Here is a 45,812-nt window from a genome sequence, read left to right as displayed (position 1 = left end):
TCAATAACTCCATGTAGATCACTCCGCTGTCCCCCGCGATGCCGCGTGAGACGTGGTGAAAACATGGGTCAGTTCTCGATGGAAAAATCCGCTCCTGCCGGGTCAGATCTCAGTGGAAATCAACACCCAGTGTTGCCTACGATAGCTAAAGGCCGCGAAAACAGGTCATTGTAGGAAGCGCGCACGACGTTGCGGGCCTGACCAGTCGGAAAGCCTATTCTCAGGTCACAGTCGAAGTCCTTATCGTCGTAGCCTTCCGGCTTATTGCGGCGGGGAGGAATCTCGAAGACCGCCCGTAATATGTCGGGCGATCCGATCTCGGCCGGCGTATCGAGCGTCGGCAGAACGGAAATGCCTGGGCTGAAGGAGGGTTCATCGTCCGCATGCTCGATGGTGCCCAGCAATTGTACGCTGGCGACGCGGCGCGGCTTCATCAGTTCGAGACTGAGATCATCGCCGCTGTTCGGATCGAAGGTCTCGCGGGCCTCCAGATCGGTGATGATGCCGATGACGGTCTCCCCCGCTCCGAGCGAGAAGGTCAGGTAAGCATTGATCGCGATCGCGACCTGAACGCCATCCAGAGTGGCACGTAACGCCGAACGGGTTTCGGGGAGCAACTCCACCTTGACCCGAAAACCTTGGACCGAGACGATATGGCCGACAAGCCGGGGATTATCCATCTAAGCCCCCACGCCGGCGTTTGGATCGGTTGGCGTTTCAGAGGAGGCAATCTGTTTCTCGAAACGCCGTAGCCGCAGGAAGTCGTCGAGCCATTGCACGTCGGGCATCACCGAGGTCGCAAAGTCGTCGAACGTCGCAAGTGTGAAAGGCGCGGCAGCGAAAGCATCTGTCGTGGGGCAGAGAACGAAGGCGCGTTTGCCGAGATCCTTGTAGCGTCGGATGCGTTCAATGACCGGACTTTCTGGATTGGGTTCGATTACCAGCATCACCAGCGAAGGGTTCATCAAGGCATTCTCGATGATCCGGCTGACATGCTCATCCCCGAACCCATAACCGAGGACGAGCAAGAAGGTTTGGGGAATGCCGAGTCGGACCTGGAACGACCGGAACAGATGCGCGTAGGGCATGGTCAGCGTCTGCGCGAACTTGTTGGCGGTGGGCAGGATGCCTACCGAGGGCGTCTTGTCAGCCAGTGGCACGAGTGCCGCCGCCTTGTCCGCCGGACTCTTCGCTGCATAGGACTGGAAACGTGTCAGGTCGGGATGACGGGCGCGCATTTCATCGCCGTGCTCGAACCAGTGGATCGAGCCATGCAACTTGTAGAAATGCAGGAACTTGTCGAATCGGCGGACACGACCTTCAGCGACCTCGCCCGGATAATAGATGTCGAGCCCATAGACGGACGGATCGAAGCGCGCAGCCGCGCGACCCGTGAATCCATCGAAATATTGTACTCCAAGCAATTCCAGCGCCTGCTCGAAGAGCGTGTCGTAATTCAGGGTGAAGAGATGAGTTCGCCCGAGATTGCTGTCGCGCGCGACCAACTTTGAAAGGAAAGCCAACTGAGGGGCGACCGCGGTCGCCGATGTCGCAAGCCCGGTGTCCGGCAAGGACAACGCGCATTCAGCGAAGATCGCCATGCGCAACCGATCGACGAACCATTGAAGGTCTTTGAGGCTTGGTGCTGACATACCCGGCCAGATGACACCGGAAAACGGAGCGTCCTTGGATTGCCCTACGACGAGGGCATTGGCGATAAACGAAAGCCACCCCTCGAAGCCCAGAGGCTCCGTCTTGTCGGTCTTCGCCTGTACAACTGCTTTCTGTCGCGCCTTGATAATAGGGGTAATCGACGCGGGCAGATCAGCAAAGGCCTCGATGGTATCAAATACAGCGACCTCAAGGTTCGCCATGGTCTTCCCGCCGGCGGAGACTGAGGTTCCCGCCCCGGTTATCACCACGACGTTTTCCATACGCAGCCATTCCGAGATCAGGGCCTGAAGCCGAATTCGTCCCTGCTTTTTGTCGAGACCAGCCAGCAGATCACCAACGCCGCCGCCCTCTGTAAGACCAATAAGCTGATATTCTGTTGGCAAAAACGTTCCTGCTGTCATCGATCTCCCCCCTCTGCTTCGCGACGCAAGGGGTTGACGATTTGAAGCCCCCTGAAATCCTTTTCGTTATCTGTGACGACTACGCAGTCGTGTGCTCCCGCGATCGCGGCGATAATCATATCGAGTCCGCTTCGTGGACGACCTGCCGCCTTCCCTTCCGCCATCAATCGCGCCCAGATGAGGGCAGCTTTTTCATCGAACGAGAGAATGCGACCGGCAAACAGCTCCTGTGGCCCCTCCGGTCCCGAAAACCAGGCATCGAGCGCATCGCGCTTTTTCCCACGCGGCTTTTCCAGAATGCCACGTCGGATCTCAGCGATGGTCAACGTAGTGACGAAAAGATCCTCGTCCTGCTGCGCGGTCATCCAATCCAGAAGGGTTTTGGATGGCTGCGGTTTGACAATGTTGCTAATGATGTTGGTGTCGAGAAGATAACGCGTCACAGATCGACCCGGCGCCCTTCTTCGCGTGGACGCGACAGATCGAGATCCGCGCCGACAAGGGGGGAACGGCGAAGGGCAGACAGGATGCCACCGGATTTTGGCGGCTCACCTGCAACAAGGGCCGCCTTGACCGCAGCCCGCGCCTTTTCCGCTTCCGGCCCCTCCTCCGCCAGTTGGCGAGCAAGCGACCGGATTAGCTCGCGGTCGGATTCCAGTGCTAAGACCTCGAAGCGCTTGAAGCCACGCTGCGTCAAGCGTGCCCGGTAATTTTCGATCGCTCTCTTCTGTGCCGCATTGCTCATGACGGGCCTCCGTGCTATATCCTGATATATAGCCGATATTGGCCTTGCAAACAAGGGATGTCAGCGATGCCTTGGGCCGCCCCCCGCAGTGAGGTAATGCAGAAGAATATTGCGCATTTGCGCCAGTATTTTCCATATGCTGCGGCACGAGGGAATACGCCAGACTTCACCGAAGCCGCCGAGAACAGGCTTTCTGCCGCCCAATATACGCGTGTTATATCAATTGCTTACACTGGTATTTGGGTGAATGCTTGGATGTATGACATCACGATCAATCCAAGCGTCGGCGAAGATGACAAGGGACGAGCGCGAAGCGCTGCTCGAATCCCTGCTCATCGACGAGCCGGAACTGACCTTTACTCCAAGGGGCGATCCCGACCCGCGGCTTTTGCGTCTGGTCGACTTTCTGGCGCGGCAGGCGGCACGGGAATGTTACGCGGAAGAAGTCAAGATGACGAGGCGACGGGGGAAGCGCACCTCCTGATGCCGAAAGGAGAGGTGCATTGAAGGTCGCGATCTACGCCCGCTACTCGTCCGATAATCAACGCGACGCCTCGATTGCCGACCAGTTCCGCATGTGCCGCCTTCATGCGGAGAAGCAGGGCTGGCAGATCGTCGAGGAGTATTCCGATCACGCAATCTCTGGTTCGTCTCTGCTGCGCCCCGGCATCCAGGCCCTGATTTCCGACGCCACGCGCGGTCGTTTCGACCTGATCCTTGCGGAAGCCATGGATCGGCTTTCGCGCGATCAGGAGGACATAGCGGGCCTCTTCAAGCGCATGTCCTATTCGGACGTGAAGATGTTCACCCTCTCCGAGGGTGAAGTCTCGCACCTCCATGTCGGGCTCAAGGGCACGATGAACGCGCTGTTTCTGAAGGATCTGGCCGACAAGACCCGTCGCGGACAACGCGGCCGGGTCGAGGCGGGCAAGTCGGGCGGCGGCAATTCCTACGGCTATGACGTGGTCAAGAAGCTGGACGCTAACGGCGAACCGATCCGCGGCGACCGCAGGATCAACGAGGCGCAGGCCGAGGTCGTACGCCGCATCTTCCGCGACTATGCGGCCGGCAAGTCGGCTAAGACCATCGCCTTCGCTCTGAACCGGGACGGCATCCCCGCCCCGTCCGGTGGTGACTGGGGTTTCAGCACGATCAACGGCAACCCGAAGCGTGGGAACGGCATCCTCAACAACGAGATGTATGTCGGCAAGATCGTCTGGAACCGTCAGCGCTTCGTCAAAGATCCGGATACCGGCAAGCGGCAAGCCCGGCCCAACCCGGAAACGGAATGGGTCATTCAGGACGCACCCGAGTTGCGCATCCTCGACGACGACCTCTGGAACGCCGTGAAGACGCGGCAGGGCGAGATGCGGACCGAGCGGGACGAGAGCGGCATCGCCGACGTCCGCAAGATGAACCACCGCCGCCGCCCGAAGTACCTGTTCTCCGGGCTGACCAAATGCGCCTGCTGCGGCGGCGGCTATTCGGCGATCTCGGCGGCCCTGATCGGCTGCTCGACGGCACGGAACAAAGGCACCTGCGATAACCGGACCAATATCCGTCGCGAGGAACTGGAATCGCGTGTGCTGAACGCCTTGCGCACCAGGCTCGTCGATCCGGAGATGTTCGCCCGCTTCTGCGAGGTGTTCACGCAGGAGATGAACCTGCTGCGCATGGAAGGCCGCGCGGGCATCGCTTCGGCCGAGGCCGAGATTGCGAAGATCGACCGCGAACTCGACACGCTGCTCAACCTGATCCTCAAGGGTGGCGCGGCCGACGCGATCAACGCCAAGATGGTCCTTCTGGAACAGCGCAAGAAGGAACTGGCCTTGTTCCTGGCCGAAGCTGAGGAACCGCCTCCCCTTCTGCACCCCTCAATGGCGTTGCAATACCGCAAGCGGGTCCAGCAGCTCTACGAAGCCTTGCAGGACGAAGAGGAAGAGAAGCGGATCGAGGCGGCCGACATTCTGCGCTCGCTGGTGGACCAGATCGTTCTGACGCCGGTGGACGGCAAGATGGAGATCGATGTCCAGGGCGATCTCGCCGGCATCCTGACGATTGCCACACAAACGCAAAACCCCGCAGCGGGTAAGGCTGCGGGGTCGCAATTAAAGATGGTTGCGGGGGCAGGATTTGAACCTGCGGCCTTCAGGTTATGAGCCTGACGAGCTACCGGGCTGCTCCACCCCGCGTCAGAGGTCGGCTCGGAGGCGCTAGCGTCCGGCGACGGCGGGTATCTAGCAATCCTCATGGCCAAATGAAAGGGCTTGGCGCTATTTTTTGTCACCGGATCGTCGCGCGCCTGCGGCACATGGCAGTCAACTCACCGCTGGAAAAGGGAAATTGCCGTGTCGGAGAGAAAGGAAACTTTTCCGGGAAAGCCTGTGCACAGCGCCGGCGGCACAGCCGGCCATCGCCCTCCCGCGCTCGGCGGCGTCCTGCTGCTGGCGGCGGAGGAGGCCGGCGCAGCGCTTGAAACCGGGAAGGGCGACGGCGCGGTGCACGGCCTGCGCAAGGCGTTCAAGCGCATGCGGGCGCTGCTGCGGCTGGTGCGCGGTGCGCGGGCCGGGGAGGCGGGCCGGCTCCGCGACGCGCTGGCCGAGGGCGCGCGCGCGCTTTCCGCCTCGCGCGATCAGGCAGCGCAGCGCGAGGCGCTGGACGAACTGGTGACCAAGGCCGGGCTGGCGCCGGAATGGCGCGACGCGGCGCTCGCCGCGCTGGCGGAGCCGGACGATGAAAGCGCGGCGGCGCCCGGTCTCGATGCGCAGCGCGCGCCGCTCGATGCGCTGGTCGAGGCGTGCCGCGCGGCGGGGGAACTGCTCGGCGGGGTCGTGCTCGACAAGGCGCTGCTGGCGGCGATCATCGCCGATTACGCCAGGGCGCGGCGGCGCGGCCGCGACATCGATGCCGGCGATGCCGAGGAACTGCACGAATTGCGCAAGGCGGTGATCGCCCATCGCTTCCACATGGAGCTGCTCACCCCGCTCTGGCCGGTGATGGGCCGCGCGCGGGAAGGCGAGCTGCATCGGCTGCGCGAGAAGCTGGGCAAGCATCACGACCTCGCCGTGCTGCTGGTGCGCCTCGCCGAGCTGCCGCGCGCGGTCGCCGACAGCGACTGGCACGCCCCGGTGGCGGCGGCGGCGCGGGCGCGGCAGGAGCGGCTCGCCCGTTCCGCGCTGCGGCTGCATGCCCGGCTGTTCGCCGAAAAGCCGGAGGAGTTCCGCCGGCGCTACGCCGCCTATATGAAAGCTATGTCAGATGGGGAATAACTAGCCCGCTCGACGCGGGAAACGGGATTGGCCGATGTTCGTCCGGCAGATGCATTATCTGGTCGCTCTGGCGCGCGAGAAGCATTTCGGGCGCGCGGCCGAGGCCTGCCATGTCTCGCAGCCGACGCTGTCGGCCGGCATCCGCAAACTGGAGCAGGAGCTCGGCCTGCCGATTGTGGTGCGCGGCCATCGCTTCCTCGGTTTCACGGCGGAGGGCGAGCGCGTGCTCGGCTGGGCGCGGCAGATCGCGGCGGATTACGACAGCCTGCGGCAGGAGCGGGCCGATACCGGCGGCGCACTCTCCGGCACGCTGCGCGTCGGGGCGATCCCGGCCGCGACGGCGGCGGCGCCGACCCTGCTCGCCCCGTTCATCGCCCGCCATCCGCAGGTGAAGGTGCAGATGCTGACGCTCAGCTCGGCGGCGATCCAGCGTGGGCTCGACGAGCTCGATCTCGATGCCGGCATCACCTATCTGGAGAACGAGCCGCTGAACCGGGTGCGCCGGCTCGATCTCTATCTGGAGCGCTATGTCTTCGTCACGCGGGCGGACGAGAAGCTGGCGCGCCGGCGCAGCATCAGCTGGGTGGAGGCCGCGACCGCGCCGCTGTGCCTGCTCACCCCCGACATGCAGAACCGGCGCATCATCGATCAGGCGATGCGCGCGGCCGGCGCCAGCGCGCAGCCGGCGATCGAGACCAATTCCTTCATGGGCATCTGGGCCTTCGTGCGGCGCGGACCTTGGACCAGCATCGTGCCGGAGGCGAGCTTCCGGGGGCTGGGGCCGGGCAGTGACCTTGCCGGCATTCCGCTGGTCGAGCCGGTCGAAGTGCAGCCGATCGGCCTTGTTCTGTCGGAGAGGGACCCGCTGCCGCCAGTCGCCGGCGCGCTGCTGAAGCTCGCGCGGGCAAAGGGCGCAACCCTGTTCGGCTGAACGCGAATTTGATCAAGAATATTTCTTAATTGAGAACTTTTGATTTCTTTTGTCTATCAATTGTTCACCCCTTTCAATTTGAGCCCGCTGCCCGTGCCGGTCACAGTGTGACGGTCGGCGGCGACGCGGGGCGGTGAACGCGCCTCAGGCCAGCCGGCACGGAGGACGTTCCGAACGCCCGGCCCGCATCCCGAGGGCGGGGCCGGACATGGCGAGCGACGACATCGACGCCCGTATGAGCCAGCCGCGCAGCCCGCGGCGGGAGCGTCCCCGCTCAACCTGAAACGAGGAGATGCCGCGATGGCCAAGGTTCTGTGCGTGCTTTATGACGATCCGGTCGACGGTTACCCCAAGACCTATGCCCGCGACGACCTGCCGAGGATCGACCATTATCCCGGCGGCCAGACCCTGCCGACCCCGAAGGCGATCGACTTCACGCCCGGCACCATGCTGGGCAGCGTGTCCGGCGAACTCGGCCTGCGCAAATATCTGGAGTCGAACGGCCACACGCTGGTGGTCACCTCCGACAAGGACGGCCCGGATTCGGTGTTCGAGAAGGAGCTGGTGGATGCGGACATCGTGATCTCCCAGCCGTTCTGGCCGGCCTATCTCACGCCCGAGCGCTTCGCAAAGGCGAGGAACCTGAAGCTCGCGCTCACCGCCGGCATCGGCTCCGACCATGTCGACCTGCAATCGGCGATCGATCGCGGCGTCACCGTGGCGGAAGTCACTTATTGCAACTCGATCAGCGTCGCCGAGCATGTGGTGATGATGATCCTCGGCCTGGTGCGCAATTATCTCCCCGCGCATGACTGGGCGCGCAAGGGCGGCTGGAACATCGCCGATTGCGTGAAGCACTCCTACGATCTGGAGGCCATGAGCGTCGGCACCGTCGCCGCCGGCCGCATCGGCCTCGCCGTGCTGCGCCGCCTCGCGCCGTTCGACGTGAAGCTGCACTACACCGACCGCCACCGGCTGCCGGAGGCGGTCGAGCGGGAGCTGAACCTCACCTGGCACGACACGCCCACCGACATGTACCCGCATTGCGACGTGGTGACGCTGAATTGCCCGCTGCATCCCGAGACCGAGCACATGGTCAATGACGAGACGCTGAAGCTGTTCAAGCGCGGCGCCTATATCGTCAACACCGCGCGCGGCAAGCTGTGCGACCGCGATGCCGTCGCGGCGGCGCTGGAGAGCGGCAAACTCGCCGGTTATGCTGGCGACGTCTGGTTCCCGCAGCCCGCGCCGGCCGATCACCCCTGGCGCACCATGGCGTGGAACGGCATGACCCCGCACATGTCCGGCACCTCGCTCACCGCCCAGACCCGCTATGCGGCGGGCACCCGCGAAATCCTCGAATGCTTCTTCGAGGGCCGCGCGATCCGCGACGAGTACCTGATCGTGCAGGGCGGCAACCTCGCCGGCGTCGGCGCGCATTCCTACTCCAAGGGCAACGCCACCGGCGGCTCGGAAGAGGCGGCGAAGTTCAAGAAGGCGAGCTGACCGTCCGACGGGAGCGCCGTCCGCGCGGCGCTCCTTGCCTCGAACCAGCGGGCCGCGCCACCTCTCCCGGCGCGTCCCGGTCCGGCGAACTTGGGACGCTCCCATTTGGGAGCGTTTTTTTATTGGGCCGCGACCCCTCGTCGCGATTGTCCGGTTCGCGGCGCCCGATGGCGTGCGTGATGCTTTCGGAGCGGGTAGGGCGATGCTACCCAAGGGGTGCTACCGAAGGAGACGGGCCCGCCGGAGAGCGGGCCGCGTCAGGCAGAAAGAGTACGCGGCATGAGCAATCTGGCCTATTACATCGTCGCCATCCTGGTCGGATCGGTTGTCGGCGTGGTCGGCACGGGGTTCCATCTCGGCGTCGAGGCGGCGCTGGACTGGCCGGCCGTGCTGCGGGAGCGCAGCGGCCTGGAAGGGTATTATCTGCTGGCCGCCGGGGCGGGGATCGCGGCGCTGTGCACCGTGACGGCGGTGTGGCTGGTGCGGCGCTTTGCGCCGGAAGCCGCCGGCTCGGGCGTTCAGGAAATCGAGGGCGCGATGGCCGGCATGCGCGTGGTGCGCTGGCATCGCGTGCTGCCGGTGAAGTTCGTCGGCGGCCTGCTCGCGCTCGGCTCGGGGCTGGTGGCGGGACGCGAAGGTCCGACCATCCATATGGGCGCCTCGATCGCCAAGGCGGCGGCGGACTGGCAGCGGCTCTCCGGCGCCGACATGCACGGTCTGCTGGCGGCCGGCGGCGCGGCGGGCCTTGCGGCGGCCTTCAACGCGCCGCTGGCGGCGATCCTGTTCGTGATCGAGGAGACCCGGCGGCAGTTTCCCTATAGCGGGCGCACCTATGCGGCGGTCGGCCTCGCCTGCGTGATGAGCGGCATCGTCACCACCGCGCTCTCGGGCGCCGAGCCCTATATGCTGATGCCGGTGGCGGAAGTGGCGCTGGTGCAGCTTCCGGTATTCGCGGTGATGGGGCTGATCCTCGGCGTCGCCGGCGTGGTGTTCAACACGGTGCTGATCTGGTCGCTGGACCATGCGCGCCGCTTCGGCCTGCGCACCTCGTTCTATCTGCTGCCGGCGCTGGTCGGCCTCGCCATCGGCGCCCTGATGTTCCTGCGCCCGGAGGCGACGCAGGGCGGCGAGTTGCTGGCGGTGCAGCTTACCAAGGAGAACCTGCCGCTCGCGGTGCTGGCCTTCATCGTGATGATCCGTTTCGTGATGACCATGGCGAGCTACAGCGCCGGTGCGCCGGGCGGCATCTTCGCGCCGATCCTCGCGCTCGCCACCACCATTGGCCTCGTCTATGGCTCAGCGCTCGACATGGTGATGCCGCTGCCGGACGGCATGGCCGCCGCGCTGGCGGTGGCGGCGATGGGCGGGCTGTTCGCCTCCACCATCGGTGCGCCGCTGGTCGGCATGGTGCTGGTGGCGGAACTGACCGGGGCCTACACCGTGCTGCTGCCGGTGATCGTCACCACGCTGGTCGCGAACATCGTGGCACAGGCGCTTGGCGGGCGGCCGATTTACGAGGTGCTGCTGGAGCGCACCCTGGCGCTGGAGGCGCAATCCCAGGGCATGGCCGAAGCCGCCTCGGGAGTCCCTCCCACGCAGAGCTGAGCCCCGACTGTCTGACACAGAGATTTTAAATACGCATATTCCATGTGCAATTCGATCAAAAAACATGATCGGTTGAGTATGTGGCATTTCCCTGTTGCGATACGTATATTGCGGCCGGACGGCTTCGCCTGTATGAGCGACGCCTTTAGCGGCGCGACAGGGACGGCGCAGGCAAGATGACGACGGACGTGGCCGACGGGCAGGACCTCCTGCCGCTCGTGGAACTGGCTCTCAAGGCCGGCGAGGTGATCCTCGACGTCTACGCCACCGATTTCGTCGCCCGCACCAAGGAAGATGCCTCGCCGGTGACGCAGGCCGATATCGGCGCCGAGGCGGTGATCCTCGAAGGTCTGCGCCGCCTTGCCCCCGGCATCCCGGTGGTCGCCGAGGAAGAGGCCGCCGCCGGCCGGCTGCCCGAGATCGGCGACGTGTTCTTTCTGGTCGATCCGCTGGACGGCACCCGCGAATTCCTCGCCCGCAATGGCGAGTTCACCGTGAACATCGCGCTGGTGCGCGCCGGCGTGCCGGTTCTCGGCGTGGTCTATGCTCCCGCGATCGGCGTGCTCTATGGCGGGGCGGATGGCCGCGCTTTCAAGGCGAGCGTCAGCGGCACCTCGCTCGGCGCCATCGTGCCGATTTCGGTGCGCCCGGCCGCGGAGCCGGTCGCGGCGATCGGCAGCCGCTCGCACGGCGCTCTGGCCGCCTCCGAATGGCTCGCGCGCTTTCCGTCCTGCTCCTTTCTCAGCGCCGGTTCCTCGCTGAAGTTCTGCCTGGTCGCCGAGGGCGCCGCCGATCTCTATCCGCGCCTCGGTCGCACCATGGAATGGGACACGGCGGCCGGCGACGCGGTGCTGCGCGCGGCCGGCGGCGTGGTGGCCACGCTGGACGGCGCCCCGCTGACCTATGGCAAGCGCGGGCAGGCCCATGACGTTGATTTCGCCAACCCCCATTTCGTCGCCTATGGCGACAGGCGCCTCATTGCGGGCGCGGCGGTTGTCGACGGGAAGAGGTGAGTAGCGTGTCGGCTGATCGTATGACCCATCTGCGCCGCCTTGAGGCGGAATCGATCTTCATCATCCGGGAGGTCGCGGCCGAGTTCAAAAACCCGGTCATGCTCTATTCCATCGGCAAGGATTCCGCCGTGATGCTGCATCTGGCGGCCAAGGCGTTCTATCCGTCCAAGCCGCCCTTCCCGCTGATGCACATCGACACGACGTGGAAGTTTCGCGAGATGATCGCGTTCCGCGACCGCATGGCGCGCGAGCTCGGCTTCGATCTGATCGTCCACACCAATCAGGCGGGGCTCGCGCAGGGCATCAACCCGTTCGACCACGGCTCCTCGCTCTACACCAATGTGATGAAGACCGAGGCGCTCAAGGAGGCGCTGACGCTGCACGGCTTCGACGCCGCCTTCGGCGGGGCGCGCCGCGACGAGGAGAAGAGCCGCGCCAAGGAGCGCGTGTTCTCCTTCCGCACCCAGAGCCATGCCTGGGACCCCAAGAGCCAGCGCCCGGAGCTGTGGAACCTCTACAACACGCGGGTGAAGTCGGGCGAATCCATCCGCGTCTTCCCGCTCTCCAACTGGACCGAGCTCGACATCTGGCAGTACATCCTCGCCGAGCGCATCCCGATCGTGCCGCTGTATTTCGCGGCCGAGCGCCCGGTGGTGTGGCGCGGCGGACAGATGATCATGGTGGACGACGACCGCATGCCGCTGCATCCGGGCGAGACGCCGGAGATGCGCCAGGTCCGCTTCCGCACGCTCGGCTGCTACCCGCTGACCGCCGCGATCGACAGCGACGCCACCACGCTGGAGGCCATCGTGCGCGAGATGCTGATCGCCCGCACTTCCGAGCGCGCCGGCCGGCTGATCGACCATGACGAAGCCGCTTCCATGGAAATGAAGAAGCGCGAGGGATATTTCTGATGAGCGCGCTCGCGGAAGCCGACAACGTCGCCGACTATCTGACCCAGCAGGAGCACAAGAGCCTGCTGCGCTTCCTGACCTGCGGCAGCGTGGACGACGGCAAGTCCACCCTGATCGGGCGGCTGCTCTACGACACCAAGCTGCTGTTCGAGGACCAGCTCGCCACGCTCTCCAGCGATTCCCGCAAATACGGCACGGCGGGCGAGGATCTCGATTTCGCGCTGCTGGTCGACGGACTCGCCGCCGAGCGCGAGCAGGGCATCACCATCGACGTCGCGTACCGTTTCTTCGCCACCGACAGGCGCAAATTCATCGTTGCCGATACGCCCGGCCACGAGCAGTACACGCGCAACATGGCGACGGGCGCCTCGAATTCCGACCTCGCCGTCATTCTGGTGGACGCCCGGCAGGGCATCCTCACCCAGACCCGGCGCCATTCCTTCATCGCCTCGCTGCTCGGCATCCGCCATGTCGTGCTGGCGGTGAACAAGATCGATCTGGTCGGCTATTCGCAGGAGGCGTTCGACAAGATCGTCGCGGAATATCTGGCCTTCGCCCGCGACCTGAAGTTCGAGACCTTCCTCGCCGTGCCGCTCTCGGCGCGCTTCGGCGACAACATGCTCAAGCGTTCCGAGAACACCCCCTGGTACACCGGGCCGACGCTGGTCGAGCATCTGGAGACCGTGGCGGTGGAGGACGATGCGCTGGCGCGCCCGTTCCGCCTGCCGGTGCAGTGGGTCAACCGGCCCAATCTCGATTTCCGCGGCTTTTCCGGCACGGTGGCCAGCGGCACGGTGCGGCCGGGCGATGCCGTCGCGGTCGCCGCGTCCGGGCGCACCAGCCGCGTGCGCTCCATCGTCACCAAGGACGGCACTCTGCGGCAGGCGCAGGCCGGCGAGGCGGTCACGCTGGTGCTGGAGGACGAGGTCGACATCTCGCGCGGCGACATCCTCGCCGCCGCCGACGAGCGGCCGGAAGTCTCCGACCAGTTCTCGGCCCATGTGATCTGGATGCAGGACGAGCCGCTGGTGCCCGGCCGGCCCTATCTCATCAAGATCGGCACCCGCACGGTGAGCGCCAGCATCACCACGATCCTGCACAAGGTGGACGTCAACAGCTTCGAACAGCTGCCGGCCGACCGGCTCGCGCTCAACGAGGTCGGCGTGGTGCATCTGTCCACCCAGCACGCCATCGCCTTCGATCCGTTCGACCGCAACCCGCAGACCGGCGCGTTCATCATCATCGACCGGATGAGCAACCTCACCGTCGGCGCCGGCATGATCGACGCCGGCCTGCGCCGCGCGACCAATGTCCACTGGCAGGCGCTGGAGGTCTCCAAGGCGTCCCGCGCCGATCTCAAGCAGCAGAAGCCGGTGGTGCTGTGGTTCACCGGCCTGTCGGGCTCCGGCAAGTCGACCGTCGCCAATCTGGTCGAGAAGAAGCTGCAATCGCTGGCGCGCCACACCTATCTGCTCGACGGCGACAACATCCGTCACGGGCTGAGCCGGGACCTCGGCTTCTCCGAGGCCGACCGGGTGGAGAACATCCGCCGGGTGGGACAGGTGGCGAAGCTGTTCGTCGATGCCGGCGTGATCGTCATCGCCTCGCTGATCTCCCCGTTCCGCGCCGACCGGCAGCTCGCGCGCGAGATGGTGGAGGAGGGCGAGTTCATCGAGATCTTCATGGACACGCCGCTCGCCATTGCCGAGGCGCGCGATCCCAAGGGGCTGTACAAGCGCGCCCGCGAGGGCGCGATCGTCAACTTCACCGGGATCGACAGCCCCTATGAGCCGCCGGAAGCCCCGGAAATCCACCTGCACGGCGCCGAGCGCACGGCGGAGGACATGGCGGAGGACATCGTCGCCTATCTCGCCGGTCACGGCTATCTGGAAGCCCGGCACACCGATGTCTGGAGCGAGGGCATCGGCATCTGAGACGTGCTCTCAGGCCGCGCGCGGCTCGACCTCGACCGTGACATGGGAGAGGTCGCCAATATGGGCGAGCTTTGCCCGGTAATGCGCCGGCGGGCGCGGGGTGGCGCTGCGCAGCGCGACGATGGCGCCGTGGTGCCCCGGCCCGAGCTGCCAGACATGCAGGTCGGTGATCTCGTCGCCGTCCACCTCGACCGCCGCGCGGATTTCGTCGGGCAGGTCCTCGCCCGGCGGCAGGTAGTCGATCAGCACCCCGCCGGCCTCGCGGATCAGGCTCCACGACCAGCGCGCGATGATGAGCGCGCCGAGCAGCCCGATGGCGGGATCGAGCCACAGCCAGCCATAGAGGCTGCCCAGCGCCAGCGCGGCGATGGCGAGCACTGAGGTCAGCGCGTCCGCCAGCACATGAAGATAGGCCGCGCGCAGGTTCAGGTCGCGCCCGGCCTCGTGATCATGGTCGTGGTCGTGTGCATGATCGTGTGCATGTCCGTGCCCGTGCCCATGATGACCATGGTCGTCGCGCAGCAGCCACGCGCAGGCGAGGTTGACGGCAAGGCCCAGCACCGCCACCGCGATGGCCTGCGGGAAATCGATCGACACCGGGTTGGCGAAGCGCTGCAGGCTCTCCCAGCCGATCAGCAGTGCGACCAGCGCCAGCACGACAGCGCTGGCGAAGCCCGCGAGGTCGCCGAGCTTGCCGGTGCCGAAGGTGAAGCGCGGATCCCCCGCATGCCGGCGGGCATAGAGATAGGCCAGCGCCGCGATCAGCAGCGCGCCGGCATGGGTCGCCATGTGCCAGCCATCGGCCACCAGCGCCATCGAGCCGTAGAGCGTCCCCGCCGCGATCTCGCCGACCATCATCGCGGCGGTCAGTGCGATCACCAGCCAGGTGCGGCGCTCGTTGCGCGCATGGTCGGCGCCGAGGAAGACATGGGCGTGCGGGCTCGACAGGCGCGGCTTCTCGCTCATTTCAGGTAGGTCCTGATCACCTCGACGAGCTGCGCCGCGCCTTCCTCGCGCGCCGCCCCGTCGGCATGCACCACATGCTCGTGGATATGGTCCTCGATCAGTTCGGCGGTCAGCCCGTTCACGGCGCCGCGCACCGAGGCGACCTGGTTGAGGATCTGCGCGCAGGGCGCCTCATTCTCCAGCGCGCGCTCGATCGCCTCCATCTGGCCCTTGAGCCGGCGGACGCGGGCGAGCAGCTTCGCCTTCTGGCGGATGGTGTGGCTCATAGGATAGGGGTGTACCCTATATTGGTCACGCGCTCAACGCCCCGAAACCGCCCCCGCGAGGGCGGCGGGGCGTGGAGGCGTCACATGCCCATCCGCGCGCGGCGGGCGCCGACCCAGCGGCCGATCATGCGGTCGGCGAAGATGCCGAGAAAGGCGATGGCCAGCCCGGCCGAGAGGCCCTTGCCGGGATCGGCTTGGCTGATCGCGACCTGGATCTGCTTGCCCAGATCATTGGTGCCGACGAAGGACGACACCACCAGCATGGACAGCGCCATCATGATCACCTGGTTCACCCCCAGCATGATTTCCGGCAGCGCATAGGGCAGCTGCACCTTGGCCAGACGCTGCGCCCCGGTGCAGCCGGCCATGGTGCCGGCCTCGTTCAGGTTCGCCGGCACGCCGCGCAGGCCGTGATCGGTGAAGCGGATCGCCGGGACCATGGCGTAGAGCACGATGGCGACCAGTGCCGAGACGTCGCCGATGCGGAACAGCATCACCACCGGCAGCAGATAGACGAAGGAGGGCAGGGTCTGCAGCGTGTCGCACATCGCGCCGAGGAAATTGTGCATGCGCTCCGAGCGGCTGCCGAGGAAACCGAGCGGCAGGCCGATGGCGACGGCGATCACCACCGAGATCGAGCACAGATAGATCGTGGTCATGCCGCGTTCCCACAGCCCCGCCATCGGGATGAAGGCGATCAGCGCCGCCATGCCGATCGCGAAGCGCCAGCCGCCCAGCGCCCAGGCCCCACCCGCGACCAGCGCCAGCAGGCCGAGCCAGGGAAAGCCGATCATGAAGGTCTTCACCGGCACCAGCAGATAGATCAGCAGGAAGGTGCGGATGGCGTCGGCGGTGGAGAACAGGTTGAGGTTCACCCAGGACACCACGTCCGACCACATATTGCCGGTGGAGACGCGCCATTCATTGGGCAGGCGCTCCAGCTCGGGCACCGCGAGCGACAGCGCGGTGAAGCCGATGAGCGCGGCCATGCCGACCCAGAACAGCCGGCGCCGCCGCGCCGCCGCCTCGCCATGAACCGGGCGCAGCTCCACCATGGCGCGGCTCATGCGGTCGAGCACGATGGCGAGCGCCACCACGGCGAGCCCGGCCTCCAGCCCCTTGCCGAGCCCGTTGGCCTGCCGCAGCGCGTTGAGCACGTCGAAGCCGAGGCCGCCGGCCCCGATCATCGCGGCGATGATGATCATGTTGAGCGTGAGCATGATCACCTGGTTGACGCCCACCAGCAGCCCGTCGCGGGCGGAGGGCACCAGCACCTTCCACAGCGACTGGCGCGGCTCGCAGCCGGTCATGCGCGCGAGTTCCTCCAGCTCCGGCGGCACGCGCTTCAAGGCCATCATGGTGACGCGCACCATGGGCGGCATGGCATAGAGAATGGTGGCCAGCATGCCCGAGACCGGGCCGACGCCCACCAGAAACACCAGCGGCACCAGATAGGCGAAGGTCGGCACGGTCTGCATGAAATCCAGCATCGCCACCACCGCGCCCTCGATGCGCGGCACGCGATAGGCGAGGATGCCCAGCCCGATGCCGCCGGCGACGCCCACCGCCACGGCGAGGATGACCTGGGAGAGCGTGACCATCGCGCTGTCCCACTGGCCGAACACCAGTATGTAGCCAAAGCCGATGAAGCCGAGCATGGCCAGCCGCCGGCCGCCCAGCAGATAGCTCCAGATCGTCACCGCCGCGATGATGCCGGCCCAGGACAGCCGCGGAATATGCCCCGCGGCGCCGTCCTCGCCGAGATTGATGCCGGTGGAGAGCAGCGCCTTCGGCACGTCCAGCGCATAGCCGAACAGGCCGGAGATGAAGCGCGTCATCTCCTTGAAGGTGAACAGTCCGAAGGTCGCGTCGCGCGCCAGCCAGTAGAGCAGCGCCTTCAGCCAGTCGCTGACCGGCACGATCCAGGCGGACGGGTAGCTCTTGGCCCAGCCGAACAGGCCCGGCGCCACATAGGGCAGCAGCACGGCGAGCGCGACGCCAAGCGCCACCAGCCAGCCGGTGGAAGGGCGCGTGCGGGGCTCGGCGTCGTCGAGCGCGATGTCGCTCATCGGGCGCCTCCGACCAGAATGTCGATGACCGCCGCTTTCTCCAGCTTGCCGAGCACGGCGCCGTCGGCGTCGACCACGGCGGCGGGCGCGTCGGCGGCCATGACGATCTGCGCGACATCGGCGACGCGGCTGCGCGCGGCAACGGCCGGGCCGAGCGCCTCGCCGGACGTGACCGGCACGCAGACGCCGCCGGCGGTCAGCACCTTGGCGCGCGCGACATGGCGGGTGAATTCCGAGACGTATTCCGAGGCCGGGTTGAGCATCAGCTCCTCGGCGGTGCCGACCTGGATGATCACGCCGTCCTTCATGATCGCGATGCGGTCGCCGAGGCGGATCGCCTCGTCGAAATCATGGGTGATGAACACGATGGTCTTGGACAGCATGCGCTGGAGCCGCAGGAACTCGTTCTGCATCTCGTGGCGGATCAGCGGGTCGAGCGCGGAGAACGGTTCGTCGAGGAACCACAGCGCCGGCTCGGCGGCGAGCGAGCGGGCGATGCCGACGCGCTGCTGCTGGCCGCCGGACAATTCGCGCGGGTAGTGCCCGGCGCGCTCGGCGAGGCCGACCAGCTCGATCACCTCCAGCGCGCGCTCCTCGCGCTCCGCCTTGCCGATGCCCTGCACCTCCAGCGGGAAGGCGACATTGCCGAGCACGGTGCGGTGCGGCAGCAGGGCGAAGTTCTGGAACACCATGCCCATCTTGTGCCGGCGCAGCTCGATCAGCTCGGCGGGCGTCATGCGCAAAAGGTTCTGGTGCTCGTAGAACACCGCGCCGGCGGTGGGCTCGACGAGGCGCGACAGGCAGCGCACCAGCGTGGATTTGCCCGAGCCCGACAGGCCCATGATGATGAAGATCTCGCCCTGGCGGATTTCCAGCGTGGCGTCGCGCACGGCGGCGAACAGCCCGGCCGCGCGGATCTCGGCGGTGCTCGCCTCGGGATGTTCGCGCAGGAACGCCTCGGCATTGGCGCCGTAGACCTTCCAGAGATTGCGGCAGATCAGGGCGGCCGGCGCGTCGGCTGCGGGGGCCGCCTTGGACGGCGGGGCGGCCTCGACGGGCGCAAGCGAAACCATGGTCATCGATCCTCACGCTGGGAATCGTCGGGAAAGGCGGGTGCGCCGCCACGGGGATGGCGGCGGGGGCCGGCGACGGGCGCCGGGGAGGGCGGGGCAACGGGAGGCCGACGGATGCGGCCTCCCTCTTCGCCCGGCCTCAGTACTCGCCGGGTCTCAGTATTCGCCGGGTCTCAGTACTCGCCCTTGTGCTTGGTCACATAGGCGGCGACCACCTCGTCGAGCGGCTTGCCATCGACGTCGACTTCCTTGACCATGAGGTTCAGCTCCTTGCCGTCGACATTGAGCTTCTTCAGAACCTCATAGGCGCCGGGCCACTTCTTCTTGGTGTCGGCCGAGGTGTATTTGAAGATTTCGCCGAATGGCTTGCCGCAATCATAGGCCTTGTCGGGGTTGGTGCCCCATTTCGGGTCGGTGTAGCAGGCCGGCTCATAGGCCGGGAACTCGACCCATTCGCCCTCGAACACCGAGGGCACCCAGTGCGGCGAGTACACCCACAGAATGATCGGCGCCTTGCGCTCGTAAGCCGACTTCAGCTCGGCGAACATGGCGGCCTCGGTGCCGGCATCGACCGCGACGAAGGGCAGGCCGAGGGCCTCGATGCGCTCGGGATCATGCCCGCCCCAGGTGGCTTCCATGCCGAGATAGCGGCCCTTGGGCGCGGTCTCGGGGGCGGAGAACGCCTCGCCGCATTTGAGCAGCGCCTTCCAGTCCGGCAGGCCGGGGCACTTCTCCTTCATATAGGCCGGATACCACCACTCTTCCTTGGCCTTGGGGCCGAGCGGGCCGAGGCGTTCGGTCTTGCCGGTCTTGTCGGAAGCGTCCATGGCGTCCTGCGCCGTGGTCTGCCACAGCTCCGACATGAAGGTGACGTCGCCATTCTCCATGGCGGTGAGGCCGGTGAGGTAGTCGATGGTGACGTAGTCGACCTTGTAGCCCTTGGCCTTCAGCAGTTCGCCGGCGATGTGCGAGGTGAGGTGCTGCCCGGTCCAGTCGTGCAGGGCGATGATGATCGGATCCTTGGATTCCTGAGCCTGCACGGCGGCGGGCATGCCGCCGAGCAGGCCGCACACGGCGAGTGACTTGATGAGACCTTGAACGCGCATCGGCTTTTCCCCTGGGTGGTTGGCGTGAGGCGGCACGTCGAGTGAAAATGTCCTTTTCAGGAACATCTGTTTCTTCACAGGCAATAAACAGGCCAGCAATAAGGTATTATGGTAGCTTAATCCGAAGTGTGGAGCCGGCGGAGACGGTCACGCCTTCGGGTAGACGATGAAGGACAGGTAGGTGGTCGGCACCGCGATCAGCTCTTCCGGTCCATGCTCGGAGGAGGCGTCGAAGAACAGCGTGTCGCCGGGCTCCAGGTCGTACACCTTGTCGGCGTGGCGGTAGCCCACGCGCCCGGTCAGCATGTAGATCAGCTCCACCCCAGCGTGGCGGAAGCCGGAATAGGGCGCCGCCTTCTCGGTGAGGGTGATCAGGAATGGCTCGATGGTGCGGTCCGCGCCGGGCGACTGGCCGAGCAGCTCATAGATGTGGCCGGACCGCGTGCCGCGCCGCTCGATGATCGCGCCCTGTCCGGCCTTCACCAGCGAGCATTCGCTCTGGTCGTCATAGCCGGCGAACAGCGAGGCGATCGGCACGTTCAGCGCGCCGGCAATGGCGGTGAGCGTGGCGAGCGAGGAGGAAATCTGCCCGTTCTCGATCTTGGAGATCATGCCGGGCGAAATCCGTGCGGTGGCGGCCAGCTCGGCGCTGGTGATGTCGAGCCGCTTGCGGTGCTGGCGGATCTGGGTGCCGATCACCTGCTCGATCGACAGGTTCGCCGCGCGCGGCGCGCTGGAGCCGGTGGCGAGGCTCTCCTGTGCGAAGGCCGTCACGGGTATCGATGCCGGCTTCGGCTCGTCCGCCACCGCCTCGGCGAGGCCGCGGATCGACGATTGGGAGAGCCCTCTCAGGGGCAGGCGCATGCTGGCCTCACCGCTTCGGCGGCAACGAGGTCTGGCGCGGGGCGGTGCCCGCGGGCAGCTCGGCGCCGTCGTCGAATTGCGAGAGCCAGGCCACCGCCATGTCGCGATAGCGCGTCGTGCCCTTGTAGTCGGCGATCTCGGGATGCAGGTCGCGCAGCACCCGGTGCAGGCGCTTGCCCCAGATCTCGACGCGGGCAAGGTCCTCGATGCTGCACAGATAGCAGCGTATGCCGAACAGGATGGCGTTGGAGCGCGGCAGGCGGAACAGCGACTGCAGCTCCACGCGCAGATGCAGCTTGGAGGCGACGTTCTCCGGCGTCAGCGTCGTGCGGTCCGGCCCCCATTGCGGGTAGTTCTCCGGCGAGGTGTCGAGCCGGGGATTGACCGTCATCGTCCAGTTGAGCCGGCGCACCGGCGCGCCATATTGCAGGCGCAGCAGGAATTTCAGCGCGCGGTCGAACACGCCCTTCTGGTGGGCCAGCGGCACCGGGCCGTGCCACTGGTGGAAGCTCATGCCGACATCGAAGTCGAGCGACCAGTCCGCCTGCGTCGTCACCATGCCGCCGTCGATGAACAGATTGTCGTCGCGCTGGTCCTGCAGCGTGAAGTCGCCCTGCGCCTGCCGGGTGATGTACTCGAAGGGCGGCAGCGGCAGGGTCGAGGCGTCGCCGAAGATGAAGCTGTCGCGGATGCCGAGCGGGCGGTTTTCCCAGTTCCAGTTCGTGCCTTCGCGGGTCAGGGTGAAATGCTCGGGATAGGAGGCCGCGAAGCTCTCCATGATGAGCTCCAGCGTGTCCCACTGCGCCGCCATCATGTGCGGGAGCACCTTGCAGCGGCTGGGGTCCTGCTCCAGCACCTTTGCCCGCTCGCGGCACTCGGCGACATAGTGCTCGTCGACATCGAACGGGTTGTCGAAGGCCGGCGTCGGGCCGCCCGGCACATGCGGCTCGATGTTCACCGAGTACATGTAGGCGTCTTCCGGGAACGGGAACGGGAAGCGCAGCACCGCCGCGTCCGAGTTCGCGTAGCGGAAATCGTCGCGGAAGGTCTCGTCCGGCTTGAACTGGATGGTCACGGCGCTCTCCGGTCCGGCTGTCATGTCAATGTGTCGGCGCATGTTCGGGTCGCGAGGGCCGGTCGGCCTCGCCCGGACACGCTCCTAGAGTTCCAGCACGAGGCGCGCGGTCCTGGCGCGCGACACGCAGGTCATGATCACGCGGCCCGAAGCACGCTCCTCGGTGTCGAGGAAATGGTCGCGATGCTCGGGCTCGCCCTCCGCCACTTCGGTGAGGCACTGGCCGCAGGCGCCGCCCCGGCACAGGCAGGGCGCGTCCACGCCCGCCGCCTCAAGGGCGTCGAGCAGGGTGGTGTCGGGCCCGACCGCGATTTCGCGGTTGGAGCGGCGCAGCACCGCGATGAACGGCCTGCCGCCTTCGCCCGCGCCGCCGAAGGATTCCGAATGCAGCCGCGCCTTGGGCCAGCCGAGCGCGCGGGCGAGATCCAGCGCCGCCTCCATCATCACCGCCGGGCCGCAGGTGTAGAAATGCGTGCCGAGCGGCTGGCGCGCCAGCACCTCGTCGAGCCCGCCGAACACCGGGCCGGCATGGATGTGGATGCGCGAGGCCGGATAGGGCGCCAGCAGCGCCTCGAATACGCCGGCTTCGTCGGCGCGGCAGAAATGATGCAGCTCCCACGGCGTGCCGGCGGCCTCGAAGGCGGCGATATAGGCGAGGAACGGCGTGACGCCGATGCCGCCCGAGACCATGAGGTGCCGGCGCGCGGTGCGCACCACCGGGAACAGGTTGGCCGGCAGCCCGGCTTCGATCACGTCGCCCTCGCGCACGCCTTCATGCAGGAACGCCGAGCCGCCCTTGGAGTCGGCGGTGCGGCGCACGATGATCGAGGCGTGGCTGCGGTCTTCCGGGTTGGAGATCAGCGAATAGGCGTTCTTGTGCACCCGGTCGCCGGGCTTGAGGAACAGGCGCAGATGCGCGCCGGGGCCGGAGGGGGCGACGCGCCCGCCATCGGCCGGTTCGAAAGTAAAGCCCTTGAGCAGCGGGGACAGCGGCACCGCCGCCGTGACCCGCAGCGCGACGGTCGGCTGGCTCATGGGAACATCTCCTCGACCGGGGGCAGTTCGCCCGGCGCCTCGGCATCGGCCTGCACGCCCATGAAGGCGGACAGCCCGCGCGAGAAATGATCGCGCACCACCAGATTGGCGCCGCAGCCCTCGCAGACCACGAGGCTGGTGGTGACATGGGGGGTGACGGTCTTGCAGTGAACGCAGAACACCTTGCGGCGCAGGGAGCCGGCATGGGCGGTGCGGCACTCGCTCTCTTCCAGCCCGGCCTCGCGGGCGAGGCGCACCACGTCCCAGACGAAGCCTTCCTCGCCGATGACATAGAGCCGGAACCCGACGCTTTCCTGCCCGAGGCGGTGGGAGAGCCGGTCCAGCACATGGGGAATCGCGCGGAAGGCGCGGGTCTCGGTCGGGCCGTGGTTGCTGGCGGTGTCCGCCGCTCCCGCCGCGGGGTTCGGCTTGCCGTCGACCGCGCTGGTGGAGGCGACGTACCAATAGGCGAGCGGGGCCTGCGCGGCTTCGGTGCCATCGATCACCTCCGCCAGCGGGCGGGGCGTGTCGCTCAGCACGAGATGGCGCCGGCCGCTGGCATCGACGCTCAGCCGCTCATAGACGGGCCGACTCTTGATGTCCGAAATGAGCATGGTGCCGGTCTCGACAGGTCAGTCCGGCGCGAACCGGACGGCGATAAGCTGGAACATGCGGCGATCCCCGGAGACCCGCCGCAGCACGCGTCGAATGTTTCTCCGTGATAAAATTGAGTGTCCAGCAGGAAACTTTTGCCGTCAAGAAGCCGGGTTGCGGAATTTTTAGGCAGGATGCCTGCGGCGGCAAAATCGGCCACGAATTCTTTGCAGGAAACTATCTTGACAAGCAGGAAATTAGTGACAGGCTTCGCTCAAAGGCCGGTCGATCAAGCTTTCCGTCCCGAGAAAGCGGCGCGCTGGCCTGCCTTTCCAAGGACCACGGGAACAACGCAAATGAGCATCCGCGTCGCCATTATCGGTGCCGGCCCCTCGGGCATGGCCATGCTTCGTGCCTTCCAGTCCGCGCAGAAAGCCGGCGCCGAAGTTCCGGAATTCGTCTGCTTCGAGAAGCAGTCCGACTGGGGCGGTGTCTGGAACTATACATGGCGCACCGGCCTCGACCAGTATGGCGAGCCGGTCCATGGCTCCATGTATCGCTATCTTTGGTCGAACGGGCCGAAGGAGTGCCTGGAATTCGCCGACTACACTTTCGAGGAGCATTTCGGCCGGCCGATCCCGTCCTATCCCCCGCGGGCCGTGCTGCACGACTACATCATGGGCCGGGTGGAGAAGGCCGGGCTCCGGGCGTCGGTGCGCTTCAATACGCCGGTGAAATGGGTCGAATATTCCGATGCCACGGGCAAATTCACTCTCACCGCCAAGGACCTGGTCAAGGACGAGCTTTACGACGAGGAGTTCGATTACGTCGTGGTGGCCTCGGCCATTTCTCCACGCCCAACGTGCCCTATTTCCCCGGCATCGAGATGTTTCCGGGCCGCGTGATGCACGCCCATGATTTCCGCGCCGCCGACGAATTCGTCGGCAAGGACCTGCTGATCGTCGGTTCGTCCTATTCGGCGGAAGACATCGCCAGCCAGTGCTACAAATATGGCGCCAAGTCGATCACCTTCAGCTACCGCACCCGCCGCTCCAACTTCAAATGGCCGAGCTGCTTCACCGAGAAGCCGCTGATGGAGAAGCTGGAAGGCCGCTCCGCCCATTTCATCGACGGCACGGTGTCGGAAGTCGACGCGGTGATCCTGTGCACCGGCTATCTCCACCACTACCCGTTCCTGGCCGACGAGCTGCGCCTCAAGAGCGCCAACCGCATGAACCCGCCGGACCTGTGGAAGGGCGTGATGTGGGAGGGCAATCCCAAGCTGTTCTATGTCGGCCCGCAGGACCAGTACTACACCTTCAACATGTTCGACGCGCAGGCCTGGTACGTGCGGGACATCATCCTCGGGCGCATCGTGCCGCCGTCGAGCGAGGAGATCGCCGCCGACATCGCCAAGTGGCTGGAGAAGGAAGGCGCCATCGAGACCGCCTTCGATGCGATCGACTTCCAGACCGACTACATGAAGGACATCATCCCGGCCACCGACTATCCGATGTTCGACCTCGACGCCGTGGCCGACCTGTTCAAGGTGTGGGAACATGACAAGGATCGCGACATCATGGGCTATCGCGACAATTCCTATGCCTCGATCATGACCGGCAACATGGCGCCGAAGCATCACACCAAGTGGCTGGAGGCACTGGACGATTCGTTCGAGGCCTTCATCAACCAGCCGGCGGCGGCGGCCGAATAGTCCGCGCGCCGCGCGAGGGGAGGACGGCATGAACATCCAGCTCGGCAGTCCCGGCGCCAAGGCCGGCGCGGTGCGGCTCACCCCCGCGCGCGTGCGCCATGTCGCGCCCGGCGGCGGCTTCGTCGGATTCGAACTGAAGCCGGGCGACCGCGTCCATGTCGTCGATCCCGAAGGACGCCAGCCCGGCGCGCTCTATGTCGCGGGGCTCACGACGCCGCTCAGTGAACTCGTGCTCGGCGGCCCGCTCCCCGCCGCCGACCTGCCCGAGGCCGCGCGCGCGCTTCTCGGCGAGGGCGTGATCGCGGGCGTCCAGCTGTTCGGTGCCGAGGGCGCGCCCGGCGCCACCGCGCGCTTCACCGCGCCGGCGCTTCTGCGCTGCGTGCTGGTGGCGCCCGGCGGACCGATGGACCCGGCCGGGCAGGACGCGCCGACCGACCTCGTCGTCGAGATCGAGCCGGCGGCGCCGAGCGCGGGCACGGTGCCGCCCCCGCTCGCCGAACCCAAGCTCGATCTGCGCATCCGCGCCGCCTCGGCCAGCGCCTATGAGGTGAAGGCCGGCGACTATATCCAGATCATCGACGTCGACGGCCAGCAGTGCTCGGACTTCCTCGCCTTCGACGCCGCCAAGCTGCGCGGTGGGCGCGAATGCGGGCTCGACCCGACCACGACGCGCACGCTGATGGGCTCGGCCAGTCCCGGCCCCGGCCTGCACTCGAAATATTTCGACGAGGACCAGACCGCGCTGGTCGAGGTGATCCGCGACACGGTGGGCAGGCACGACACCTTCATGCTGGCCTGCAACGCCAAATATTACGACGACATGGGCTATCCCGGCCACGACAACTGCACGGACAATTTCAACCGTGCGCTGGCGCCCTACGACATCCGCCCGCGCATGGGCTGGCCGGCGATCAATTTCTTCTACAACACCTTCGTCTCGCCGGGCGACCGCATCGGCATGGACGAGCCGTGGTCGCGGCCCGGCGACTATGTGCTGCTGCGCGCGCTCACCGACCTCGTCTGCGCCTCCTCCTCCTGCGCCGACGACATCGACGCTTCCAATGCCTGGCACCCGACCGATATCCATGTCCGGGTCTATGACGGCTCCAACAGTTTCTCGAAGGGGATCGCCCACCGCATGACGCCCGAATCCGCCCCGCGGCTGACGCGCGAAACCGGCTTCCACCCGCGCACCTCCGCGCTCACCCGCAAATTCGTCGAGTATCGCGGCTTCTGGCTGCCCGACTGCTTCTCGGCCGCCGGGCCGATCGAGGAATACTGGGCCTGCCGCGAGCGGGCGGTGATCATGGACCTGTCGGCGCTGCGCAAGTTCGAGGTGCTCGGCCCCGATGCCGAGGCGCTGGTGCAACTCGCCGTGACGCGCGACATCCGCAAGCTCGCCGTCGGGCAGGTGGTCTACACCGCGCTGACCTATGACCATGGCGGCATGCTGGACGACGGCACCGTGTTCCGCCTCGCCGAGAACAATTTCCGCCTGGTGTGCGGCGACGATTATTGCGGCGTCTGGCTGCGCGATCTGGCGGCCAAGCACGGGCTGAACGCCTTCGTGAAATCCTCCACCGACCAGCTCCACAATGTCGCGCTGCAGGGGCCGAAGTCGCGGGAGATCCTGCGCGCCATCCTTGAAACGCCGGCGCATCAGGCCAGCGCTGACGAGCTGAAATGGTTCCGCTTCACCATCGGCAAGATCGCCGGCGTGCCGGTCATGGTCTCGCGCACCGGCTATACCGGCGAACTCGGCTTCGAGATCTGGTGCCACCCGTCCCGCGCGCCGGAGGTGTGGGATGCGGTGATGGCGGCGGGCGCGCCCTTCGGCCTGCAGCCGCTCGGCCTGCTCGCGCTGGACATGGTGCGCATCGAGGCAGGGCTTGCCTTTGCGGGCTATGAATTCTGCGACCAGACCGATCCCTTCGAGGCCGGTATCGGCTTCACCGTCCCGGAATCGAAGACTGACGACTTCGTCGGCAAGGAAGCGCTGGCCCGCCGGCGTGCCCATCCGGGCAAGAAGCTGGTCGGCCTCGCCTTCGAGGCCAACGAGCCGGTGCACCATGGCGACCCGGTGTTCAACGGCCGCGCGCAGATCGGTGTCGTCACCAGCGCCACCCGCTCGCCGACGCTTGGCCACATCATCGCGCTGGCGCGGCTCGATATCAGCGCGGCGGAGATCGGCGGCGAGGTCGAGGTCGGCAAGCTCGACGGCCACCAGAAGCGGCTGACGGCCACCATTGTCGGCTTCCCGCATTACGACCCGACCAAGAGCCGCGTGCGGGCGTAAGGCTCCTTCGCCGGAATCGAAAAGGGCCGGAGCCATGGCGCTCCGGCCCTTTTTCATATCTGCGTTGCACCGCTCGGAGGGCGCTGTAACAGCACATGCCCTCCACTTAAGGGCGCAGGGCCGCCCGTCATCCATCCCGCGTGAAACGACAATGCCCGGGACGCGCCCGGGCATGACGGTGATCACAGACGATATCGCCAAAGCTTTCGCCCGATCTTTCCGGGCCAGCCCTCAGCGTTCGTCGAGCGGGTGGGTGCGCAGGCGCAGCGGATCGTAGAACGGGGTTTTTACGAGACGACCGGTGAAGCTGCCCTGCGGGCCAACCACCTCGAACTCGGTGCCGAAGGCGCCGAGTTCCGGCAGCACATGCACCAGCGCGATCGAGCGCATCAGATGCCGGCTATAGATCGAGGAGTTGAGCGAGCCGACTTCCTTGCCGTCCTTGAACAGCTTGGCACCGGGCTCAATCTGCTCGTGATGGTCGATCTCCATGCCGCGCTGGACCACGCGCTGCTCGCCCTTGCGGCGCACCAGCGCCTCCTTGCCGCGGAAGGACGGCTTGTCGAGGTCCACCGTCCAGTCGGCGCCGACTTCCCATGGCGTCTCGTCGCCCTTGGGCATGTCATAGGGGAAGAACAGCAGCGCGCCTTCGACCCGCACGATATCGAGGCTCTGCCACGACACCGGCATGGCGCCGAACGGCTTGCCGGCTTCCAGGATCGCGTCCCACAGGAATACGGTGTCGGCCGCGCTGGCGAACACCTCATAGCCGCGCTCGGCGGAATAGCCGCCGCGCGCCAGCGTCACCGGCTTGCCGAACAGGGTGGCCGGCGCGTGCTGGAAATAGGCGAGCGTGGCGAGGTCGATCGAGGCGTGCGGCTTGAGGATGTCGAGCGCGAGCGGCCCCTGAAGCGAAAGGATATGGGTGTCGCCGTCGCTGGCTACCGTGACGTCGCGTCCGGGGCTGAACTCGGCGAGCACCTCTTCCAGCTTGCCGGAGCCGTGCGACAGCCGGAAATCCTCCGGCCCGTTGCGATAGACCAGCACGTCGTCGATCAGCGAGCCGTTCTCATCGACGATATTGCTGATGGCGGACTGGCCCGGCTTCAGCTTGTCGACGTCGGAGGTCAGGATCTCATTCAGCAGCGTCACGGCCTCCGGGCCGGTGACGTTGACCAGCTGCAGCGAGGACACGTCGATCAGCCCGGCACGCGAGCGGACCGCGGTCACTTCGTCATAGGGATCGGTGGCGTAGAACTGCGGCAGGGGCATGCCGTTCCACGAGGACTCGAACTTGGTGCCGAGCGCGATGTGCCGCTCGTTGAGGATGGAGTTGCGGGGGAACACGGCGTTCATGAGTGGCGGAAACCCTGGTTCTGCGAAAGCCTGAGGCGAAACGGTAGCGAACGCGGAGGCAAGAAGCGCTGAAGCACCTGAGGCGCTGAAGGATCCGGAGCGCGGAAGGTTCGCACCCTGCGGCCCCGTCGCGGAAGCCGGCGACAGGCCGCGGCGCTCTCAAGGAGAAAGGCTCGCATCGCCGGTTTTTCCTGTCAATAAAATTTCTTCATAGGAAACGCGTTTTCTCGCCCATGAAGGCGCGCGGCGCCGGCTCCCGCCGCCGGTCCCGGCCATCGGCGGCGCCGATCTGGCCGACGAGTGGTCGCGTCCTCCCCTCGCAAACCGCGATAAATCTGCTAAAAATTGTGGTGTTTCGTTGGTTTGTGCCCGTCTCCATCAAGGAGTGACTCCATGTCCATCAAGCGCCGCGGCGACATCCTGCGGGCGGTGCAGGCCAGCGGAAGCTGCTCGATCGTGGAGTTGGCGGCACGGCTCGGCGTCTCCACCGAGACGGTCCGCCGCAACATCCAGCCGTTGATCGAGGAGGGCGCGCTGCTGCGCTTTCATGGCGGCATCATGGTGCCGGACCTTGCCGAGGAGCCGCCGTTCCAGCGCCGCATGCAGGTGAACAAGGAGGCGAAATGGGCGATCGCCGCGCTGGTGCGCGAGCGCATCGAGGATGGCGACAGCCTGTTTCTCGATAACGGCACCACCTCCGCCTATGTCGCGGAGGCGCTGGCGGCGCGCTCTCGGCTCACCGTGGTTACCCATTCCGCGCACATCGCATTCCGGCTGGCGTCGCGGAACGGCAATCGCGTGTTCATGGCCGGCGGCGAGCTCGGCGGGGAGGATGCGGCAGCATTCGGCGCCTCGGCGCTCGCCTTCATCGGGCAGTTCCAGCTGCGTTATGCGCTGCTCTCGGTGGGCGCGATCACGCGGGCCGGGGAACTGGCGGATTTCCATCTGTTCGAGGCCGAGTTCTCGCGCGCGGCGATGGCGCAGGCGCAGGAGACCTGGGTGATCGCCGACCGCTCGAAATTCGGCCGCGAGGCCTCGGTGAAAGTGTGCCCGCTCAAGGCGGTCAACGCGATCATCAGCGACGGCCCGCCGCCGGAGAGCTTCCAGGCGCAGTGCCGCGAGGCCGGGGTGCGGACCATCTATCCGCAGGAATGAGCGCATATAGCCACATAAAATGTGTCTCTGTGTGGAAATATGTTGACATGGCGCCACTCGCCCGCTGACCTTCGTTGCCGTCCTTCACGCCTGATTGTTCGGAGCCGCCCAGATGTCCGCCTTTCCCACCCAGGCCCAGATCGTCATCATCGGCGGCGGCATCATCGGCGCCTCGACGGCCTATCATCTTGGCAAGCTTGGTTTTTCCGACACGGTGCTGATCGAGAAGCACAAGCTCACCTCCGGCTCCACCTTCCACGCCGCCGGCCTTGTCGGGCAGCTGCGCTCCAATGCCGGCATCACCCAGCTGCTCGGCGAATCCGTCAAGCTTTACCGTACCTTGGAGGAAGAGACCGGCCTCGCCACCGGCTGGAAAATGAATGGTGGCCTGCGTCTCGCCTGCAATCAGGAGCGCTGGACCGAGGTGAAGCGGCAAGCCACCACCGCCCGCTCCTTCGGCCTCGAAATGCATCTCCTGACGCCGAAGGAGGCGCAGGAACTGTGGCCGCTGATGGATATTTCCGACGTGGTCGGTGCGGCCTTCCTGCCCACTGACGGGCAGGCCAATCCTTCCGACATCACCGCCTCGCTGGCCCGGGGCGCGCGGATGAAAGGCGTGACGATTCATGAGGATACGCTGGTCACCGGCCTGACGGTGAGGAACGGCCGCGTCACCAGCGTCGAGACGTCGCGCGGCTCCATCGCCTGTGAGATCGTGGTGAATTGTGCCGGGCAATGGGCACGCGAGATCGGCGCGATGGCGGGCGTGAACGTTCCCCTTGTCTCGGTCGAGCACCAGTACATGGTCACCGAGCGCATCGAGGGCGTCACCCCCAACCTGCCAACGCTGCGCGATCCCGACCGGCTGACCTATTACAAGGAGGAGGTGGGCGGCCTCGTCATGGGCGGCTATGAGCCGAACCCGATCGGCTGGGCCGCGGACGGCATCCCGGAGGGCTTCAATTTCCAGCTACTGCCTTCTAATTTCGATCATTTCGAGCCGATCATGGAGCTGGCGCTCGGCCGCGTGCCGGCGCTGGAGACCGCCGGCATCAAGGAACTGATCAACGGCCCGGAGAGCTTTACCCCGGACGGCAATTTCATCCTCGGGCAGGCGCCGGAACTGACCGGCTTTTATGTCGGCGCCGGCTTCAACGCCTTCGGCATCGCCTCGGGCGGCGGCGCGGGCAAGGCGCTGGCGGAATGGATCGCGGGCAATGGCCGCCCGCCCTACGACCTGTCGCCGGTCGATATATTGCGCTTCGGCCGCAACCATCAGGATGTCGGCTGGGTGCGGGCGCGCACGCTGGAAGCCTATGGCAAGCACTACACCATCGCCTGGCCGCATGAGGAGCACGCCTCCGGCCGCCCGCTCCGCCGCTCCCCGCTTTATGACCGGCTGAAAGCCCAGGGCGCGGTGTTCGGCGAGAAGCTCGGCTGGGAACGGCCGAACTGGTTCGCAGCCGAGGGCGAGGAGGCCAGGGACATCTACACCTATGGGCGCCCGAACTGGTCCGGTCCGGTGGCTCGCGAGAACCGCGCGGCGCGTTCGTCGCTCGGCATTCTCGACCAGAGCTCCTTCGCCAAGTTCCTGCTGATGGGAAAAGACGCCGAGGCAGCGCTGTCTTATCTCAGTGCGGCGGACGTCAGCGGCCCCGCGGGCAGCGTGACCTACGCGCCGATGCTGAACGAGCGTGGTGGCATCGAATGCGACGTCACGGTCGCCCGGCTTTCGCCGACCTCCTATTACGTGATCGCCGGCACCGGTGCCGCGACCCATGATTTCGACTGGATCCGCCGCAACATCTCGTCCGCGCTCGATGCGCATCTGGTGGACATCACCTCGGCCTATGCAGTGCTGACCCTGATCGGGCCGAATTCCCGCAAGCTGCTGGAAAAGCTGACGCGCGACGACGTGTCGAATGCCGGCTTCCCCTATGCGAGCCTGCGCGAGATCCGCCTAGCTGGCGCACCGGTGCGGGCGCTGCGGCTCACCTATGCCGGCGAACTGGGCTATGAGTTGCACCTGCCCACCGAATTCGCGCTCACGGTCTATGAGGCGCTGATGGCGGCGGGCGAGGAATTCGCGATCGCCAATGTCGGCTATCGCGCGCTGGAGACGCTGCGGCTGGAGAAGGGCTACTGGGCCTCGGGCTCGGATGTCGGCCCGGACCAGACACCGTTCGAGGCGGGCCTGAGCTGGGCAGTGCAACTCAATTCTGGCCGGGATTTCATCGGCCGCGCCGCGCTGGAGGCCAAGGTCGGCCAGCCTTTAAAGAAGCGGCTCGCTGGTTTCACGGTCGCGGACCCCAATGTCATCCTGCTCGGCCGCGAAACCATCTATCGCAATGGCGAGCGCATGGGCTGGCTGTCCTCCGCCGGCGTCGGGCCGACCGTCGGGCTGCCGATCGGGCACGGCTATGTGCGCCGCGCGGAAGGCGGGCTCGACGACGCTTTCCTGCTCGCGGGCGACTATGAGCTGGAAGTCGCCATGGAGCGGGTGCCGGCGAAGATTCACCTCGGCGCTTTGTACGACCCGGAGAATGAGCGGATTTTCGCTTAGGGAAACCACCCCTCTTCCTGCTGGGGAGAGGGGAAGAAGCCGGGCCATGGCGCGATAGGCGGTTAGGTTCGGCACGCCCGTTGCCTCGCTCTCCGGGACCACGCACCCTCTCCGTCCACCGGATCGCCCCATGCCGCAGAGCCCCGAAGACCGAATCCGCGCCCTTGGCTTCTGGCGCACCCCGGTTGAGCCGCGCCCGCTCGGTGGCGGCATCACCAACACCAATTTCGTGGTGGAGGATGCCGGGGCGACCTATGTGGTGCGGCTGGGCGACGACATCCCGCTGCACAATGTCATGCGCTTTAACGAACTCGCGGCGGCGCGCGCGGCCGAGGCGGCGGGCATATCGCCGGCGCTGCGCCATGCCGAGCCGGGGCTGCTGGTGATCGATTTCATCGAGGGCCGAACCTATGGCGAGGCGGATGTCCGCGCGAACCTGTCCCGCGTGGTCGAGCTGGTACGCCGCGCCCATGTCGGCGTGACGCGCGAATTGCGCGGGCCGGCGCTCGCGTTCTGGACCTTCCATGTGCTGCGCGCCTATCTCCACACGCTGCGCGACGGCGGCCATCGGCTGGCGGACGAGCTGCCGGGCTTTGCCGCGCTGGCCGAGCGGGTCGAGGCGCGGTTGGGAGCGAGCGAGGTGGCGTTCACCCATAACGACCTGCTGCCGGCCAATTTCATCGACGATGGCGCCCGGCTCTGGCTGATCGACTGGGATTATGGCGGGTTCAACACGCCGCTGTTCGATCTCGGCGGGCTCGCGTCCAATAACGACTTCGACGCTGCCCAGCGCGACGAGATGCTCGGCCTCTATTACGGGCGTCCGCCGGACGACGCGTTGCGGGTGCGGTTGCAGGCGATGCTGGTGGCCTCGCTGCTGCGCGAATCCTTGTGGAGCATGGTCTCCGAGATGCATTCGGTCATCGATTTCGACTATCGCGCCTATACGGCGGAGAACCTCGCGCGGCTGGCGCGGGCGGTTGGCGAGCTCGATGCGATGGAGAGCTGACGGCCGTAAGAGGCGAAGATCGGGTGTGAACCGCGAGGGCTAATGGGCAAGGAGCGGGCGTTCAGGTAATCTCTTCGACACGGCGTGCCTTAGGTTGAATGTCAGGAAGTCGGCGGTCGTTCTGGGGTGGCGGGCCGATGGTTTGCGGAGACCGCCATGGCCCAACGACCGCCACCCTCGGCACCCGCCGTGCTGGCCTCTCTCGCGCTCATCGGCGGAATCGTCGCCGTCGGAGCTGGCGCTTTCGCCTATACCGGCGGGTTCCTATCGCCAGACCGGCTGACGCCGGCGCGCCTCGTCGGCGCGCTGGCGCCGCCCGGCGGGCCGGCGCTCGGCCACCGGCGCAACCACGCCAAGGGCATCTGTTTCACTGGCGAGTTCCGCTCGACTGGCAATGCGGCGGCGCTGTCGCGGGCGCCGATGCTGGCGAGCGGGAGTTTCCCGGTGCTCGGCCGCTTTAATCTCGGCACGCCGGACCCGAATGCGCCGGACGCCACGGTTCGGGTGCGCGGCATGGGATTGCAGATCACCGCCCCGGACGGGCAGGTGTGGCGGGCGGCGATGATTGACCCGCCCGTGTTCCCGGTGGCGACCCCGGAGGCCTTCTATGCCCTGCTAACGGCGTCGCACAGCAAGGACGCGGGGGCGATGCCGGCGTTCATCGCCGCCCACCCGGAGTTTCCCAGATTTGTGGCCTGGGCCAAGAGCGCGCCCTATACGGGCAGCTACGCTGAGGACGCTTTTCACAGCCTGAACGCCTTCCTGTTCACCAATGCGAAAGGGCAAACGCAGGCGGTGCGCTGGGCGCTGGTGCCGGAGGCCCCGGTAACGCCGCTCACCGACGCAAAGCTCGCCGCACTCGGCCCCGACCATCTGGAAACCGAGATCGCCACACGAGTGGCCAGCGCGCCGCAGAGCTGGAAGCTGATGGTCACAGTGGCCGCACCCGGCGACCCGACCAACGACCCGAGCCAGCCCTGGCCGGCGGAGCGGCGCGCGATCGAGGCCGGCACGCTGGTGGTCGACGCGATCGAGGCCGAGGCCGATGGGCCGTGCCGCGACATCAATTTCGACCCGACCATCCTGCCGGACGGCATCGCGGTCTCCGACGATCCGTTCCCCGCCGCCCGCTCGGCCGCCTATGCGCGCTCCTATAATTTGCGCACCGCAGAGGCGAAGGACTACCCCCGCCAGCCGGCTCCGGCCGCCGCCTCGCCTCAGCCCGGGAGTGCCACGCCATGAGCCAGGAAACGCGTCAGGTTGCGAGCCGGTTCACGCTTCTGCAGCGCACGCTCCACTGGCTGATGGCCGTGGCGATACTGGCGATGCTATTCATTGGCATCGCCATGGTCTCGATCGTGGTGCCGGCTTATGTGCCGCTGCTCGCCACTCACAAGACGCTCGGCATCGCCATTCTGGCGCTTGCGGTGGTCCGGCTGGCGGTACGCGTGTTCCAGGGGGCGCCGAAGCTGCCGGCGGACCTGCCCGTGCCGATGAAGCTCGCCGCGCATCTGTCACATTATGCGCTTTATGCCCTGATGATTGGCATGCCGCTCATCGGCTGGGCGATGTTGTCGGCGGGTGGCTATCCGGTGGTGTTGCTCGGCGGCATCCGGCTGCCGGCGCTGGTCGCCCAGAGTGACGCGCTGCACACGCTGTTGTGGAACGCGCATGTCTATCTGGCCTTCGCCCTGTTTGCGCTGGTGCTGATGCATCTGGCGGCAGCCCTGTTCCACGGGCTGATACGGCGCGACGGCGTGCTTGAAAGCATGGCTTCGCTGCGCGCCGGACGTGGGGTTTCCCCCGGCGAATAGCCTGCCCGGCGGGGAGGCCCGCCGTTTCCAATCTGCGACTTTCCACCGCTGCGCGGCGCCCGGCTCACGGCCGGGCGTCGCGTTTTTACGTTGTGGGACAAGGACGTGCGCGCCAGCGCCGCCCGTTCTCGGCGGCTCGGCAGTGCCGCAACGGCAGCGGATTCTTGCCACCCAGACGAAAGGTGGAACGCGGCCGGGGCAATGTGGAACGGCTTTTGCGAGGGATGTTCTCAGCTCGAACAAGAGCCCAAGCCACTGGAGATTAACGCTATAATCTGTGATCACATTATCACTGAAACTGGGCTTTTCGCGTGAAGTCAACGGAAACGGATGTGAGTTTTCCGGAAATTTCGCTGGTATTTCAGTCGTTTCAGATCGCTGTGATCACAATTTAACCGCTCTGCATGCTGCGTCTGCCGCTTTGCAGGGCAATCCGTCGAGGAGCCAATATGCCTATCCCCAACTCGGTTGAGGCGCGTGATATCGCCTTTCATCTGCATCCGGCGACCAATGCCAAGAAGCATCTGGAGGCCGGTCCGCTCGTCATCGAGCGCGGCGAGGGCATCCATGTGTTCGACGCCTCGGGCCGCAAATATATCGAGGCGCTGGCCGGGCTGTGGTGCGCGGGGCTGGGCTTCAGCGACGATCGCGTCGCCGATGCCGTCTACAAGCAGATGAAGACGCTGCCCTATTACCACACCTTCGCGCACCGCTCGCACGGGCCGGTGGTCGACCTCGCCGAGAAGCTGATCGCAATGGCGCCTGCGCCGATGAGCAAGGTGTTCTTCACGAACTCCGGCTCCGAGGCGGTCGACACGGTGATGAAGCTGGTCTGGTACCGCTCCAATGCCATGGGTCAGCCGCAGAAGAAGAAGTTCATTGCCCGCGAGCGCGCTTTCCACGGCCTCACCGCGGCGGCCTCGTGCCTGACCGGGCTGCCCGGAAACCATCGCGGCTTCGACCTGGTCTTCGACGGGGTGCTGCGCGTCACCGCGCCGGATCATTACCGCAACGCTTTGCCGGGCGAGAGCGAGAGCGCCTTCGCCACGCGCCTGGCCGAAGAACTGGAGGCGCTGATCCTCGCCGAGGGGCCCGAGACCATCGCGGCCTTCATCGGCGAGCCGGTCATGGGCGGGGGCGGTGTGATCGTGCCGCCGATGGATTACTGGCCCAAGATGCAGGCGGTGCTGCGAAAATATGACATTCTCACCGTCGCTGACGAGGTGATCTGCGGTTTCGGGCGCACCGGCACCATGTTCGGCTCGACCACGCTCGGCATTGAGCCGGACATCATGACGCTCTCCAAGCAGCTCTCCTCGGCCTATCTACCGATCTCGGCGGTGATGGTGAACGAGAAGACCGTCGCCCCGATCATCGAGCAGAGCGGTGATCTCGGCATTCTTGGCCACGGCTTCACGGCAAGCGGCCATCCGGTGGCGGCCGCCGCCGCGGTCGAGGTGCTGCGTATCATCGAGGAGGACAGGCTGGTCGAGAACGCCGCGCGTTCAGGCGAGCATCTGCGCGCGGGTCTCGCCAAGCTCGCCGATCATCCGCTGGTCGGCAATGTGCGCGGCGTCGGACTGATGGCGGCGGTCGAGCTGGTGCTCGACAAGGAGACCAAGACCGCGATCCCCGGCCAGCCGGGCGCGCTTGGTCTGCTGGTCAACACGCGGCTGCAGGAACTCGGCGTGCTGACCCGCGCCATGGTCGACACGGTGGGTTTCTCGCCGCCCCTCATCATCACCATCGCCGAGGTGGACGCGCTGCTCGCGCTGTTCACCCAGGCCCTGGACGATGTTGCCGCCTCGCTCGCGGCCGCCACCCTGGAGCCGGCGTGAGCCGCCGGCCCCCAAAACACGCAAGATCATCCACAGGAGAACAGCATGACCATCAAGAACGGAATCCGCGGGCTCGGCCTCGTGTCGGCCGCGATCCTGGCCTTTGCCGCGACTCCCGGCCTGGCGGGCGACCTCACCATTGTCGGCTGGGGCGGCGCCACGCAGGACGGCCAGCGCGAGGCTTACTTCAAGCCGTTCGCGGCCAAGGAAGGCATCAAGGTCCTGGAGGATTCCTGGGACGGCGGCTACGGCGTCCTGCAGTCGAAGGTGAATGCCGGCAACCCGAACTGGGACGTGGTGCAGGTCGAATCCGAGGAGCTGGTGCTCGGCTGCGCGGACGGGATCTATGAGAAGCTCGACTGGGCGCAGATCGGCCCCAAGGAGGACTTCCTGGAGGAGAGCGTCAGCGATTGCGGCATCGGCACGCTGACCTCGGGCACCGGCCTCGCCTATGACAGCGCGAAGTGGCCGGACGGGCCGAAGAGCTGGGCCGACTTCTGGGACCTCAAGAAATATCCCGGCAAGCGCGCCCTGCGCAAAGGCCCGAAATACACGCTGGAATTCGCGCTGATGGGCGACGGCGTGCCGGCCGACAAGGTGTACGAGGTGCTGGCCACGCCCGAAGGCGTCGACCGCGCCTTCAAGAAGCTGGAAGAGCTCGGCCCCAACCTGATCTGGTGGGAAGCCGGCGCGCAGCCGATCCAGTATCTCGCCTCGGGCGAAGTGGCGATGAGCGCCGCCTATAATGGCCGCGTCTCCAACGTGAATGCCAAGGAAGGCAAGAAGTTCGTGTTCGTGTGGCCGGGCAACGTCGTCGCCACCGACAGCTGGGTGATCCTCAAGGGCTCCGCCAACAAGGAGGCCGCCCAGAAGGCGATCGCCTTCATGAGCCAGCCCGAGAACCAGGCCAAGATGCCGAAATACGTCGCCTACGGCATCACCAACAAGAAGGCTGCCGCCGAGGTCCCGCCGGAGCTGGAAAAGAACCTGCCGACCAATGTCGAGAACCTGAAGGGCGCGTTGCCGCTCGGCGTCGAGTTCTGGATCGACAACAATGAGAGCCTGACCCAGCGCTTCAACGCCTGGCTCGCCACGCGCTGACGCCGCCGCTCCCGCATGTCCCCGCGCCGCTCAAACGGCGCGGGGGTTGCAAGGACGGCTGCCATTCCACGCCGGCGACTGCGGCCGCCGGCGCCCGACACTCGCGCCCCGCAGCGCGTCCCGGTCCGGCGTGTGCCGGCGGGGCGGGGCTTCGAATGGAGATTGCCTGGTGGTTGACTTCCATATCCGCCTCGACGGGGTGACCAAGACCTACGGTTCGCTCCGCGTGGTCGACAATCTGCGGCTCGACATCGTCCGTGGCGAATTCCTCAGCCTGCTCGGCCCGTCCGGCTCGGGCAAGACCACGATCCTGATGATGCTCGCCGGCTTCCAGGATGCGTCCGAGGGGACGATCTATGTTGACGGCAACATGATCAACGACATTCCCTCGCACCGGCGCAACATGGGGGTGGTGTTCCAGAGCTACGCGCTGTTCCCCCATATGAGTGTGGCGCAGAACGTGGCGTTTCCGCTGAAGATGCGCGGCGTCGGCCGTGCGGAAATCCAGAGCCGCGTCGAGCGCGCGCTCGACATGGTGCAGCTCTCCACCATGAAGGACCGCAAGCCCTCGCAGCTTTCCGGCGGCCAGCAGCAGCGAGTCGCACTGGCGCGCGCGCTGGTGTTCGAGCCCGGTGTGGTGCTGATGGACGAGCCGCTCGGCGCGCTCGACAAGCAATTGCGTGAGCAGATGCAGCTCGACATCCGCGAACTGCATGCCCGTCTCGGCCTCACCATCGTGTTCGTGACCCACGACCAGTCCGAGGCGCTCACCATGTCGGACCGTATCGCGGTGTTCAACAAGGGGCGCATCGAGCAGATCGACACGCCGCGCGTGATCTATGACCACCCCGCCACCCGCTTCGTCGCCGAGTTCATCGGCGAGACCAATCTGATGGAAGGCGAGATCGCCGGCCGTGACGGCGGCGAGGCCATGGTCCGGCTTGCCGATGGCGGCATGATGCGGGTGCGTGCGCGTGACGGGCTTGAGAGCGGCGCCAAGGTGCTGGTGACGATCCGCCCGGAAAAGGTCGAGCTTTCCGATCCGCCGGCGGCGGCCAACAGCTTCCCGGTCACCGTCAGCGATACCATTTATCAGGGCGATCACTTCCGGGTGCAGCTTCAGGGCGCCGGCCAGCGCTTCATCGCACGGCGCGACCGCCGCGCCGCGGAATGGCCGCAGGGCGCGCGGCTTCACGCCACTTTCGCCGCCGACGACTGCTGGGTGATCGCGCCATGATGGCCCGGCTGTGGAACCGTAGGACCCGCGCCATGCTGCTGGTCCTGCCGATGGCGCTGTTCATCGCCGTGTTCTTCGTCTGGCCGCTGGTCATCATGGTCAAGCAGTCGATCTCCGACACGGCGGTGCTGCAGATATTGCCGCGCACCGCCGATGCCGTCGCCGACTGGGACCGCACCTCGCCGCCGAGCGAGGCAATGCAGGTTGCGCTGATCGCCGATTTGCGCGCGGCGACCGACGAGAAGGCGGTCGGCGACATGGTGCGCCGGCTCAACAGCGCGCAGTCCGGCTTCCGCACCTTGATGAGCAAGACCATTTCGGCGGTCGCCAAGCCCGAGACCGGGCCGATGCTGGAACCGGTGGACAAGCGCTGGATGCAGCCGCCCTACTGGATCGCCATCGCCGACGCGCTGGAACCGAGGACCGACCGCTATTTGCTGGCCGCCGTCGATTTGGAGCGCAATAACGCGGGTGACATCGTGTCGATGGCGGAGGGGGCATCCGCGAACCGGCTTATCTTCGGCCGCACCTTCTGGATCGCCGCCGTCGTCACCTTCTTCTGCGTGCTGATCGGCTATCCTTATGCCCTGCTCACCGCCGCCTCGACCGGGACGACGCGCGCGATCCTGCTCGCCGCCGTTCTGCTGCCGCTGTGGACCTCGCTGCTGGTGCGCACCGCTGCCTGGTTCATCCTTCTCCAGGAACAAGGGTTGATCAACGGTTTCCTGATGAGCACCGGCGTCATCTCCTCTCCGCTGTCGCTGATCTTCAACCGCACCGGCGTGGTCATCGCCATGACCCATGTGCTGCTGCCGCTGATGGTGCTGCCGATCTACAGCGTGCTGGTGACGATCCCGAGCAACCTGATGCCGGCGGCGACGTCGCTCGGCGCGCATCCGCTGCGTGCCTTCCTCCATGTCATGCTGCCACTGAGCCTGCGCGGCGTGATCTCCGGCATGCTGCTCGTGTTCATGACGGCGGTCGGCTACTACATCACCCCGGCACTGGTCGGGGGCGCCGGCGACCAGATGATCAGTGCGATCATCGCCTTCTATTCCACCCAGACCGCGAACTGGAGCATGGCGAGCGCGCTCGGCCTGGTGCTGCTGATCGTCACCCTCGTGCTCTATGTGGTCTACGCCCAGCTCTCGGGCCGCGACAGCGTCAGCGGGAGGATGTGATGCGCCCCGGCAAGCTCATTTCCTCCGTGTTTGGCATTCTCGCCGTCTGCTTCCTCCTGTTGCCGCTGGTGGTGATCCTGCCGCTGGCCTTCACCTCCAGCCTGTTCCTGATCTATCCGATCCCGTCCTTCTCGCTGCGCTGGTTCGACGTGCTGGTGACCAACCCGGTATGGCGGGCGGCGATCGTCAACAGCCTGATCATCGGTATCGGCACCACGCTCCTGTCGACGGTACTCGGCGGACTGGCCTCGCTCGGCCTGCGCGAGAAGCTGCGTTTCGTCACCACGCCGCTTTCCACCCTGTTCCTGCTGCCGATGGTGGTGCCGGCGGTGGTGCTAGGCGTGGGGCTGCAGATCCTCTACGCCCGTTTCGGACTGTCCAGCAGCTATCTCGGCATGATTATCGCTCACACGGTGATCGCGATCCCGCTGGTGATGGTGAGCGTGACCAATTCGCTGCAGGGTATGGACACGAGGCTGGAGCTCGCTTCCGCCAGCCTCGGCGCCGGGCCTGCGGCCACGCTCTGGCACGTCACCCTGCCGCTCGCCGTGCCGGGCATCCTTACCGGCGCGGTGCTCGCCTTCGCCGTATCGCTGGATGAGGTGGTGCTGAACATCTTCCTCGCCGGCCCCGGCCAACGCACCATCGCGCGGCAGATGTTCGCCGAGCTGCGCGACAACATCAGCCCGGCCATCGCGGCGGCGGCTTTTCTCTTCATTGCCGGCACCATCGTGCTGATGGCGCTGGTCCTCATCATGCGGCGCCGCGCTGGCGGCACAGCTTCCTGACGTTGCCGTTCCCAACCTGCAAGGACCCGAATTCATGGATGCGGTGAACACCGACCTTTCCGCGTTGCGCGGCAAATATGCCGGCGCGGCGGCCTATCTCGACGGCAGCTTCATGCCGCTCGCCGAGGCGAAGATCCCGGTGACGCACTGGGGCTATCGTCGCTCCGACGTCACCTATGACGTGGTGGGCGTGAAGGACGGGCGGTTCTTCCGACTCGACGACCACATCAAGCGCTTCCGCGCCTCGATGACCGCGCTCCACATGGACCCTCCGGAAAGCGACGAGGAGATCCGGGACATCCTGATGAAGCTGGTGCTGATGGCGGATGTGCGCGACGCCTATGTTTCGATGGAGTGCCTGCGCGCCTCGCCCGCGCCCGGCGCGTTGCGCCACCCCGCCTCCTGCCGCGCCTATCTGTCGTGCTCGGCGGTACCTTGGATTTCCATCATTACCCCGGAAATGGAGGTGCGCGGCATGCATCTCATCGTCTCCAAAGTGCGGCGCATGCCGGTCGATTCCTTCGATCCGCGTGTGAAGAACTTCATGTGGGGCGATCTCACCGAATCGCTTTTCGAGGCCAAGGCAGCCGGCGCCGATTTCGCCGTGCTGCTCGATCATGACGGCAATGTCACCGAAGGGCCGGGCTTCAATGTGTTCTGCATCACTGACGGCGTCGTCGCGACCCCGATCCGCGGCGGGCTCGACGGCATCACCCGCAAGTCGGTGTTCGAACTGTGCGAGGAACTGGGGTTGAAGCTCGAAGTGCGCGAGGTCTCCGAGGACGAGCTGCGCAATGCCGACGAGATTTTCACCTCGACCACAGCGGGCGGCATCATGCCCGCCTCGCGGCTCGACGGGCGCATTTTCGGCAATGACCGCCCCGGGCCGATCTCGATGAAGCTGAAGGAAGCGTTCTGGGCCAAGCGCGCACAGGGCTGGCACGGCACCGACATCCTGTGAGGCGAACCCGGCGCCGGCAGCTCCGGCGTCGGCTCCTTCCCGGACAAGGCGTCAGGTGGTGGCGACCCGCAACGGGCGACGCAGCACCAATATAACCCCGGCAAGGATCAGCCCGGTGCCGAGGATTTTCATCGGCGGCACCGGCTCGGCGAAGAACAGGGCGCCCATGCTGATGGTGATCACCGGGTTCAGCATGGAGAACGGTACCACGGCGGTCACCGGGTTGCGCTCCAGCAGCGAATACCAGACCCAATAGGCCAGCACCGAGGACAGCACGACGCTGTAGGCCAGGGCGCCCCAGCCATGGACGCCGGCGGTTTCGAGGCTCGCCAGCCCATGCGGCTCGAACAGCAGGGTCAGCACGGCGAGCTGTGGCACGCTGAAAAGCGCCGACCAGCCGGTGAAGGCCAGCGGATCGATGCGTGGCATGGCCTTGATGATCAGATTGGTCACCGCCCAGCCAGCGGCGCTGATGAGCAGCAGCGCGAAGGGCAGGGGCGCGGGAAAGCCCGGCCCGAAGGAAAGCGCCAGCACGCCGGCAATGGTAAGGGCGAGCCCAACCAGCGCCGCCGGGCGCAGCCGCTCGCCGAAGGCAGCGCAGGCCATCAGGCTCGCCATCGGCGCGCCGAGCTGCATCAGCACCGTGCTGGTACCGACTTCCGCGAGACTGAGCGCCACGAACAGCATCCCGAAATGCAGCGTGCCGAAGGTGACCGAGGCCAGCGCCAGCCAGGGCAGATGCCGGCGCTCGATGCGGGTGAACGGGACGAGGATGGCCGCGACCAGCCCAAAGCGCATCACGCTCAGCAGCATGGGCGGGATTTCGGTGACGCCCTGCTTGACGAGCACGAGATTGCCCGCCCAGCAGGCGACGACGCCGATGGCGAGCAGCTTATCGGTGAAACGCATGATGGCGATGGGTCCGCGAGGCGTGCGAAGCGTCTCCCGCGATCTGGGCCGGAGACGAGAGAAGCCAGTGGAAGGACGGGCCTCCCGCTGGCCGGTTCGGCAAGGCCACGGCGCCGTCAGCCGGCGGCGAGCACCGTGTCCAGCGCGAGGCGCAGCCGGCGCGCCAACTCGCCGATCTCGGCTTCAGTGATGATCAGCGGCGGGGCCAGCACAATGGAACCCTGAAGCGGCCGCACCACCACGCCGGCGGCGAGGCCGGCCTCATAGACCTGCTGGGCGAGGCCGCCGGGGGTCAGCGAGGGCGAGGCGCCCGCCTTGCCCTCGCCGGGACGGGCGAGCTGCACCGCGCCGGCAAGGCCGACGCAGCGCGTGGCGGTGACGAAGGGGTGGTCTTCCAGGCTCGCCAACGCCTTCTGCCAGACCGGCATAACCGACTGGACATGGCCGAGGATGTTCCGCTTCTCGAAGATGTCGAGCACCTTGAGTGCGACGGCCGCGGAGACCGGATGGCCGCCATAGGTGCCGCCGTGATTGAAGATGCCGGCGGTATTGGAGCCCTGCTCCAGGAAGCTGTAGAACTCGTCCGACATCACCACGGCCGAGATCGGCTGATAGGCGCCCGACAGGCCCTTGGCGCAGCTGATGCAGTCCGGCTCCACGCCGAAGGTCTGGCTGCCCCACATCTTTCCGGTGCGCCCGAAGCCGGTGACCACTTCGTCGGCATAGAGCCGGATGCCGTACTCGTCGAGCACCGCCTTGATCTTCGGGAAATAGTCCTTCGGCGGGGGGAACATGCCGGAGGACACCGAGACCGGCTCGGCGATCATCGCGGCGATGGTCTCGGGGCCGGCGGCTTCGATGGTCTGGCGCAGCTCCTCGACCAGGCGGTCGCAATAGGCGTCCTCGGTCTCGTCCGGGAGGGCGCCGATCGGCCAGGTGGGGTGCGTGACGAACAGGCTGTCATCGGTGCGGATACCGAACGCTTCCTGCAGCGCGGCGCTGCCGCCTAGCGCGGTCGTGGCGATGGTGCCGCCATGATAGGAGGCGCGGCGCGAGATGATCTTGCGGCGCTGGGGCTCGCCGGCCACGCGGTTGGCGTACCAGGTAAACTTCACCAGCTGATCATTGGCTTCCGATCCGGTCGTGGCGAACATGACATGACCGCCGCGCACGGGCGAGGCCTCGGCGAGGCGCTCGGCGAGCTCCATCACCACCGGAACGGTGCGGTGGATTCCCGAGGGGTACATCGGCAGCGCACGGAGCTGCTGGATCGCGGCCTCGATCAGTTCTTCGTCGCTGAAGCCGAGATTGACGCAGTAAAAGGTCGAGACCGCCTCGATATAGTCGCGCCCGGCCTCGTCGAATGTGTAGATGCCCTTGCCGCCGACGAACATCAGCGGGCGCTGCTCGCGCAGCGTCTGAAGGTTGGAAAACGGCAGCAGGACGGCATTACCGACCTGGTTCGAACCCGGCGCGAGCACGTTCATCGCTTCTTCCCGCTAGTGTGATCACAGATAATCCGCGAGGCTACAGGCGGAACCGTTCGGGCGTCAAGATGAGGTCAGGTTTCTCCGACGAATCGGGTACGTTCCAGTATAATGTGAGCTTTCCTCGCCGCACTTGCGTGCGAATCTGGTTATGTGATCACATCGCAAAGCCTTGCTGTTGCGGGATCGCGGGCATGCCCGCCCCGCCAAGGCCACGGGAGGATTTCATCGCAAGCGAAAAGCTTCTAAGGAAAGCCACGAGCGAGGCGAGGAGCCGGCGGCCGCGCAACGCGGAACCGCCGGCCGCCGGGATGGGGGAACGGGTGGCGCTACTCAACGGAACCAGCACGCTTTCGGATCAGGTCTATTCCGCAATCCGGCAGGACATGCTCGACGGCAACATGCTGCCGGGTGCCAAGGTGTCGCTGCGCTCGCTCGCCACCACCTATGGCACCAGTATGCAGCCTGTGCGCGAGGCGGTCGCCCGACTGGTGGCGGACGATGCTCTGGAAGTAACGCCGGCCCGCACCATCCAGGTGCCGCTTCTGGAGCAACAACTGTGCGACGAGGTTTGGTCGGTGCGTTCGCTGATCGAGGGCGAGGCCGCCGCACTGTTCGCTTTGCACGCCAGCGACGCGGCGTTCGACGAGTTGCACGAGCTGACCGCCGCTTCCCACCGCGCGCAGTTCCACGGAACACCGGCAGAGCATATGCGCTCGATCCATAATTGGGCATTCTTCGTCTCGGAGAATTGCGGTTCGCCGCTGCTGGCCTCGCTGATCCGCACCATGCGACTGCGCGGCGCGCCGATGATGGCGCTGGCGCTCCATACGCCGGCCGAGCCCGACCCGGCCTTCCTGCAGTTCACCAACCAGATCATGCAGGAAATCGTGCTCGCGCTGCGCACGCGCGACGGCTCGCGGGTGCGCGACCTGCGGCGGGTCGATGTGCTCAGCTATCAGCGCTATCTCTATAGCCGTCTGGGCTGGACGCTGAAGCGGGCGTTCTGAACCGAGACGCGACGCGGCTTATGTCCGCCCTGGAAAGGGCGTGGCGGGCGTTCTTTTCAGGGCTTTCGGGCGAGTTTTTTCGGACGCCTGGCGAGCCTCCTAGCCATAAGATCATGGAGAATAAGGATTTTCCGAATTTCGATGACCGGCTTTTCCACAGTCATCTCGGCGTGACGGAAATCTGAAAAAGGGCGTTGACAGGTTTTGAAGGTCCCCCTATAACCCAGCCCATCGACGGGGCGCGCCGCTGACGCGGTGCTGACGCTCCTCTGGTTGATCCCGACAGAGACGAGGTCTTCGGACCGGCGGTCGCCGGAGGGAAAACTGTCGAGTGCTTAAGGGTGTGAGCCCTT

At 66.2% G+C, this 45,812-nt stretch carries 38 protein-coding genes, 1 tRNA gene and 1 pseudogene; 23 read left to right on the top strand and 17 right to left on the bottom strand.

The features are described from left to right. Window positions 1-119: 119 nt before the first annotated feature. From VRZ77_RS18040 to VRZ77_RS18025, 4 genes are read right to left on the bottom strand one after another with little or no spacing between them, the layout of a single operon-like run. Window positions 120-680 (bottom strand): hypothetical protein, encoded by a 561-nt coding sequence (locus VRZ77_RS18040; protein ID WP_414593970.1) that lies wholly within the window; start codon window positions 678-680, stop codon window positions 120-122. Further along, window positions 681-2,075: an SIR2 family protein gene (locus VRZ77_RS18035; protein WP_133036444.1), complete on the bottom strand. Its 1,395-nt coding sequence runs from the start codon at window positions 2,073-2,075 to the stop codon at window positions 681-683. Further along, the gene (locus tag VRZ77_RS18030) at window positions 2,072-2,518 is read right to left on the bottom strand and encodes a PIN domain-containing protein (protein WP_133036445.1); all 447 of its coding nucleotides are present in this window, start codon (window positions 2,516-2,518) and stop codon (window positions 2,072-2,074) included. Before VRZ77_RS18030 ends, VRZ77_RS18035 begins: the two co-directional genes overlap by 4 nt. Continuing rightward, a complete protein-coding gene (locus tag VRZ77_RS18025; RefSeq protein WP_075657396.1) occupies window positions 2,515-2,820 on the bottom strand; it encodes a hypothetical protein in 306 nt (101 codons plus the stop codon). The genes VRZ77_RS18030 and VRZ77_RS18025 overlap by 4 nt, the downstream gene beginning before the upstream one ends. 503 nt (window positions 2,821-3,323) lie before the next feature. On the opposite strand from VRZ77_RS18025, the gene VRZ77_RS18020 reads away from it, so the two are divergent. Next, window positions 3,324-4,979 (top strand): recombinase family protein, encoded by a 1,656-nt coding sequence (locus VRZ77_RS18020; RefSeq protein WP_133036456.1) that lies wholly within the window; start codon window positions 3,324-3,326, stop codon window positions 4,977-4,979. On the opposite strand, the gene VRZ77_RS18015 is transcribed toward VRZ77_RS18020, so the two are convergent. After that, a tRNA-Met gene (locus VRZ77_RS18015) sits at window positions 4,936-5,012 on the bottom strand. The two genes, VRZ77_RS18020 and VRZ77_RS18015, sit on opposite strands and share 44 nt — an antisense overlap. A gap of 192 nt (window positions 5,013-5,204) precedes the next feature. Between VRZ77_RS18015 and VRZ77_RS18010 the strand changes: the two genes are divergently transcribed. The 7 genes from VRZ77_RS18010 (at window position 5,205) to cysN (ending at window position 13,992) form a co-directional block, all read left to right on the top strand. Beyond that, on the top strand, window positions 5,205-6,089 hold the full coding sequence (locus VRZ77_RS18010; protein ID WP_414593969.1) for a CHAD domain-containing protein: 885 nt from the start codon (window positions 5,205-5,207) through the stop codon (window positions 6,087-6,089). Window positions 6,090-6,123: 34 nt separating this feature from the next. Beyond that, window positions 6,124-7,020: a LysR family transcriptional regulator gene (locus tag VRZ77_RS18005; protein WP_414593968.1), complete on the top strand. Its 897-nt coding sequence runs from the start codon at window positions 6,124-6,126 to the stop codon at window positions 7,018-7,020. Between the two features lie 300 nt (window positions 7,021-7,320). Then, a complete protein-coding gene (locus tag VRZ77_RS18000; protein WP_414593967.1) occupies window positions 7,321-8,526 on the top strand; it encodes an NAD-dependent formate dehydrogenase in 1,206 nt (401 codons plus the stop codon). A 279-nt stretch (window positions 8,527-8,805) separates the two neighbouring features. Then, window positions 8,806-10,131 (top strand): H(+)/Cl(-) exchange transporter ClcA, encoded by a 1,326-nt coding sequence (gene clcA, locus VRZ77_RS17995; protein ID WP_414593966.1) that lies wholly within the window; start codon window positions 8,806-8,808, stop codon window positions 10,129-10,131. 176 nt (window positions 10,132-10,307) lie between these two features. Beyond that, window positions 10,308-11,144, top strand: coding sequence for a 3'(2'),5'-bisphosphate nucleotidase CysQ (gene cysQ / locus VRZ77_RS17990; RefSeq protein ID WP_414593965.1), 837 nt, complete (start codon window positions 10,308-10,310; stop codon window positions 11,142-11,144). Between the two features lie 20 nt (window positions 11,145-11,164). Beyond that, window positions 11,165-12,058 (top strand): sulfate adenylyltransferase subunit CysD, encoded by an 894-nt coding sequence (gene cysD / locus VRZ77_RS17985; RefSeq protein ID WP_414593973.1) that lies wholly within the window; start codon window positions 11,165-11,167, stop codon window positions 12,056-12,058. After that, window positions 12,058-13,992, top strand: coding sequence for a sulfate adenylyltransferase subunit CysN (gene cysN / locus VRZ77_RS17980; RefSeq protein WP_414593964.1), 1,935 nt, complete (start codon window positions 12,058-12,060; stop codon window positions 13,990-13,992). Before cysD ends, cysN begins: the two co-directional genes overlap by 1 nt. Before the next feature lie 9 nt (window positions 13,993-14,001). Here cysN and dmeF read toward each other — a convergent pair whose 3' ends face one another. The 9 genes from dmeF to VRZ77_RS17935 all read right to left on the bottom strand — a co-directional run bounded on the left by dmeF (window position 14,002) and on the right by VRZ77_RS17935 (window position 23,060). Then, on the bottom strand, window positions 14,002-14,958 hold the full coding sequence (dmeF, locus tag VRZ77_RS17975; RefSeq protein ID WP_414593963.1) for a CDF family Co(II)/Ni(II) efflux transporter DmeF: 957 nt from the start codon (window positions 14,956-14,958) through the stop codon (window positions 14,002-14,004). Then, complete coding sequence (locus tag VRZ77_RS17970) at window positions 14,955-15,224, bottom strand: metal/formaldehyde-sensitive transcriptional repressor (RefSeq protein WP_414593962.1); 270 nt, start codon at window positions 15,222-15,224, stop codon at window positions 14,955-14,957. The genes dmeF and VRZ77_RS17970 overlap by 4 nt, the downstream gene beginning before the upstream one ends. An 80-nt stretch (window positions 15,225-15,304) precedes the next feature. Next, window positions 15,305-17,293, bottom strand: coding sequence for an ABC transporter permease (locus tag VRZ77_RS17965; RefSeq protein WP_414593961.1), 1,989 nt, complete (start codon window positions 17,291-17,293; stop codon window positions 15,305-15,307). Further along, window positions 17,290-18,366, bottom strand: a complete 1,077-nt coding sequence (locus tag VRZ77_RS17960) for a quaternary amine ABC transporter ATP-binding protein (protein WP_414593960.1) — start codon at window positions 18,364-18,366, stop codon at window positions 17,290-17,292. Before VRZ77_RS17960 ends, VRZ77_RS17965 begins: the two co-directional genes overlap by 4 nt. Before the next feature lie 173 nt (window positions 18,367-18,539). Then, a complete protein-coding gene (locus VRZ77_RS17955) occupies window positions 18,540-19,472 on the bottom strand; it encodes an ABC transporter substrate-binding protein (protein ID WP_414593959.1) in 933 nt (310 codons plus the stop codon). A 147-nt stretch (window positions 19,473-19,619) separates the two neighbouring features. Further along, window positions 19,620-20,336: a helix-turn-helix domain-containing protein gene (locus tag VRZ77_RS17950; protein ID WP_414593958.1), complete on the bottom strand. Its 717-nt coding sequence runs from the start codon at window positions 20,334-20,336 to the stop codon at window positions 19,620-19,622. A gap of 7 nt (window positions 20,337-20,343) precedes the next feature. Then, a complete protein-coding gene (locus VRZ77_RS17945; RefSeq protein ID WP_414593957.1) occupies window positions 20,344-21,411 on the bottom strand; it encodes a heme-dependent oxidative N-demethylase family protein in 1,068 nt (355 codons plus the stop codon). Window positions 21,412-21,495: 84 nt separating this feature from the next. After that, window positions 21,496-22,446, bottom strand: coding sequence for a PDR/VanB family oxidoreductase (locus tag VRZ77_RS17940; RefSeq protein ID WP_414593956.1), 951 nt, complete (start codon window positions 22,444-22,446; stop codon window positions 21,496-21,498). Continuing rightward, window positions 22,443-23,060 carry a dimethylamine monooxygenase subunit DmmA family protein gene (locus VRZ77_RS17935; protein ID WP_414593955.1) on the bottom strand — a complete coding sequence of 206 codons (618 nt, stop codon included), beginning with the start codon at window positions 23,058-23,060 and terminating at the stop codon, window positions 22,443-22,445. Before VRZ77_RS17935 ends, VRZ77_RS17940 begins: the two co-directional genes overlap by 4 nt. Before the next feature lie 174 nt (window positions 23,061-23,234). Between VRZ77_RS17935 and VRZ77_RS17930 the strand changes: the two are divergent. From VRZ77_RS17930 to VRZ77_RS17920, 3 genes and pseudogenes are all read left to right on the top strand, one after another. Beyond that, window positions 23,235-24,028 (top strand): annotated as a pseudogene (locus VRZ77_RS17930) (hypothetical protein); the annotation flags it as partial. Between the two features lie 105 nt (window positions 24,029-24,133). Further along, the gene (locus VRZ77_RS17925) at window positions 24,134-24,754 is read left to right on the top strand and encodes a hypothetical protein (RefSeq protein WP_414593972.1); all 621 of its coding nucleotides are present in this window, start codon (window positions 24,134-24,136) and stop codon (window positions 24,752-24,754) included. 28 nt (window positions 24,755-24,782) lie between these two features. Next, window positions 24,783-27,050 (top strand): DUF1989 domain-containing protein, encoded by a 2,268-nt coding sequence (locus VRZ77_RS17920; RefSeq protein ID WP_414593954.1) that lies wholly within the window; start codon window positions 24,783-24,785, stop codon window positions 27,048-27,050. A gap of 231 nt (window positions 27,051-27,281) precedes the next feature. Here the strand turns inward: VRZ77_RS17920 and VRZ77_RS17915 are convergent, their stop codons facing one another. Continuing rightward, window positions 27,282-28,406 (bottom strand): aminomethyltransferase family protein, encoded by a 1,125-nt coding sequence (locus VRZ77_RS17915; protein WP_414593953.1) that lies wholly within the window; start codon window positions 28,404-28,406, stop codon window positions 27,282-27,284. 393 nt (window positions 28,407-28,799) lie between these two features. Between VRZ77_RS17915 and VRZ77_RS17910 the strand changes: the two genes are divergently transcribed. The 11 genes from VRZ77_RS17910 (at window position 28,800) to VRZ77_RS17860 (ending at window position 42,053) form a co-directional block, all read left to right on the top strand. Further along, entirely contained in the window at window positions 28,800-29,561 is a 762-nt protein-coding gene (locus VRZ77_RS17910) for a DeoR/GlpR family DNA-binding transcription regulator (protein WP_414593952.1), read from the top strand. A gap of 112 nt (window positions 29,562-29,673) precedes the next feature. Next, window positions 29,674-32,124 (top strand): GcvT family protein, encoded by a 2,451-nt coding sequence (locus VRZ77_RS17905; RefSeq protein ID WP_414593951.1) that lies wholly within the window; start codon window positions 29,674-29,676, stop codon window positions 32,122-32,124. Between the two features lie 130 nt (window positions 32,125-32,254). Then, window positions 32,255-33,133: a phosphotransferase gene (locus VRZ77_RS17900; RefSeq protein ID WP_414593950.1), complete on the top strand. Its 879-nt coding sequence runs from the start codon at window positions 32,255-32,257 to the stop codon at window positions 33,131-33,133. A gap of 156 nt (window positions 33,134-33,289) precedes the next feature. Then, complete coding sequence (locus VRZ77_RS17895; RefSeq protein WP_414593949.1) at window positions 33,290-34,375, top strand: catalase family peroxidase; 1,086 nt, start codon at window positions 33,290-33,292, stop codon at window positions 34,373-34,375. Then, a complete protein-coding gene (locus tag VRZ77_RS17890; RefSeq protein WP_414593948.1) occupies window positions 34,372-34,947 on the top strand; it encodes a cytochrome b in 576 nt (191 codons plus the stop codon). The genes VRZ77_RS17895 and VRZ77_RS17890 overlap by 4 nt, the downstream gene beginning before the upstream one ends. Before the next feature lie 449 nt (window positions 34,948-35,396). Then, entirely contained in the window at window positions 35,397-36,785 is a 1,389-nt protein-coding gene (locus VRZ77_RS17885; protein WP_414593947.1) for an aspartate aminotransferase family protein, read from the top strand. 45 nt (window positions 36,786-36,830) lie between these two features. Then, window positions 36,831-37,886: an ABC transporter substrate-binding protein gene (locus tag VRZ77_RS17880; RefSeq protein ID WP_414593946.1), complete on the top strand. Its 1,056-nt coding sequence runs from the start codon at window positions 36,831-36,833 to the stop codon at window positions 37,884-37,886. 169 nt (window positions 37,887-38,055) lie between these two features. After that, the gene (locus VRZ77_RS17875; protein WP_414593945.1) at window positions 38,056-39,123 is read left to right on the top strand and encodes an ABC transporter ATP-binding protein; all 1,068 of its coding nucleotides are present in this window, start codon (window positions 38,056-38,058) and stop codon (window positions 39,121-39,123) included. Then, complete coding sequence (locus tag VRZ77_RS17870; protein WP_414593971.1) at window positions 39,123-40,304, top strand: ABC transporter permease; 1,182 nt, start codon at window positions 39,123-39,125, stop codon at window positions 40,302-40,304. Before VRZ77_RS17875 ends, VRZ77_RS17870 begins: the two co-directional genes overlap by 1 nt. Continuing rightward, window positions 40,304-41,092, top strand: coding sequence for an ABC transporter permease (locus tag VRZ77_RS17865; RefSeq protein ID WP_414593944.1), 789 nt, complete (start codon window positions 40,304-40,306; stop codon window positions 41,090-41,092). Before VRZ77_RS17870 ends, VRZ77_RS17865 begins: the two co-directional genes overlap by 1 nt. A gap of 34 nt (window positions 41,093-41,126) precedes the next feature. Then, the gene (locus VRZ77_RS17860) at window positions 41,127-42,053 is read left to right on the top strand and encodes an aminotransferase class IV (RefSeq protein ID WP_414593943.1); all 927 of its coding nucleotides are present in this window, start codon (window positions 41,127-41,129) and stop codon (window positions 42,051-42,053) included. Between the two features lie 51 nt (window positions 42,054-42,104). On the opposite strand, the gene VRZ77_RS17855 is transcribed toward VRZ77_RS17860, so the two are convergent. Together VRZ77_RS17855 and VRZ77_RS17850 are read right to left on the bottom strand one after the other, a co-directional pair. Beyond that, window positions 42,105-42,962, bottom strand: a complete 858-nt coding sequence (locus VRZ77_RS17855) for a DMT family transporter (protein ID WP_414593942.1) — start codon at window positions 42,960-42,962, stop codon at window positions 42,105-42,107. Window positions 42,963-43,078: 116 nt separating this feature from the next. Beyond that, complete coding sequence (locus VRZ77_RS17850; RefSeq protein ID WP_414593941.1) at window positions 43,079-44,449, bottom strand: aspartate aminotransferase family protein; 1,371 nt, start codon at window positions 44,447-44,449, stop codon at window positions 43,079-43,081. Window positions 44,450-44,772: 323 nt separating this feature from the next. Here VRZ77_RS17850 and VRZ77_RS17845 point away from each other — a divergent pair, with 323 nt between their 5' ends. Further along, window positions 44,773-45,459: a GntR family transcriptional regulator gene (locus VRZ77_RS17845; RefSeq protein ID WP_414593940.1), complete on the top strand. Its 687-nt coding sequence runs from the start codon at window positions 44,773-44,775 to the stop codon at window positions 45,457-45,459. The last annotated feature ends 353 nt before the right edge of the window (window positions 45,460-45,812 follow it).

Source organism: Ancylobacter sp. G4_0304 (genome assembly GCF_047501495.1).
GTDB lineage: Bacteria > Pseudomonadota > Alphaproteobacteria > Rhizobiales > Xanthobacteraceae > Ancylobacter.
This window is presented reverse-complemented; position numbering and strand designations above follow the sequence as displayed.

Excerpts from the sequence above, each read along its gene's own strand:
- VRZ77_RS17935 (WP_414593955.1), bottom strand. The coding sequence starts at position 23,060 with ATGCTCATTTCGGACATCAAGAGTCGGCCCGTCTATGAGCGGCTGAGC.
- VRZ77_RS17860 (WP_414593943.1), top strand. The coding sequence starts at position 41,127 with ATGGATGCGGTGAACACCGACCTTTCCGCGTTGCGCGGCAAATATGCC.
- VRZ77_RS18040 (WP_414593970.1), bottom strand. The coding sequence starts at position 680 with ATGGATAATCCCCGGCTTGTCGGCCATATCGTCTCGGTCCAAGGTTTT.
- VRZ77_RS17880 (WP_414593946.1), top strand. The coding sequence starts at position 36,831 with ATGACCATCAAGAACGGAATCCGCGGGCTCGGCCTCGTGTCGGCCGCG.
- VRZ77_RS17890 (WP_414593948.1), top strand. The coding sequence starts at position 34,372 with ATGAGCCAGGAAACGCGTCAGGTTGCGAGCCGGTTCACGCTTCTGCAG.
- VRZ77_RS17855 (WP_414593942.1), bottom strand. The coding sequence starts at position 42,962 with ATGCGTTTCACCGATAAGCTGCTCGCCATCGGCGTCGTCGCCTGCTGG.
- VRZ77_RS17865 (WP_414593944.1), top strand. The coding sequence starts at position 40,304 with ATGCGCCCCGGCAAGCTCATTTCCTCCGTGTTTGGCATTCTCGCCGTC.
- cysN (WP_414593964.1), top strand. The coding sequence starts at position 12,058 with ATGAGCGCGCTCGCGGAAGCCGACAACGTCGCCGACTATCTGACCCAG.
- VRZ77_RS17895 (WP_414593949.1), top strand. The coding sequence starts at position 33,290 with ATGGCCCAACGACCGCCACCCTCGGCACCCGCCGTGCTGGCCTCTCTC.
- VRZ77_RS17905 (WP_414593951.1), top strand. The coding sequence starts at position 29,674 with ATGTCCGCCTTTCCCACCCAGGCCCAGATCGTCATCATCGGCGGCGGC.
- VRZ77_RS18005 (WP_414593968.1), top strand. The coding sequence starts at position 6,124 with ATGTTCGTCCGGCAGATGCATTATCTGGTCGCTCTGGCGCGCGAGAAG.
- VRZ77_RS18035 (WP_133036444.1), bottom strand. The coding sequence starts at position 2,075 with ATGACAGCAGGAACGTTTTTGCCAACAGAATATCAGCTTATTGGTCTT.
- VRZ77_RS17870 (WP_414593971.1), top strand. The coding sequence starts at position 39,123 with ATGGCCCGGCTGTGGAACCGTAGGACCCGCGCCATGCTGCTGGTCCTG.
- VRZ77_RS17965 (WP_414593961.1), bottom strand. The coding sequence starts at position 17,293 with ATGAGCGACATCGCGCTCGACGACGCCGAGCCCCGCACGCGCCCTTCC.
- VRZ77_RS17925 (WP_414593972.1), top strand. The coding sequence starts at position 24,134 with ATGGAGAAGCTGGAAGGCCGCTCCGCCCATTTCATCGACGGCACGGTG.
- VRZ77_RS17955 (WP_414593959.1), bottom strand. The coding sequence starts at position 19,472 with ATGCGCGTTCAAGGTCTCATCAAGTCACTCGCCGTGTGCGGCCTGCTC.
- dmeF (WP_414593963.1), bottom strand. The coding sequence starts at position 14,958 with ATGAGCGAGAAGCCGCGCCTGTCGAGCCCGCACGCCCATGTCTTCCTC.
- VRZ77_RS17960 (WP_414593960.1), bottom strand. The coding sequence starts at position 18,366 with ATGGTTTCGCTTGCGCCCGTCGAGGCCGCCCCGCCGTCCAAGGCGGCC.
- VRZ77_RS17915 (WP_414593953.1), bottom strand. The coding sequence starts at position 28,406 with ATGAACGCCGTGTTCCCCCGCAACTCCATCCTCAACGAGCGGCACATC.
- VRZ77_RS17940 (WP_414593956.1), bottom strand. The coding sequence starts at position 22,446 with ATGAGCCAGCCGACCGTCGCGCTGCGGGTCACGGCGGCGGTGCCGCTG.
- VRZ77_RS17885 (WP_414593947.1), top strand. The coding sequence starts at position 35,397 with ATGCCTATCCCCAACTCGGTTGAGGCGCGTGATATCGCCTTTCATCTG.
- VRZ77_RS17970 (WP_414593962.1), bottom strand. The coding sequence starts at position 15,224 with ATGAGCCACACCATCCGCCAGAAGGCGAAGCTGCTCGCCCGCGTCCGC.
- VRZ77_RS18025 (WP_075657396.1), bottom strand. The coding sequence starts at position 2,820 with ATGAGCAATGCGGCACAGAAGAGAGCGATCGAAAATTACCGGGCACGC.
- clcA (WP_414593966.1), top strand. The coding sequence starts at position 8,806 with ATGAGCAATCTGGCCTATTACATCGTCGCCATCCTGGTCGGATCGGTT.
- VRZ77_RS17910 (WP_414593952.1), top strand. The coding sequence starts at position 28,800 with ATGTCCATCAAGCGCCGCGGCGACATCCTGCGGGCGGTGCAGGCCAGC.
- VRZ77_RS18000 (WP_414593967.1), top strand. The coding sequence starts at position 7,321 with ATGGCCAAGGTTCTGTGCGTGCTTTATGACGATCCGGTCGACGGTTAC.
- VRZ77_RS17920 (WP_414593954.1), top strand. The coding sequence starts at position 24,783 with ATGAACATCCAGCTCGGCAGTCCCGGCGCCAAGGCCGGCGCGGTGCGG.
- cysQ (WP_414593965.1), top strand. The coding sequence starts at position 10,308 with ATGACGACGGACGTGGCCGACGGGCAGGACCTCCTGCCGCTCGTGGAA.
- cysD (WP_414593973.1), top strand. The coding sequence starts at position 11,165 with ATGACCCATCTGCGCCGCCTTGAGGCGGAATCGATCTTCATCATCCGG.
- VRZ77_RS17900 (WP_414593950.1), top strand. The coding sequence starts at position 32,255 with ATGCCGCAGAGCCCCGAAGACCGAATCCGCGCCCTTGGCTTCTGGCGC.
- VRZ77_RS17850 (WP_414593941.1), bottom strand. The coding sequence starts at position 44,449 with ATGAACGTGCTCGCGCCGGGTTCGAACCAGGTCGGTAATGCCGTCCTG.
- VRZ77_RS17950 (WP_414593958.1), bottom strand. The coding sequence starts at position 20,336 with ATGCGCCTGCCCCTGAGAGGGCTCTCCCAATCGTCGATCCGCGGCCTC.